Raw genomic sequence first — 57,498 nt, 5'->3', positions numbered from 1 at the left:
GCGAATCTGGGACAACTCCAACATCATCGAGAGTTTCAGCGGTATCACCTCCCCACTGACCTACACGACCGCAGCAGACATCTACGGCCGCGTGTATCACGGTTATGCGAAATCGCTGCGGGTGCCCGACGAGCAACTGCGCCAGACCGATGGCTGGACTCCGGTGCTGCTCGGCTACTTTCACGGCAGGGTCTACTACAACCTGCTGCACTGGTACCGGATGGTTGGCATCGCCCCCGGCTATCCGTTGAACCGGAAAGTGCTGGAAGCCGCGCTCGGCGTCGACGAGCCGCTGCCCGATGAGATCGCGAAAACCTTGCGTCCGTTCACCTTCCGAACACCGTGGGCGCGGCTGCGGTCGCGCGTGATCACCACGGTGACCTATGTGCGGCGGCTGTTCGGTATCGACGATATGGTCCAGCGCTTCATGACCGACTTCTACCGTGTCTACGACGAATACGATGCGCTCGACTACTCGACGCTGACCGGCGAACAGGCCTATGCGGCCTATCGCAAGGTGGACCGGGATCTGGTCGAGCGCTGGGGTCCGCTGATGGTTCTGGACGCAATCCTGTTGACCTGCACCGGTCTGATGTATCTGCTGACCAAACTGCTGCTGCCGAAGGCGCCGGAGTGGTTCCTGTATGCCGTCGTCGGCCCCGGTGCGGATGTCGAATCCGCCGAACCGGCGCGCGCCATGACCGAGCTGGCGCGGTTCGTTCGCGAAGATCCCGAACTGGTGTCGTTGATCAATTCGACCGCGGCGGAACAGATCTATGATGCCGTGGGCGACCGCACCGAATTCCGCGGCCGGATCCAGGATTACATCGATCGCTACGGCTACCGCAGCCTGGACGAGCTGAAGTTGGAAACCCCCGATCTGCGTGAGGATCCCGCGAGCCTGTTCATCATGCTGCGCAGCGCGATCGGCCGCGTCGGTGAGGCGGCACAGCACAGCCGTGGTGCCGAGGCCGACGAGTACCTCGACGCCAATTTGCGCGGCTTCCGGCGGCGGATCTATGAACGCCTGCGCGGCAAGGTGAATCGGTGCGCCGCACATCGGGAGCGGCTGCGGTTCTGCCGCACCAGGGCCTTCGGCATGGTCAAGCGGATGATTCGGGTGATGGGCCGAGATCTGCTCGCGCGCGGCGTCATCGACGAATTCGGCGATGTCTTCGCGCTGACCGTCCAGGAGTTGCGCGGCTGCTACGAGGGCGCTGATACGGACGGCCTGCGTGATCTGGTCGCCGCACGGAAAGCCCAGCGCGCCAGGGACGCCGAGTTGGTCGCCCCGGCCCGCTTCGTCACCTCCGGACCCGCATTCGGGCGCGCGGAACTCGCGCGTCAGGGCTGGGTGCCGGTCACCGACACCCCGGCCGCGACCGTCGGCACCGTACTGCCCGGCACGCCGTCGGCGTCCGGAATCGTCGAGGGGGCCGCGGTGGTCGTCGACGAGCCACGCGACGTGGCAGGCGGCATTCTGGTGGCATACCGCACCGATCCCGGTTGGGTGGCCGCACTGCCCTCGGCGTCGGCGTTGGTGATCGAGCGCGGCAGTCCTCTCACCCATGTCGCGATCGTGGCACGGGAGCTGGGAGTACCGACGGTGGTTCAAGTCAAGGACCTGACCAAGCAAATTCGTTCCGGTATGGGAATACGGGTCGATGGCACGAACGGTACGGTTACTGTGCTTTCGGGAGGAGATTCGGCGGGATGAAGCCTGGTAAAGACGTTGCCGCAGTACGAAATTGGCTGGCCGATCCGGCGCGCGACGCCGGAATCCACTTCGCCGACGAGGCCGACGGCTGGGAGTACCGCAGTTATCACGAGCTCGCGGAGCTGACCTGGTCGATCGCGGCGCGCATGCGCGAACACGGTATGGGCAGCGGCGCTGGCGCCTGTGTGATCATGCCGACCGGATTCCCTTGTGCCGCGGCTTTTTATGCGGTGTGGGCCTGCGGTGGGGTCTTCACCCCGGTGGCGCCGCCGATGTTCGGTGACCTCGACCAGATAATCGCGCATATCGCGGCCATTCTGGAACAGGCTCGGCCGCGACTGGTGGTGACTTCGATCGAGTTCGAGCAGTTGGTGCGCCAAGCGGCGCAGGCAGCGGGCCGCACCGATGAGCCGCTGGTGATCGATGCCGCGAATCTCGGTCCCGCGCCTGCGGAGCGCGAATTCGGCGAGCCCGATGAATGCGCGCTGCTGCAATTCACCTCCGGGTCCACCGGAACGCCGCGCGGAGTGCGGGTCAGCTGGCACAACCTGGCCAACAACATCGCGATGATCTCGACGTTGATCGACTGGCGGCACGGCGAAACCATGGTCTCCTGGCTGCCGCTCTATCACGATATGGGTCTGGTCGGCGCATTCCTCACCACCGTGACCAATCAGGGCGAGCTGTATCTGATGCGTCCGGACCAGTTCGTCCGCGATCCGGTGCGCTGGCTGCGCGCCATGTCGCACGCACAGCACACGCCGTCGCCGTCGTTCGCGCTCGGATATGTGGCGCATCGGGTCACGCCGGAGGAGATCGCGGATCTGGATCTGTCCGGTTGGCGCACATTGGCCGTCGGTTCCGAGCCGGTCGAGGTGGCCGATCTCCAGTCTTTCGCGAATCTTGCCGGCCGACAGGGTTTTTCGACCGCCGCGTACACCCTCGCCTATGGTCTGGCCGAGGCCACGCTGATGGTCACCTCTTCCGCGCGCAACCGGCCCGTCACCACGCTGCGGCTGGACAATCCGAATCTGCGCTTCGGCCAACCGATTACGATCCTGGCCGAGGAATTGCTCGACGACACCCACCGCGTCGAGGGCTCCGGATGGATCACCGGACTGGGCTACTCGACGCCCGAGTCGACTGTGCGAGTGGTGGACGAAGATGGTCGGGAACTGCCGGACGGCACCCTCGGCGAGATGATCGTCGTGGGGGATTCGGTCGCGCTGGGTTACTCCGGCGAACCCACCACCGGTTCCTCCACCCGGATCGTCGAAAAGGTGCTGTTCACCGGCGATGCCGGATTCCTGCACAACGGTGAGGTTTTCGTACTCGGCCGGATGGGTTCGAGCCTGAAGGTGCGTGGTCGGTCGGTGTTCATGGAGGACATCGAATCCCGGGTAGCCCAGGAGACCGGAATCACCAAGGGCAAACTCGCCGCCGTCGCGATCACCGAGGCCGGCGCCCAGGGCATCGCACTGTTCGCCGAATCGAAGCCGGGCGAGTGGATTGCCGAGGCGCGCCGGATCATTCGCGGTGAACTCGGGCCCGCGCAGACGGTGACCATTGTGACCGGCCCGCGCGGCATCATCCGCCGCACCTCCAGCGGTAAACCGCGGCGTCGGCATATGTGGCAGCTGTTCACGGACGGTGCGTTGACGGGCGCCGTAATGCACGCGGCCGATGGCAGCACCGAAGCGGATCCGCGGCCGGCCCGCCCGGCGATCGACGATGCCGTGCCCGAGCCCGCGCTGCCCGCCGAGCGGGTGCGACAGTTGCTCGACCGTGCATTGGAAAGTGTTGCGGTACCACGAGATTCGACCACGCTGTTCGAGGGTTCGCTGGCCGAGGGCTTCGGCAATGCCGGGTCCGACGTCGATTTCCTGGTTGTCGCACCCGGCGACGAGGAGTTGCCGACGCTGCCGACAGTGTTGTTCATCGATGGTCGGCGCGTGGAGGTGCGGACGCGGTCCGAGGCACAGCTGCGCAATCAGCTGGAGCTGGCGGCGAGTGGTTCGCACGAGATCGACGAGGATCTGCTCAATCGGTGTCAGCGATTCCTGCGCGCGAGCGTGGTCCGGGCCGGGGAGCCGGATGTCGTGGAATTGCGTGCACTGCTGCCGCATTCGCGGTTCACAGCGCTGGTGGCCGACTGGTGGGGCGGGCGCGCGACGCAGGCGCTGCGATACGCGGTCGCGCTGCGGTCCCTGCACGCCGACGCCGAGGCGGCCGACTGGGCCCGCGACGGGCTGCTCCAGGCAATGAAGGGGTGGGCCGCCCGCAAGGGTGAGAGCTATCTGGAAACCAAGTGGCTGCCGCGCCAACTCGACCGCATCGGAACCGACCCGCTCATCGATCGCTTTCGCGATCTCGCCGAATCGACCGAACCGCTCGCGTGGAAACAGGTACAGGAACTCGCGGCCGCGCTCGGTGTCCCCGAGATCGCCGATGATCCGCACCAGATCCTGTTCGCCCGCCGACCAGGTGTCACCACCTGGACGATCGGCGGGCGCATCCACGTGATCCGGGATGACCGCGACGTGTTCGCACTGTCCGATAGTGCGGCCCGATCCTGGCGTTCGGTGGTGTTCCGGCATTCGTTGCGCGATGTCCTCGGCCGCGCCGAACATGACATCGCCGCGGATCTGTTCGAGTTCCTCGGGCTCGGTCTGGTCGGCTTGCAGTGGCGCGGTGGTGGACTCATCGAGCCTGCGCTGGCCATGTGCAAGCCGGTCAAGCCGTACACCCCGGTACCCTACGCGGCCGCGCCCGCTCTCGGCCTGACCGGTGCCACTCGCGACGATGTGATCGCGACATTGTCGCCGCTGCCCGCAACCAGATTCACCGAATGCGCACTGAATCTGGTGTGGTCGAATGTCGTCCTGGAGAACGCCAGGGAGGATCTGGCGGGTGCGGTCAAGAACTCCCAGGGCGCGGTCGCCGATATCGCCGCACACCGACTCATCGCCATGGCGGTTCGTGTCCTGTTGTCCGCGTTCGGCGTTCACCCACTGCCCGCCGACGTCGCGCCCGCGCAGACCCTGCGGCGGCGGTTGCCGGATCACGCCCTGCGTCGTGATGAGCTGCTGACGCAGCTGGAATCGGCACGGCGGGTCCGCTTCTCGGAGATGATCGGTAGGGGCGGTGATACCCTCGCAGGCCTCGCGGTGCTGGACGATTTCGTCACGCTGGTCCGGTGGGTCGCGGCGGGGGCGGAGGCGACAACGGGATTCCCGGCCTCCTTCGATTCGCGTGAGCAGTGGCGACGCACGCTGGCGATCGGTTACGACTGGCTGCGCATCGCCGGGTACCTGAACACCGACCTGCCCCTGGACGAGGCACGCGATCTGCTGACCTCCGGTGGGCAGCAACCGCATCTGTCGGAAGGAGAGTCATGACGGCAGCATCGCGCGGCGATTCGTCGAGGGGCGGCGGCCGGGCGACCGGTGGGCCCGCGGTGGCCGACACCGCGACTGCCGACAAGGTGCGCCGGATCGTGTTGGCCATGGCCCCGCAACCGCCCGCCGCATTGTCCGATGCGCACCGACTCGTGGAGGATCTCGGCTTCGATTCACTGCGTCTGATGGAACTCACCGTCGTCCTGGAGCGTGCGTTCGCACTGCCGCGCTACCTGCCCGAGGAACTGGTCGGTGTGCGTCGGGTCGATGCGGTGATCGCGCTGGTCTCGGGCACTTTGGCGGCGGCCGACAAATCCGGTGAGGTGCCACTGTGAGCTCCGGCGATACCGTGCTCGTGACCGGTGCGGCCGGATTGGTCGGCGCCGAGGTCGTGGCGCGGCTCGCTGCTGCGGGCCGACCGGTTGCCGCTGTGTTGCATCGCAATTCGACCATCGTGCGCAATGACGGCACCCTGATCGAGCCGGGCGCCGCCGTCGCGGGTGACGTGCGCGCACCCGGATTCGGCCTCTCCGAACGCGATGCCGAGGATCTGGCCGAACGGGTCGGCATCATCGTGCACTGCGCGGCGACAACGGCATTCGACGCATCGGCCGCCGACTACGAGGAACTCAATGTCGTCGGCACCGCGAATGCCATTGCGCTCGCGCACCGGTGGGAAGTGCCGTTGGTACACGTCAGCACGGCATATGTCTGCGGTATGCGAGGCGGCACCGTCACCGAGGATGAACTCGACGCCGGTCAGGTCTTCGGAAATGGCTACGAGGACAGTAAGTTTCGCGCAGAGAAGTTGGTGCGCGCGGCGGGGGAGCAGGGCCTGTCGTGGGCGATAGTGCGCCCCGGCATCGTGACCGGAGCCAGCGATACCGGCACGATCCGGGAGTACAAGAATCTCTACACCGTCGTGAAACTCATGGTCGAGGGCAAGTTGCGCGCGCTACCCGGCCGCTACGACGCGACGCTCTCGCTCGCGCCGGTCGACCATGTCGCCGATGTCATCGCCGCGGCCGTACTGGATTTCGACTCGGCACAGCATCGCACGCTGCACGCGCTCGGTCGGGACACCCTGTCGCTGCGCGAGGTTTCCGATGTGCTCGCCGAATATCCTTCCTTCGAGGTTGCGACCTTCGTACCCGAGGCGACCTTCACCGAGGACGATCTCGAGCCGATCGAGCGGGAGTACTACCGCCGCATCGGTTCGCTATATACCAGCTATTTCCGGCGGCGACTGGTATTCGATACCACCCACGCCGACGTGCTGCTCGGCAAACCGTCCCCGGCCAGCGGCAAGGAATATCTGCGGGTACTGCTGGACTACTGCCTGGAATCGGGGTACCTCGGTATGCCGCTGCCCTCGATAGCGGACATCCTGGCCGGCAACGACTTCGACGGAGCCGCCCCATGAGCGCGCATGCGGCCGCGTCGCTGCGGGAACTCCTCGGTGCACTGACGCCATCGCCACAGAAGGTCGACGCCTATATCGCCGACACCTACGTCCAGGAATCGGTGGACCAACTCGACCGACTCGGTGTCGATGCCGCTGAATTCGCCAGGGAGCATTCACTGTTGCTGCTCAAGCCGGACGCGATCGTCGCGCGTTCTGTCGAGCCGACGCTGAATTGGCTGGCCGAGAACGACTTTCGGGTTGTCAGTGCGTTTCGTGTCCCGGTGGACCGGCATGTGGCTCGCGCATTGTGGTACTTCGCCTGGAATATCGCCTCCCCCGAACGCCGCCGCCTGGCCGATCTGCTGGTCGCCATCTCGGATGTGCTCGTACTCGTCGTGCACGGATCCGATGGTGAACTGCCGGTACCGGTGCGGCTCACCGAGGCGAAGGGGGCCACCGATCCGCGCAAGCGCCGCCCCGGTGAGCTGCGGTATCTGCTCGGCCGCCACAACTATCTGCTGAACCTGGTGCATTCGCCCGACGATCCCGCCGACGTGCTGCGGGAGCTGGCGATCTACCTGGACGAATGGCGCCGGGCAGCGGTGATCGCACAGGCCTGCGCGGGCGCTGACCGTGCGGCGGACGCGATCGCGATCGCCGAGGAACTCTATGCGCGCACACCCGCGCGCAGTTTCGATCGGGCGGACGCGCTCGACCGGGTGCTGCGCGATTCGGCACGGGGCGGTAGGTCTACCCCGCTCGACTTCGATCCGGCCTCGGATGCGGACTGTGCGCAGTTGCTGTATCTGGCCTGGGCCGATGGCCGAGAGCTCGATCCGTGGTCGGCGATCGTACTCGGATCCTATGTACTTCCCATGCGGACCGGCACCGTGTCGCAGACGTTGCGGCCGGTATCCGCCGAAGAATGGTTGGAGGGTCGAACGTGACCACAGAAGCGGCCGCCGTACAGCTGGCGAGCCATACCCGCACGATCTCCCGGGAACTCGCACACCGGTGCGCGGTCTCGGAGGTGTTCGTTACCTCGTTGGACGCCGTGGGCGAGCACACCTTCGTCGCCGGGGCCCAACTACCCAGAATGCATGCGTATTACGGCGATCACGCCGGATCGCTCGCGGTGCGTCATGATCCGCTGGTGGTCATGGAGGCGGCCCGGCAGGCCGCCATCGCATTGACGCACAAATTCTATGGCGTGCCGCCCGAAATGGCCTTCGTGGTACGCACTTTCAACGGCACCGGATCCGACACCGCCGCCTGGGAGGTGCGCACCGCACCCGCCGATCTGGTGATGCATGTGCGGGTGCCGCGGCGTCATCAGCGCGGTGGTGTGCTGCAGGGCCTGGATATGGTGCTCGAGATCGAATCCGACGGCGTTGCGATGCTGACGGTCGACGGATCCTTCTCCTGGGTGACCGCGCGGCAATGGTCGGCGCTGCGCAGCGGATTTCGGGACAGCCTGGGACTCGGCCCGTTCCGTGGCGCATCCGCACTCACCGAACGCGCCACACCCGCCGCGGTCGGCCGGGAGAACTGGCGCAATGTGGTTATCGGCCCGCCGGTCCGTGACGGCGCGACCGCACGGGCCGGGCTGGTACCCGACCTCGGCCATCCCTTCCTGTTCGACCATCAGCTCGACCATGTCCCCGGCAGCCTGCTCATCGAAGCCTGCCGTCAGACCGCATTGTCGATGGTCGTGCGCGATCTGCCGCAAGTGGAATGTGTGGCAAGTACTTTCGACCGATTCGTCGAGCTGGACCTGCCGGTGGAATGCGTCGCGGAGATCACCGACCAAGGGGCGGGCACCACGGTGATCCATTGCGAGATCCATCAGGCCGACGCGGTGGCCGCCAGGGTCGACCTCGAATTCGCCGAGGACGCACTGGTTTCCGAGGCCGATGGCGAAGGAGTCTGATGGGCGCGGATTTCTCGGGCACCGACCTGCTGACCACCACCCGCGCCTTCCGCCGCCGCCTCGACCTGACCCGTCCGGTCGCGCGCCAGGACCTGCTGGACTGCCTGGATATCGCGGTGCACGCGCCGAGTGGCACCAACCGGCAACCGTGGCGCTTCCTGGTCGTGGAGGATCCGGCGACCAGACACCAGATCGCCGAATACTACCGAAAGGGTTTCGCCGCTTACCTTTCCGCGCGCACACCCCGTCCGGACCAGCTCGGCGATCTGGCCTCCGGGCAGCACCTCGCGGCACATCTGCACGAGGTGCCCGCGCTGGTCATCGTGTGCTCCCTCGGTCGCCCACCCGTGAACGCGTCCCCGCTGCTGCTGGCCAGTTTCTACGGCTCGATCTATCCGGCGGTCTGGAACTTCATGCTCGCGCTGCACGAACGCGGGCTCGGCTCCACCATGACCACCGCACATCTGGCCTTCGAGCGTGATATCGCCGATCTGCTCGGGATTCCGTTCGAGCAGGTCAGCCAGGTCGCGATGCTGCCGGTCGCGCATCTGCTGCCCGGTACGCGGGGGCCGGGCCCGCGGCGCACGCCCGCCGCGGAGGTGACCATGTGGGATCGGTGGACCGAGGCATGAGCGGGGTCGCCGGGACGTCGTCCGTCGGCCTGCTCGACTCTGTCGTCCGCATCGGGCGCTTCACCGCGGTCATGTACAAACCGCACTACGTCCTGTACGGCGTGCTCTGGGTGCTCGCCTTGGAGGGCACCGCGGCCCTTGTGTCACAACCGGATTCGTCCTGGCATCCGACCGGGTCCACGGTGCTGCGTATCGTCGTCGTCGCGTTCGTCCTGCTGTATTTGCGCATGGTCGACGAACAGAAGGACCTCGACTACGACCGCGTGCACAATCCGGACCGTCCCTTGGTCACCGGCGCGATCTCGGCTGCCGAACTCCGTGCCGCCATGACGGTCATTGCTATCGGGACGATCGCCGCCAGCCTGACGCTCTCGGTCATCTCCGCGGTGATGATCGCCGCCGTCCTCGCCTACGGCCTGGCGCTGTGGGGGCTCGAGCGGCTGTCGGCGACCATCCGCGCCGACATCATGGCGAATCTGGCGGTCACCTATCCGGTTCAGCTCCTGGTCACCGCCTATGTTGTCCTGTCCGCCGCCGACACCGGCGAGGTCCGCGCCACGGGGAATACCACGGCCGTCGCCGTGATATTCGCGGGCGCGTTCCTGCAATTCGAGTTCGCGCGCAAGACATCTCGCACGCCACGCACCGAAGAGCACTTCTACTCCAATGCGCTCGGCGCGACCGGCAGCACGGCCTTCGGGCTGGTATGCGCCGCCATCGCCGTCGCCACCGATATCGCGCTCGTCCAGCCATGGACGTACTCGGCAGCGCAGGCGGTGGTGGCCTGGATTCCGTCGGCGCTCTTACTGCTTCCCAGCTGGGGCGTGGTGAAGTTCGTGCGCGGCGGCAAGCCGGACTATCCGGTACTCCCGGCCGTCCTGTTCATCCTGACGTTGTACACAGTGCTGATCGTGCAGGCGATCACCCTGACCTAAGCCCCATACCCGCCGCCGGTTTCAGCCGATCGGCAAACACGCCGATCCGAGATCGACGCCTGCCCCGACGCGCACCACAACCGAGCCCTCCGACTCCGGCGTGTAATTGCCGCCCACATACTTCGCCCGCACCGTGTGATTGCCGGTGGTGGCGGGCTTCCAATCGACTTGGGCGGTCAACGAGACGCCGTTCGACGGTGTTGCCTTGTTCACCGTCGGTGTGACACTGCCGAGGAATGTGGCGTCATCCCAGAACTCCACCGGCGGAATATAATTCCCGAGCCCCAGCGCGGAACTCCCGGCCACCGTTGCCTTCACCTGCGCGGTGCATCCGGTGGCCGCCGATCCGGATAGCGTCACCGTGGTGGTGACATCCCCGGGCGCGCCGACGGCGGGCCCGGATGCCAGTAGGAACCCGCCTCCCAACGCAACGACTGCGGCCAGCGCCGCGACCCCGGAAGAAATACGACGAACAGCTGTGACGGCCATACCGGCTCCTGCACTCGCGAAACTTCGACCGATCCAGTGTCGATACAGTTTCGCGCCAGCGCAAGATCTGAAAGTCCTACCCGCCGTAGAGCCGGATGAAGTCCTGGGTCGGATCGACGGCGGGCAGCGTGTACGACGAATATGTCGGCTGGACTTGGGTTTCCTCGACATGGTGGTCCGGTTCCTCCGGCAGGTGCCGCCACCGGGCGCGCGGGTCCGAGCCCTTGCCCTCGATACTCTCCGACGCCATGACCGGAACCTCCAAATCCTGCTGGTTACGAGCCTACCTGCGCGGATGAGTAGTTGGAATGAGTAGTTCGGCGGACGCCGGACCGGCCCGTTCGTTCGTAGTCTCGCTGCACCCACCGCAACCGGCGGTGGCTGGTGGTAGGAGAACCATGGCGTACATCAACATCACGCGCACACCCGGAGTGGGTTTGCCGGAGTACCGGGCGGTCACCGCGGAACTCGGGCGTGCGCCGATCGCGGGGCAATTGCTGCATATCGTCGGGGTGTCCGACGGCGCATTGCACATCGTCGATGTCTGGGAGTCGGCGGCCGCGGCCGACCGATACGCGGCCGAACGGTTGTTTCCGGCATTCGAACGCGCCGGGGTGCGTCCGGGTCCGGATGCGAGCGTGCACGCCTTCGAAGGCGAAGTGATCACCGACGGACAGGTGTGATCAGCGGCGCATACCTGGAAGCGATGCCGACTCATGTGTGCCACCGTGCGGGTAATGTCAACGTCTCGGAGGTGGCGCGTGTCGACCGAGCTCATCGGGCGGGGAGACGAACTTGCCGATCTGCTCCGCTGGCTCGACGCTGCGGTGAATGGGGATCCGCAGTTGGTCGTGTGTTCCGGCGAGGCGGGTATCGGCAAGACCCGTTTGGTATCCGAACTAGCCGAGCGAGCGCAGGCGCGGGGTGTGCGCACACTCTGGACCAGGGCGCTGGAACTGCCTGACGCACCGCCGTTCTGGTTGTGGCGGCAGGCCCTCACCGATCTACCGGCCGTGGACGGCCCGGCGATCGAGCGCATCGCGCTGTTCGAAAGTTTCGCCGATCGCCTCGACGGCGCCGCGGCCCTGATGGTCATCGATGACATCCACTGGGCCGACGAACCATCGTTACAGGCGCTACTGCATCTGATCCGAAATCTGCGCGGTAAGCGAATCCTGGTGTGCGCCACCGAACGTAACGCGGTATCCGATGCCGCGACCGGCTGGCGGGCGATCAAACCGGATCTGCTGCGGGAGCCGGTGACCAGGACGCTCGGCCTGACCGGACTTTCGCCGGAGAGTTCGGCACTGTGCTTGCAGACCGAAGCCGGGCGGGTCGTGCCGGGCCAGATCGCCTTCGACGCGCACACGATGACCGGCGGCAATCCTTTCTACCTGCGAGAACTCGGGCGATCCCTACAACGGACCGGTATGCTCCGGCTACCGGACACCCTGCGGGAGGTGGTCCGCGGGCGGCTGGTGCCGCTCTCGTCGCGGACACAGGAACTGCTGCGGGCCTCCTCGATTCTGGGTGAGGAGTTTTCGATCGCGGTGGCGTCGAGGTTGATCGGCAGGCAGGCACTGGAGTGTCTGGCCGCGGTGGACGAGGCCGTCGGGGCTGGATTGCTGGTGGGCGGTGCGGAGCCTGGTGTGGTGCGATTCGTCCATGGCCTGGTGCGGACCGCACTGCAGGAAAGCCTGTCGCTGCAGCAGCGTGTGCTGCTGCACACCAGGGCGGCACAAGCCATCGAGGAACTGTATCCCGATGCGCTGGAGCGCTATTCGGCGGCACTGGCCCGACATTGGGCAGGTGCGGCGGTGACCGGCGAACATGGTCCTGCCGTGCACTGGGCGCGCCGCGCGGGCGATGCGGCTTTGCGGGAGTTGGGGTTCGAGGAGGCCGTGCGGCTGTACGGTCTGGCACTCGACCATGCCGCCGGATCGTCCGCCGCCGATCGCGGCGGATTGCTGCTGGCGCGGGCGACGGCGAGTCTGCGGGCAGGCGATATGGGTGCGGCACGCGCGGATTGTGTTGCCGCGCTGACCATCGGCCGCCGCATCGGCGCCACCACCCTGATCGCGGAGTGCGCACTGGTGCTCGAGCCGGTCGGCGATCGTGTCTGGGACCGTGACATTCGTGAATGGTGTATGAACGCACTGGAATTCGACGACCTGCCGGATCTGCTGCGCACGCGGCTGCTCGCGCGGGCGACGGAAGCCTCGGTCTACCTGGGTTTGCTCGACAGCGTCGACGAGACGAGCCGGGCCGCACTGGAACTCGCCGACACGTGCGGCGATCCGGAAGCGGTGGTCGCCGCCTTGCGTGCCCGTCAACTCGCCTGCGCCGCCCCGGAACACCGCACAGAACGTGCCGAATTGGCCGTGCGTATGACAGATGCGGGTTTGACCCTGCGCAGCCCATCGATCGAGCTGTGGGGCAGGCTGTGGGCCATCGACTCCCATTGGGAGCGAGGTGAGCTCGCGGCAATCGGCAGCGAGTTGTCGCGGCTGCGCTGGTGTGTGCGGCATACCGGCGGTCCGATGGCGCGCTGGCATCTGCTGGTGGCCGAGGCGGCCTCGGCGCAGGGCCACGGTGATCTGGACGAGGCATTGCGGCTCGGCGGGCAGGCGCGTGAACTGGCCGAATCGATCGGCCATCCGGCGGGTTACGGCGCATATCGGGCGCTGGTGGCCACCATCGGTCATCACCGCGGCCACCTCGATATCAGCTTCGAATTACCGCCGTTGTCCATGCGCAGCGAAGTGCGCAATGAGATCTTCGCCCGGCTGGGCACGGCATTACCGCTGGTCGAAGACGGTCGAACCGCAGCGGCCGAACCGCTGTATCGCGGGCTCGGTCCGCCCGAAGAATGGGTGATCCCGCCGTACTTCGTGCTCAACGCGCTGGTCGTCGGGGGAGCCGTCGCGCTGGCTCTCGGCCTGGATGCGGACATCCGCTACTTCGCGCAGCGTCTCGCTCCGTATCGCGACGGACATGTGGTCGGTGGCGGCGGTAACGGACACTACCTCGGCCCGGTAACCCTGTGGCTCGGCAAATTCGCCGCCGCACTCGGCGATTTGTCCGCTGCCGAACAGGATCTCGGCGTTGCGCGCAAGATCTGTCGCGAAATCGGCGCCCGCTGCTTCGCCGTCGAAGCCGATTGTGAATTGGCCGATCTCATGATCCGGCGCGGTGCCACCGAGGACGGCGTGGCCATCGCCAAATCCGCACTGCCGTTGGCGCAGTCCTACGGCATGCGCCCCTGGGTGGAGCGCCTGCGTGCCCTCGCCGCGACTCCGCTGAACCGTGCGACGCTCTCACCACGGGAACGAGAAGTTGCGGCCCTTGTCGCCGCCGGTAGAAGCAACCGCGAAATCGCCACCGCACTGGTGTTATCCGAGCGCACCGCACAGAACCACGTCCAGCACATCCTGACCAAGCTGGGATTTGCCAACCGCAGCCAGATCGCGGCCTGGGTGAGCCGGAATCCGAATCATTGACGGGTCACCGCTGGGCCTGCGAGTACGGGTAGGTGTCGGTCCGAGGTAACGGTTGTGTTGCCATGGGCTCACAGAGCGTTGAGCTCCCCAGAAATTGGGAATCCCTGGTGACACGTCCCGTGAGCGGAATGAGGTGCCACATGAACACAGTGGTATGCGGCGATTGCTGGCGTCGCGAAAACTTGACGTTCGCGCAGCGACTGGACCCGGCATTCATCCGGCCCGGATTTGCCTATCTTTGCCCGGAGCACCGTGCCTGCCGGGCCGAAACGCTAGGTCGGCCCGAGTCCGGACAATCGGCGGCGTGAACCCCCGAAACCGACGCGCACACCAGCGAATTTCGCTGGCGGTCAAGGCGCGTCGGGCACTGAACCGGTACGCCCGCGTTCGCGCTCCGCGGCGGTGGCGAGGTAATCGCCCAACTCGCGCCGCAGCGTGACATCGAGCGACCGGGCCAGGGTGGCGTGCACCGAGGCGACGGCCAGTTCGCGCATCTTGTTGAGCATCGTTGTGGTGTCGGCGATTTCGCTGCTGGTCTCCGGCAGCCAGCCGGGCCCGTGTTCGTCGACGATGTGCTGTTTGGCGGCCGTGATCATGATGTGGGTGATGTCATCGATATGGTCGGCGACCTTGGCATAGATCTCGATGAGCGTGCGCAGTTCCAGGCCGTATTCGTGCAATTCGGCGAATGAGGTGAGCAGTGCGGTATCGGTGAAGGCGACGGTATCGCCCTCGATCCGCACCAGCTTCATCTCCGCGAGCCGGTCGACGAGTTCGTCGGTATCGGTGCCGAGGATGGTCCCGATCAGTTCGCGCGGCACCTCGAAGGTCTCGTCCTTCGCCCACGGGGCGGTCACCGCATGCTGCAGGCCGAGCACTTCGGTCAGGTCCTTGCCGGTCTCCCAGCTGGTAATGAAATCGGCGATATGGGCGGTGGTGAAGCCGCGCTGCAGGAGCGCGTCGATGAGTCGCAGTCGCTCCAGATGCGAATCGTCGTAGATGCTGGCGCGCCCGTCCTTGCCGACCGGGGGCGGTAGCAGGCCGCGTTCCTGGTAGGCGCGCACATTCCGGGTCGTGGTGCCCGCGGCGCGGGCGAGATCATCGATCCGGTACTCCGGCATCGATATCACCTCCCATAGCGACTCGGGCACGCTGCATCGGCGGCCGGAACTCGGTCTTCGAACCGACCGAGTCTAGCGTCCCGGCCACCTGTGCCCATCACCTAGGAAACCGCCGCAATCCGCGGCTTCGTCAGGTGTGTGCCCGCGGGGACGACGTGATAGTCATCGAGGTGCACCGACCGCAGCTGGCTCACATACTGGGTGGCGAAACCCGGGTACATGGTCGCGTTGAATCCGTCCTCGGTGAGATACCAACTGCGGCAGCCGGAATTCCAGGTGGTGCTGCCGAGCCGCCGCTGGATCGCCGCGTTGTAGCGGTCCTGTCGGTCCTGGCGCACATCGAGCATGCGCAGATTCCGGTCCAGGATGGTGCCGATCGCGCTCACCAGATAGTCGATCTGGGCCTCCATGTACACCAGCGCCGAATTGTGCCCCGGTCCCGAATTCGGCCCGAAGGTGAAGAACAGATTCGGGTACCCGGATACCGCGATGCTCTTGTAGGCATAGGCGCCGTGGCGCCACTGCTCGGCGAGCACCCGCCCGTTCCGGCCGACGACCGGGACGGGCGTACCGGTCTTGGAGACGTCGAATCCGGTGGCGAAGACGATGCAATCGGCTTGGTGCTCAATACCTTCCGCGGTACGGATGCCGTGTTCGGCGATGCGGGCGATCGGCCAGGTGATCAACTTGCAATTCGCGCGCTGCAGCGCCGGGTAATAATCGTCGGTCATCAGCAGGCGCTTGCATCCGGCTCGGAAATCCGGGGTGAGTTGGCGGCGCAGCCATGGATCCTTGACCTGCCTGTGCAGCTGGGCCCGTCCGACCAATTCGACGACCCTGGTGAGCGGGGTATTCCAGACCACACCGAGCGCGACGGATTCGTGTCCGTAGAACCAGGCCAGGCGCGAGAGGGATTCGGCCGCCGGAACCCGCCGGTAGAGTTCCTTGGTCAGCGGGGTGGTGCGCCGATTGACCCTGGGCAGTACCCAGCCCGGTGTCCGCTGGAATACCTTGACCGAGGCTGCCCGCTGCACCAGCTCCGGAATGATCTGCACCGCACTGGCTCCGGTACCGATGACGGCGACCTTCTTACCGGTGAAGTCGTAATCGTGATCCCAACGGGCACTGTGGATCTTGTGTCCCCGATAGTCCTCGATGCCGGGAATATCGGGCAGACTCGCATTGGCCAGCGGTCCGGAGGCCAGCACCACCGTTCGGGCGCGGACGGCCTCCGCGCGGTCTTCGACAGTGATGTTCCAGACCCCGGAGTCCTCGTCGAACGCGATTCCGGTGACGTTGTGGCCGAAGCGGAAGTGCTTGTGCAGTCCGAACTTCGCGGCCATCGACTCGATATAGCCGAGGATTTCCCGGCTGCCGGAGTAGGTCTGCGACCAATTCGGGTTCGGCGCGAAACTGTAGGAGTACAGCCGCGACGGGATATCGCACGCCGCACCCGGATAGGTGTTGTCGCGCCAGGTCCCGCCGATCGCGGTGCCGCGTTCGAAGATCGCGAAATCGCCGATTCCCTTCTGTTTCAGGCGAATCGCGGCACCGATGCCGGCGAATCCGCCGCCGATAATGGCGACATCCAAGGAGTGCCCACTGCGCGATGCCATATCCATCCGATCCTTCATGCCGCAGGCTTATAGGTGAGTTCCTTGGACCACGTCGGCTCCGGGCGCAGCAGTCGCTTCGGTACCCGGGCGGTGATCTTGACCAATGTGTCGGCCAGCAGGTGATAGGGGTGGCCGCGGTTGATCACCCAGCCGCCGTGCATCTTCACGATCTGATACATCGGCAGCCTGCGTGCGAATTCACTGCGCTCACCGACATTCGCGTAGCGTTTCAGCGCCGCGTACAGCTTCTCCTCGTCGACGCCCATCTCGACGATGTTGTCGCGCATCTTGTTCAGCAGCGGCACATAGCTCAGCACGCCGATGATGAACGACGGCTTGGCCCACCCGCCGACCAGGTCGATGAGCAGCTTGCGCATCTGGGCGTGGCCGAGCAGATCCATCACCGCGAAATCCACCGCCAGATGCCGGGATTCGTCGGCATTGATCTTCTTGAAGGCCTCTTGGCAGATCGGATCCTCGATCTCGTCCATGATGAATTTGATCAGCGCACCGTCGAGGGCGACCTCCAGCATCGGAATCACCGTGCCGAGGAAGGACAGCGACATATCGTCGGAGTACTGGTCCAGGAAGTCGATGACGAGCTTGACATTCACATTCGGCTGCGGAATCTCGTCGCCGTCGAGCATGCCCCAGCGCCGCATCAGCGCGAGTTCGGCATTGGCGTGCTTCTGCTCTTCCGCGTGGAAATAGCGATAGATCTCACGCAGCGTCTCGGTCGGCGCCTTCTTCGCCATCGCGGCGAATCCGCGCGCGCCGACATTCTCGATCCACATCAGATCGGCCATGAACGGCTTGAGCTTGGTGTGCAGCTCGGGCGAAATCGTTTCCGCGCCGGGCGCATCCCAGTCGATATCGGCCAGCGCCCATTGCCGATCCTTGATCTTGCGGAGCATATCGTCGAAGTCCATAACGTTCGCCATGATCAGACTCCCGTTTTGTCGGAGACCGAGGACCGGTCCGAGGTGGTCGAGTTCTCCTGTGGCAGTAGCCGATCCAGGAGTCCGAGGACATAGGTGTACTGGGTGGGGAAATAGCGCTTGAGCCGCCAGATGAGGTGCGCGTCCAGTTGCGGCAGCACATACAGTTGGCCGCGGTCGTGGGCGTCGAGGGTGGTGCGCGCGACGCTGTCGGGGGAGAAGCCGGTCAGGCGCATGAGGGTGTCGGCCAATCGGGCCGATTGCGGGGTGATGCGGCCGTCGCGAGCCACATTCGTCTTGACGAAGGTCGGGCACAGCACGGTGACCGCGACGCCGGTGCCGCTCATCTCGGCGGCCATGGTCTCCGAGAGCGACAGCACGGCGGCCTTGGACGCGTTGTAGACCGCCATCGATGGTGCGGCGGCGAAGGCGGCCGCCGAGGCGACATTGATGATCCCGCCGCGGCGAGCGGCGCGCAGTCGCGGTGCGAAGGTCTCACATCCGTGCACCACACCCCACAGGTTGATGCCGAGTGCCCACTGCCAGTCGTCGAAACCGATTTCGCCGACCCGCTTTCCGCCGATGCCGACGCCGGCATTGTTGACCACCAGCGTGACCGGGCGTTCGAACAGCGATTCGGCAAAGCGCGCAAGGGCTTCCACCTCTTCGCGTCGTGAAACATCGCAGCGGAACGCATGCGCGGCACCGGGATGGTCGCGCTCGATCATGGCCACGGTCGCATCGGCGCGGGATTCATCGATATCGGCGCAGATCACCTGCCCACCACGGGCGGCGATTTCGAGTGCGAAAGCACGGCCGATGCCGCTGCCCGCACCGGTCACCACCGCGCGGGCGCCGTGGCTGCGGCGCGGCCGGATCCCGATCGGAATAAGTCTCTCCAAGCCCAACATCTCAACTCACCTTCTTCGCGACGGTCTGGGAAAGCAGTGCGGTACACAGGAATTCGGCGGCCCGATCCAATGCCTTGTCCGCCTCCGGCACCAGCAGCGGCAGCGCCTGGAAGACGTGCACCTGGCCGGGCCAGATCTCGAGTGCGCAGTCGCCGCCCGCGTCGCGCACCATCGCGTGCAGGTGTCGGGCATCGGCGCAGAGCATTTCGGCACCGCCCGCCTGGATCAGCAGCGGCGGTACGGCCATACCCGGCGGAATGCGCAGTCGCAGGCGTGGCGTGTCGGCGGGCAGGTCGCGAGTGTAGGTATGGGGCAGTCGGCTGGCGGCGCGGGCGGAGATCACCGGATCGCGTTGCCGCCGTTCCTGTTCGGCGGCCAAACCGAAGGTGAGATCGATCAGCGGGGAGAACATCGCGACGGCGGCCGGTTGCGGCCGAGCGTGCCGTTCGTTCTCGATCAGCAGATCCAGTGTCAGATGCCCGCCCGCCGAATCGCAGGCGATCACCAGGTCTTGCGCGGCGAATCCGCGGTCGAGCAGCCAGCGGTATCCGGCCTCGACATCATCGGCGGCGGCCGGAAACCGATGCTCCGGCGCGAGCCGGTAGTCGGTGAGGAAGACCGGCAGTCCGGTCTTCTCGGACAGCTGTGCGGCCAAGCCGCGATGGGTGCGGGCCGAGCAGAGGACGTAGCCGCTGCCGTGGATGTAGTAGATGGCACGTGGTCCGAAAGCCACGCCGGGTGCGCGGACCCACTCGCCGCGGACGGCTCCGGACCGGACCTGGACGACGGATATGCCGCGCGGTGTCGGACCCGCCGTGGCCATGATCGTCGCGATCAGTTTGCGCGCGAACCACACTCCCGGTGCGTTCATGGGTACCGCATTGTTCAGCGGCCGCAGTCCGATCTCGCATGCCGCGGCAGCGAGTCTGGACCGTGCCGACGGCACCGTCGGAACGCCGGGGACCGAGGTCCTCGTTGACCTTGTCATGAGCTAAGAGTCAGGCATGAATGTGCCAGTTGTCAATGGCACATTTGAAACAGGGTGGTTGCCGTCCCGTCGGGAGCGGGTCAGTAACCCCGTTCGGTATAGATCGGGGCGAGCAGATCGCGTCCCGTGATGAACCGCCGCACATTTGCACCGACATGGTCCGCGAAGGCGGCAAGGCGCAGCTGCGGTGGATTCGAATCATGCGGTGTGACAATGGCATTCGGCAACACCCAGAGCGGATGGCCGTCCGGCAGCGGTTCGGGATCGGTGACATCGAGACCGGCGCCGCCGATCGCGCCGGAGGCCAATGCGGCCACCAGTGCGTCCGTATCGACGAGGCTGCCGCGCGCCACATTGACGACCCAGGACGACGGCTTCAATCGGGCCAATTCCTCGGCTCCGACCAGGTGTTTCGTTTCGGGCGTCGCGGGTGCGGCGATCACCACGTGATCGGTGCGCGGCCAGATGCGGGCGAGGTGTTCGGCCGGAAGGGTCTCGACCGTGTCCGGAATCCCGGGCCCGGTCACCGGGCGGCCGGAGCGATTGACCGCGATGATATGCGCGCCGAGCGGGACGAGCATGGGAATCAGGGCACGCCCGATCCCACCCGCGCCGACGATGGTGACGGTCTTACCCCGCAGTGTGTCGACGTGCGGGAAGAAATCGTGCTGTCGCCAACTGCCCGCATGCAGGTGTTCCGGCAGATACCGGACTCCGGCGAGCAGCAGCATGAGCGCGTGCTCGGCCACGCTCGCGGCGAATGCGCCTGCGGCGGAGGTGAATCGAACGTCGGGATGCCGAGCCGGAATGCCCGCGGTGAACCAGTCCTCGACACCGGCCGCGGGCAACTGCACCCATTCGATGGAGGCGGGCAACTCGTCCGGGAATTCGCCGGGACCACCCACCCAGATCAAGGCCCTCGCCTGGGGCAGATCCGCGATGGTCGCGCCAGCCTCGACGACGGCCTTGCGCAAGAGCGTCGGCGCGGGCGTCGACGGTCCGATCGCGACCGGAACCGGAACCTCGTCGGGGCTCATGGACGACCTCCTGTCGCGGGAAAACCACTGGCACGGTGCCTGTGGATGACTCCGCAGCGACCGTAGCACCGGCACCTTTCGAACGGTCCGAGCCACCGGGGGAGTGCGAGTTCGGTGTCAGTCCGCGTCGAGGTCGACGTCCAGATTGTCGCGGTCGGCCCACTCCAGCAGTTGATCGATGCGGAACACCGCCCCATCGATGCCTTCGTGCAGATCACCGAGTTCGGCGAAGCGGGTGGGGACGGTTTTCATGGTGAAGTCGCGCGGGTCGATATCGGGTATCTCATCCCAGCGGATGGGGGTGGAGACCGTCGCATCCGGGACGCCGCGCACCGAATAGGCCGCGGCGATGGTGTGGTCGCGCGCGTTCTGGTTGTAGTCGACGAACAGCAGTTTCGGATCGCGGTCCTTGCGCCACCAGGTGGTGGTGACATCGTCGGGCGCGCGACGCTCGACCTCGTGCGCGAAGGCCAGCGCCGCCCGGCGCACCTCGGTGAAACCCCACTCCGGTGCGATGCGCACATAGATGTGCATGCCCTTGCCGCCGGAGGTTTTCGGCCAGCCGGCCGCGCCCAATTCGTCGAGCACTTCATGCGCGACGTCCGCGACTCGCTGCACCCGCGACCACGGGCAATCCGGCATCGGATCCAGGTCGATACGCCATTCGTCGGGGCGCTCGGTGTCGTCGCGACGCGAGTTCCACGGATGGAATTCGACCGTCGACATCTGCACCGCCCAGATGATATCGGCCAACTTGTCCACACAGAGTTCGTCGGCATGTCGGCCGTAGCGCGGAAAGAAGACGCGCACGGTGGGAATCCAGTCCGGCGCGCCAGCGGGCAGCCGCTTCTGATGCACCTTGTCGCCCGCGAGCCCCTTGGGGAATCTATGTAGCATGCACGGCCGGTCCCGCAGCGCGCGGACGATGCCGTCGCCGACGCTCAGGTAGTACTGCACCAGGTCGAGCTTGGTCGCGCCGGATTCCGGGAAGTAGATCCGGTCCGGGTTGGAGATGCGGACGATGCGGTCGCCGACATCGAGTTCGACGGCGGGCGACGCCGACTTGCTGGCCACCCGTCCGACGATAACGGCTCGGCAGGTCCGCCGCCGGTATCCCCGGTGATATACAGGTCAAACTGTGCAGTTGAAACTGTACAGTTGAGACTGAATAAATTAGAGTCGATCGCATGGACGAGGAGCTCGCCGAATCAGCCGTCCGGGCCGCAAGTGAGGTTCGGGTTGTCATCGGCAGGCTGCGACGGCGCATGCGCGAGCTGGCCGCTGATGACGACCTCACCCCGTCGCAAGCGTCGGTACTGAGTCGCTTGGATCGGGACGGCCCGGCATCCACCAGTGATCTGGCTGCCGCCGAACGGGTGCGGCCGCAATCCATGGCAATGACCGTCGCGGTGCTGGACGGCTACGGATTCGTCGACCGTCATCCGGATCCCACGGACCGGCGCAGGCAATTGTGGTCGCTGACCGCTGCCGGGCGTGCGCGGCTGACCGGCGACCGGCAGTTACGCCAGGAGTGGCTGGCGCGCACGCTGCACGAGCGGTACACCGAGGCACAGCGGCGCACCATCCTCGAGGCGCTCGCACTGCTGGACGATGTGGCCCAATCGTGACGGCCGTCGCAGAGCGCTCCGAATCATCCACTGGAGCAACGAGATTCGACCGCAGGCTGATCGCGCCGATGATCCTCGGCTCGATTCTGAATCCGATCAACTCCTCAATGCTCGCGGTGGCGCTGGTGCCCATCGGCAAGGCGTTCGGCGCGTCGCCGTCGGAAACCGTGTGGCTGGTGTCGGCGCTGTATGTGGCCACCGCGGTCGGGCAGCCGGTGGTCGGGCGGTTTATCGACCGATATGGGCCGCGTAGGCTCTATCTGCTCGGCACCGCGCTGGTCGGTATCGCGGGGGCGCTCGGTGCTTTCGCACCCGGGCTCGGTGTTCTGATCCTGTCCAGGGTACTGCTCGGCTTCGGCACCTCGGCGGCTTATCCGGCCTCGATGTTCTTGTTGCGCAGCGAATCCGAGCGTACCGGATCGCAGAGTCCGGCCGGGTTGCTCGCCGTGTTGTCTCTCGCCAATCAGGTGATAGCGGTGATCGGGCCGACGCTGGGCGGTGTCCTGATCGGTGTCGGCGGTTGGCATCTGATCTTCACCATCAATGTGCCACTATCGCTGGCTTGTCTGGTGCTCGGGCGGATGAGCCTGCCCGAATTGGCCGAGCTGCCCGAGAGCGTGCGGGCCCGCCGAGGCGGCGGCGTGGATGTCACCGGAATGGTGTTGTTCGCTGGAACGCTGGTCGCCGCGATGCTGTTTCTGATGAAACCGGCTGTCGCGCACTGGTATCTGCTGGTGCTCGCCGGTGTGGCCGGCGCCGGATTCGTGCTGCGGGAGTTGCGCGCCGCCCAGCCGTTCATCGATCTGCGTGTGCTCGGCGGCAATGCGGCGCTGCTGGCCACCTATGCGCGTCAGGTGCTCGCGTTCGTCACGGTCTATGCCTTCCTGTACGGCTTTACCCAGTGGCTGGAGGAGGGGCGGTCGCTGAGCGCATCCGCGGCCGGGCTGGTGCTCTTGCCGATGTCGGCGAGCGCCATGGCGATTATCGCGATCACCGGGCGGCGCCGGCAGGTGCGCGGCAAGCTCATCACAGGCGCGCTGCTGCAGGTCGCGGCGTGTATGTGCCTGCTGCTGCTCGGTCCGCATACCGGCATCTGGTTGCTCGTGGCGCTCGGTGTGCTGACCGGTATGCCGCAGGGACTCATCGGGCTCGCCAATCAGAATGCCCTTTACCACCAGGCCGATCCGGGTCGGACGGCGTCCTCGGCCGGACTATTGCGCACCGGAACGTATCTCGGTGCGCTGATCGCGGCGGCGGCGAATGCCGCGGTGTTCCCGCACGCCGCGGACAGCGCCGGAGTACACGAGCTGGCATTGTTGCTGCTCGCCGTCTCGGCACTGCTGGTCATCGTCACGCTCGCCGATCGCTCGCTGGCGCGGGTGGGACGCGAAGCGGCCTGATCTTCTACCGCCCGAAATAATTGAGCTCAGAAAGGGTTACTCATGCCGGTCACCACGCTCGACGAGCGCACCGCCCTGGTCGTCATCGACCTCCAGCAGGGCATTGTCGCCGCGCCGCGCCAACCACATTCGGCCGCCGCGGTGATCGAGAACTCCGCGGCACTCGCCCACGCGTTCCGGGAGCACGGCCTGCCGGTGGTACTCGTTCGCGTCTCGTTCGCACCCGACGGTGCCGATCAGGCGAAGGGGCGCAATGAATTTCCGTTCCCGGGCGGAAATCCGCCCGAGGGCTGGGACCGGATCGTGGACGACCTCACCGGCCATCCGGAGGATATCCACGTCACCAAGCGTAACTGGGGCGCGTTCTACGGCACCGACCTCGATCTGCAACTGCGTCGACGCGGCATCACCCAGATCGTGCTCGTCGGAATCGCCACCAGCATCGGCGTCGAATCCACCGCCCGCGCCGCGCACGAACACGGCTACCACGTCACCCTGGCCGTAGACGCCATGACCGACTCCGATGCCGAGGCCCACCAGCACAGCATCAGCAGGATCTTCCCGCGCCTCGGCGAAACCGGCAGCACCGCCGAGATCGTCGAGCTGCTCGCCGCGACCCGCTGACCCGCCGCTTCGCCGGTTGTGAACACTGATGCCATCCGGGTCGAACCGGCGCACACTGGCGAAATGATGACCAAGCTGATGCGAGCGATTCGTCGACTATTCGGCCGGGGCGCGGTGCCCGCGGGTGGTGGCCGGGGGCCGGGCGAGCCCGGTGGCGGCGCCGCGGGCGTCCGCGAGCCGCGCAGGCCGATACCGCCGGACGACCGGCTCAGCGATACCAAACGGATCGAGCCGGACCCGCCGACGCTTCGTCTACCGGACGCGCGTCAATAGGCGTGTCCGGTGATCACCCGCGCAGGCTCAGTCGAGCCCGCGCAGCTCCGGCATGGGTGGTAGCTCGATGGTGTCGGCTATCGGATCAATGCGCAGGTTGTCCAAGGATTCGAAGAACGCCTCGGCCGAGCCGTACCGCGCGGTGACTTCCTCCAGCAGCCGCTTTGCAGGCAGGTTCGAGTACATACGCATATCGTGACCTATCGAAACCGGTCCGAAACGCTAGTTAGCCAAATGTTCGCTAGTTTGTTAGCTACCGACTGGCAAACGTTGACTAGGTCTGGGTGGCGAGTACGAACGGCAGTACCGCCGGTGCCCCCGCGTTGCGCAGGGCGTGCGCGGCCATCGTGAGCGTCCAGCCGGTATCGGAGAGTGCGTCGACGAGCAGGATCGGACCGTCCACCGAACTCAGGTCCGGAATCAGCCAGGAGTCGAACAGTCCCGCCACCCGGTGGGCCGAGTTCGCGGCGGATACCGGCGGCCGGTCCGGACGTTGCTGCAAGGTGCCGAGGTCGCGCAGGCGGCCGACCTCGGCGAGGCGGGCGGCGAGGGTGGCCGAGAGCACCGGATAGCGCTGGGATTCGAGGGCCATCACCGCGGTCGGGCGCGTCGTCCAATTCCATTCGCGCAGCACCGCGATGCAGGCGTCGAACACCGCATCCGGGACCGGATCGTCGGGCGTGTCGAGCAGGGCGCGCAACCGCTGACCCCAGCCGAGGTCGGTGAGCCGACCGAGCGCACGTCCGGTCTCCGCGCCGTTGGTGATCTTGCCGGACAACGGAATGCCGAGTTTGGCCATCCCGGTCGGCCACTGCTTGCGCGGGGCGAGATCGAGCCCGGGACGGTCGAGCCGGGCGCGGGTCGCGGTGACGGCCGCGGAGTCGACTGTGGCATCGAGGCGGGTGCCGGTGCAGTTGTCACAGCGGCCGCAGCCGGGCGCGTTGCCGTCCAGTGCGGGCAAGCCGGGATCGTCGAGCTGGCGGCGCAGGAACTGCATTCGGCAGCCGGTGGTGCGCTGATAATCGATCATCGCCTGCTGTTCGATCTCGCGGGCCGCGGCGAGACGTTCGTAGCGTTCGGTGTCATAGACCCACGGCTGCCCGGTGGCGATCCAGCCGCCGCGGACCCGCCGCACCGCGCCGTCCACATCGAGCACCTTGAGCACCATTTCCAGTCGCGAGCGGTTCAGCTCCACCAGGGGCTCGAGTGCGGCGGTCGACATGGCACGGTCGAAGTCCAGTGCGTCGAGTACCGAGCGCACGATGTGTTCGCGCGGAAAGGCGACGGAGGCGAAGTAACTCCAGATCCTGGTGTCCTCCGGACCGGGCAGCAGCACCACCTCGGCGCGCTCGGTGCCACGACCGGCACGACCGACCTGCTGGTAGTAGGCGATGGGGGAGGACGGGGCGCCGACGTGTACCACGAAGCCCAGATCGGGTTTGTCGAAGCCCATGCCGAGCGCCGAGGTTGCGATGAGTGCCTTCACCTCGTTGTTCAGCAGTGCGGCCTCGAGCGCCTCGCGTTCGGCGGTATCGGTCTGCCCGGTGTAGGCGGCGACATTGTGGCCGTGTGAATTCAGCACGTCGGCGAGGTCGTGCGCCGCGGCGACGGTGAGGGTGTAGACGATGCCGGAACCGGCCAACGTGCCGAGGTGTCCGCTGAGCCACGCGGTGCGCTCGACGGCATCGTCGAAGCGCAGCACCGACAGGTGCAGCGATTCGCGATCCAGGGTGCCGCGCAGCACGAGGGTTTCGGTGCCGATCTGAGTGGCGACATCGGTGACCACCCGATCGTTGGCGGTCGCGGTGGTGGCGAGCACCGGCACATCGGAGCCGAGGTCGGCGATCAGGGTACGAATGCGGCGGTAGTCGGGCCGGAAGTCGTGGCCCCAATCCGAGACGCAGTGCGCCTCGTCGATCACGACCAGTCCGGCATCGGCGGCCAGCTTGGGCAACACCTGGTCGCGGAAGTCCGGATTGTTCAGCCGTTCTGGGCTGACCAGCAGCACATCCACGGCGCCCGTGGCCACCCGATCATGGATTTCGTCCCATTCGGTGACATTGCCGGAGTTGATGGTCGCCGCGACGACGCCCGCGCGTTCGGCAGCCGCGACCTGGTTACGCATCAGCGCCAGCAGCGGCGACACGATCACCGTCGGCCCGCGCCCCGCCCGGCGCAGCAGCTTGGCCGCGATGAAATACACCGCCGACTTACCCCAGCCGGTGCGCTGCACCACCAGCGCCCGGCGCCGCCGCACCACCAGCGCCTCGATGGCAGTCCACTGATCCTCGCGCAGCCGCGCCCGCGGACCGGCCAGGTCGCGCAGCAACTCCTCGGCCCGATGCCGCAGCTCGGGTGCGGTGAGGTCGATCGCCGAAGTACCGGCCGCGGTGGTCATGCGTTCCATCGTGCCCGATGCCACCGACATCGATACCGACGACCGTGCCACCGTCGATCGTGGTGATGCTCGAAAATCCGGTCCGGTCTCGGTGCGATCTTGGTTTACTTGATCCTGGAGATCGAGCTGAAACTCCTCAGCGCCGAGCTCGTGCCAGAGGGATCCTCCACCATCTGTGGGATGCGTGGACCCGCCACAATGTGGCGGTCCTGCTGCCAGGACATGCCGAAGCGGTAGGTGAGCGACCTCATATCCGGGGGCCGGTGCCGTCGATCGACACCGCGAGGTAGGTCCGAAACCCTCAACCGCTCGGACCGAGCGACAACACTTCCGGGATCGCGCCTCGGTCCAGGGACCGGCTGGTGAGGGGTGCGCCGCCACGACGAATACGACAACTGGTGACGTACGCAGAAGACGACGTGGGGAGAAGCGCAATGGTCGATGAGCATTACGACGCGATCGTGATCGGGACCAGCCAGGGCGGTCGGTTCCTGCCCCTCGAGCTGGCGAAGGCGGGCCGGAAGGTGGTGCTCGTCGAGCGTGGCGCACTCGGCGGTGTTTGCGTGAACAGGGGGTGCACCCCGACCAAGACGATGGTCGCCAGCGCGCGCCTCGCTTACCAGGCGGGACGCGGTGCGGAGTATGGCGTGCGCATCGGTCCGGTATCGGTGGATCTGGCCGCGGTGCGTGAGCGCAAACGAGCCATGGTCGCCGGCGCGCGGCAGAACTACGCGAGCCGCCTGGCGCAGGATGGGCTCGACCTGATCGAAGGCGAGGCTCATTTCACGGGGCCGAAGTCGGTCGAGATCGCCTTGACAGGCGGTGGGACGCGACAGATCAGTGCGCCGGTCGTCGTCATCGACGCGGGCGCCCGGCCCAGGCCGCTGGCTATCACCGGCGCCGGCGAGGTCCCCGTGCTCGATTCGACATCGATCATGGAGTTGGACGAGCTCCCGGAGCACCTCATGATCCTCGGCGGCGGTTACATCGGGCTGGAGTTCGGTCAGATGTTCCGTCGGTTCGGCAGCGAGGTCACCATCATCCAAAGGGCCGCGCGCCTGCTGAAGAGCGAGGACGAGGACGTTTCGGACGCGGTCGCCGCAATCTTGCGCGACGACGGGATCACGGTCTCGACCTCGACGACACCGCTCCGGGTCGCGCCGACCGATGACGGTCGCCTGCGGCTGAGCGTTCGCGCAGAGGACGGTGAGCGACAGCTCGAAGGCTCGCACCTGCTGTCGGCCATCGGCCGCGTTCCGAATACGGAGGCGCTCACCTCCGAGGCGGCCGGTATCCGTCTCGACGACCACGGCTTCATCGAGGTCGACGAGTACCTGGAAACCAGTGTCCCCGGCGTCTACGCGATGGGGGACGTCACGGCCGGCCCGGCCTTCACCCACTCTTCCTACGACGATCACCGCATTCTGCGCGCCAACCTCATCGGGCACGAGAAGGCGAGCACGCGGGATCGGATCGTCCCTTACACGGTGTTCATCGACCCGCAGCTCGGTCGCGTCGGCATGACCGAGCGCGAGGCGAGGGTGCGAGGGCGCGCGATTCGGGTGGCGAAGCTGCCGATGAGCGCCGTCATCCGGGCCATCGAGACCGGGGAGACACGCGGCTTCATGAAGGCCGTGATCGACGCGGACAACGGGCAGATTCTGGGTTGCGCGGTCCTGGGTAGTGAAGGCGGCGAGCTCATGACCATGATCCAGGTCGCCATGCTGGGCAAGCTCACCTACACCGCTATGGCGGACGCGATCTTCACACACCCGCTCCTGGCGGAAGGCCTCAACACCCTCTTCGCGATGTTCGACGCCTGAGGCGGCGTGTTGTCACCCAGCCAGTCCGGCCACTCGGCGCACTGGTTCGGCCCAACACGCTGAAAGTATTCGCTGAAGCTGCCTGCCCAACAGCACCTGTCAGTGACAGCCATGGTGCTTCGCCACAGGCTCGGCGGATCGAAGGTCGCGATCGTTACCGGTGGACACCGGCACCGTCAGGGGCGCCCGAAAACGGCGAAATGCCCCTGGGCAACGGACAATAGGATGAGACGATTGCTCCGCACCGTGGGACCGCGCAGGAGGCAGCCATGACCAACTACGAGCCGCCGCCGGGTTGGTCGCCCCCCGGTGCTCAATTCCGCAGTACCGGTGGATTCGGGCGCACCGTTGTCGGCATGCTGACCGGGCTGGTGGTCACGCCGGTCGGCATCGGCCTCGCCGCACACGCCGCGCTGGACACCCGGCAGTGGGTCATTCTCGGTTCCGCGGCGAATCGGGCCGGATCGACTTTCCAGATCGTCGGTGGAGCACTGCTACTGCTCCTGGTGGCCGCGCTTGCCGCATACTCACCGGCCGGGACGGTGCTGGCCGGGCTGGTCTGGGGTGTGGTGCCGGGCTTCGTGTATTTCCTGTTCCCGGAGGACACCTGGCGAATCATTCACGACGATCTGCCGCTGTTGTCCGACGAGATGCGGCAAGCGCTGATCACCTGGGTGACCAGCGGTTTCCCCTTCATCCTCGGCGTACTGCTGCTCGGTGCGGGCGTAGCAGGGACGCTACGGCGCCGCTGAGGACCGATTGCGGCTGTTACCAACGCAATTCGGCCGCTGGTTACTTGTCAAGCTCTTGCCCGGTAGTCGCCTTGGGCGAGATGAAGCGCCACCGCAATCCGCGGCGGATGTCGCCCGCCGGGTGGCGGCCGACTCTGCCGGGCATCGTGGGTAGCTCCGATCCGGTGGTGTTGATACCTAGCTCGACCTACTCCTCTTCATCACGTATGACCTCACCCGATCGCCTCGACGTCTGCCGCACACGAACGACCCGACCATCCTGCACCACCAGATCGGTGTCATAGCCACGCGGCTTGTTCAGGTAGGTCAAGAATCTTTGACGAGGCAACTTCGAACCGCCCGCGACAGATTTGTAGCTCGCGAGAACGTCTTCGGTGCTCGACTGTCGCTTCGTCTGCCCCAGCAAAGCGACGAGCGCTGCCTCACTCATTCCAAGAACGACCTGCTCCGGACCGACAGTGTCCTTTTTCCGACCGAACACGATCCAAACCTCCTCCGTGGCCTAAGATCCTGGATCCGACCGTACGCGCACGTTCACCGGCAGGTTGACATTCCGGCGGATTCCGAGTCAGCGGATGTCGTTGATCAGCATGATGCGCGTCCACTCCAGCCGCGTGCGAACCGAATACACCGCCGCGCGACGTTTTTCGTGCGAGGACTGCTCGTGACTCGCATCACCCCTTCACACACAGCACCTGACGCAGCGTCGCGACGATATCGACCAGATCGCGCTGCGCGGCAATGACCTCGTCGATGTCCTTGTACGCGGCGGGGATCTCGTCGACCACGCCCGCGTCCTTGCGCGACTCCACCCCTTCGGTCTGCGCGATCAGATCCGCGACGGTGAACTGCCGCTTCGCGGCATTCCGGCTCATCCGCCGACCCGCGCCGTGCGATGCCGACTGGAACGAGGCCGGATTTCCCTTGCCGCGCACCACATATGAACGCGTACCCATCGAACCCGGGATCAACGCCAGATCACCCGCGCCGGCCCGTACCGCGCCCTTCCGGGTCACCAGCATGGGCACGCCGTCGATCTCCTCCTCCGCCACATAGTTGTGGTGGCACGATATGGGATCATCGAAACGCACCTCGCGTCCGGCGAATTCCGCGCGCACCGCACCGCATACCAGCGACAGCATGACCGCTCGATTGCGTGCGGCGTATTCCTGCGCCCAGGTCAGATCGCGCCGGTAGGCTTCCATCTCCGGTGTACCGGAGAGGAATACGGCCAGATCACGATCCGGCAGATCCTGGTTGTGCGGCAGTGCGCGCGCGACGGTCATATGCCGCTCGGCGAGTTCCTTGCCGATATTGCGGCTACCGGAGTGCAGCAGGACCCATACCGTGTCGTGCTCGTCCAGGCAGATCTCGATGAAGTGGTTGCCGCCACCGAGCGAACCGATCTGCTTGTGCGCCTTGGACTCCAGTGCCTGTACGCCTGGATTCAGTGAGCCGAATTCGGACCAGAAACGCGCCCATCCGCCGATGTGCTTGGCCAATTCGCCATGTGATGCGGCGAACTGCGCACCGATCTTCGCGACGTCGACCGCATCCTTGTGCGCCTGGAAGCCCACCGGTACCGCCGCCTCGATGCGCGAGCGCAGTGAATGCAGGTTGTCCGGCAGGTCGGCGGCGGTGAGGTCGGTCCGCACGCTCTCCATGCCGCAGCCGATATCCACGCCGACGGCCGCGGGCGCGACCGCATCGCGCATCGCGATCACGGAGCCGACCGTCGCGCCCTTGCCGAGGTGCACATCGGGCATGACACGGACGCCGTGGACCCATGGCAGCTGCGCGATATTCCGCAGTTGCCGCAGCGTCGCCTGCTCGATTTCGTGTTCGTTGGCCCACATGAGCGTCTGCGCCCTGGTGCCGCGCAGCTCGACGGGAAACATGGGAAGTGTCCTTTCTCGTTCGGTGTGTTCCCCATCAACGCTAGATTCCCCGCAGGTCTGTGCGCACTGCATTATTCGCAACGCCATGGCTACGGAAATCGGCAGTATCCGGGCGCGGCCGGACGAGCGCGCGGTGTTGCGCGACCGCTATCGTGCGGGGCGGAACTGTTCGGCGAGCGAAAGCCTGGTGAAGCTACGGTGAGTACCCCTCAGGGCGGATGGCCGGGTCCGCCATCGGCGGCTCGGTCCACCAACCCCGCTGTTGTCGTTCTGATGGTGGTCGCCGCGCTATTGGTAGTTGTCGTGGGCGTGGTCGGCGCCGTCGTGGTGTTGAAGAGTCGCACGAACGTTGTTTCGGGTGTCGCGATGGCGGCGAATGTCGACTCCGGCACGACTCCGGCGGGCGTCACCGCGACCGGCACGGTCCGCGTCGGCGATTCGAATGCGAAGGTCGTCGTTCGTGTGGTCGCGGACCTGCAATGTCCCGCATGCAAATCATTCGAGAAACGCAATGCCAAGGTGCTCGAAGACGCCGCCGCGAACGGCACGGCAATCATCGAATACGACGTCATCTCCTTTCTGGACCGCGCCTCCTCCACCCAGTACTCCTCGCGCGCCGCCAACGCGTCGTTTTGCGTCGCCGGACAGGACCGTTCGAAGTATCAGGGCTGGTTCGCCGCGATGTTCGAACAGCAGCCCGCCGAGGGCGGCACCGGCTTGCCCGACAGCAAGCTCGTCGAGATCGCCGAGAACGCCGGCTACACCGACCCGTCCGTCGCTCAGTGCATTACCGACCGCAACTACGACACCTATCTCCGCGACAAGACCGAGCAGGTCCTCAACGGCGACGTCAACGCCACCCCGACCGTCTTCGTCAACGGTAGGAAACTCGACTCCAGTCAGCTGTCCAATGGACTTGAGGCGGCCATCGCCGCCGCACGCTAGTCCCACCTCCGGCGGATGCCGCGATTATCCGGGGTAGGTGCTCGCGGCGTTACCGTGGGCGATAGCCAGGACGAGTCGTTCGGCATCAGCGGCGGTGATGGCGTCCTCGGCGATCCATTCGTCGAGCAGGCGGCCGAGGCCGCGCCGCCACAGCAGTGCGCCGAGGTAGTGCAGTTCCGGGAGTCCGCAGCCGTCCGAGGAGTACAGCAGGGCCCGGAACGGCGCGAGTTCGAGTGCTTCGGCGAGTACGGCCTCGGCCCGTCGTCCCACATACGGAATGGTCAGGCCGAGGTCCAGGTGCACATGGTCGAAGATGTGGGCGAGATAAGCGGCGTTGCGGTGGAACGGCCAGCAGTGCAGCAGCATGACCGATACCCCAGAGCCCGCGGTGGCGTGCAGGAAGTCGGTGAGCAGTAGCGGATCGGCGGCCTGGAGACGCAAATCCGTATCGCCGAATCCAGTGTGGAACTGCAGGGGCAGGCCGAGTTCGGCTCCGATGCGGGCACCGAGTCCGACGAGCCAGCCGAGCGTCTCCGGATCGGTGAGCCGGAGTTCGTGCATGATCGTCGATGGCGGCGTATGGGTGCGTGGAAAGTCCAGGCCGCAGCGGTAGGCCACGATTGTCTTGAGGCCGACGGCGTTTCGAGCCCGAGCGCGCAACGCTGTCTCGATATCCTCGAAAGGCCTTTTCGCCGAGCCGACTTCGGTGATCACCTGCTCGGCCACCTGTTCGAGCCGGACGATTTCGCACACCTCGCCAGGGGCGAGGGCGGCGAATTCTGCTCGGCCACCACCGAATCCGGTATCGAGAAACCATCGGGTGGTGCCCGCGGCGCGCAGCAGCCGGGTGGTCGCCTCGCGCCAGCCGAGCTCGGCCCTGCGCGCCAGATACCGGTCCGGCTCCGTATGCGGTTCCAGGTCGAGAACCGGTGCGCACCAACGTCTTACCGCCAAGCCGATCGACGAATCGAAGGTGCCGCGTCGTCCTTCACCGAGGAGCCGCTCGAAACCGGGGCGGTCCAGATCCGCGGCCACGACGCCGTGACAATGGTGATCGGTGAGTGCGACACCATCGGTGAGCACGCTAGAACCGCCAGCGGGTCAGCTCGACCACCTTGGCCGGACTGATATCCCGATAGCGTTCGGCCTCGGCGCGGCGCACGGTGAGCAGCGCATCATGCAATTCGACGCCGAGCGCGTCGGTGAGCACCTTGGAGTCCGCGAGTGCGTCGGCGGCCTCCATCGAACTGGTCGGCAACCTCCGCACACCCGACAGCATGAGTTGCTCCGCATCGAAACCGACCGGATCGCCGGTGATTTCGGCGGGCAGCCGCAGTTCTTCGGCGACACCGGCGAGTCCGGCGGCAATGACCGCACCGACGATCAGATACGGATTACCGGTCGCGTCGAAACATTTGACCTCGGCATTGGCCGCCCAGTCCTCGGTGCCCTGCACGCCGGTGATGAAACGCAGCGCGGATTCGCGTGTCTCCCGACCCCAGCACTGCCAGATTCCGGCCCAGCGCGAGGGTTGCAGCCGCAGGAAGCTCGCCGGATTGCCCGCGCCGACCGCGACCAAGGCGGGCAGTTCCCGCAGCACACCGGCCAGGAATGCCTCCCCCGCGGGGCGCATGCCATAGGGGCCTTCGCCCGTGGCCAAGAGCGGTCCTTCATCGTCGTGCAGTGAAAAGTGCAGGTGCGCACCGGAACCCGCGCTACCTGGCTCGATACACGGCGCGAGCAGTGCGCGCCAACCGTATTGGGTGCTCACCTGCCGGATGGTGTGCCGGACCAGGATCGCGTCATCGGCGGCCGCGACCGGATCATTGGGCGCGACGGACAGTTCCAGTTGCGACAGCGCGTATTCCGGATGGAATTGATCGACGGCGATCTCCTGGCGCTCCAACGCCGCGACGAGTTCGCTGGCGTATTCGCCCACCTGGCTCAGCCGGATCATGCCGTAGGCGGGACCGTATATCGCCGGGACGAAATCGTTTTCGATATTCGCGAGCCCCACCGCCCACTCCGTCTCGAATGCCATCGACAGCCGCAGACCGGCCTGCTGGGCCGCCTGGGCCTGCCGGGTCGCGAAGGCGCGCTGACAGGCGACGAAGCGATTGCCGTCCTGGGTGAACTTATCGGCGGGCGCCCAGGCCCATCCGGGCTGACAGGCGAGTTCGGTCAATCGGGACAGGTCGGGAATCAGGCGCAGATCGCCGTCGGGCCCGCCGAGATATCGCCCGACAGACATCAGATCGTCGAAGGTGAACGTCTCGAAACAGGGTGATACCCCGATCCCGAACCGGGCGGCCTGCGCCAACCGGCCCTTCGGCACCGTCTTCACCCTGGTTATCCCGGCATTGTCCACAAAAGTCAGAGCAACCATATGGGCCTCGAGATGCCCGATCAACGCATCGTGGGCACCCTCGGCCGGTATCCGATCCGGCATGGTGGGCATATACCCCAAGATAATCCGCCCTCGTCCGCTTCGGGATGGACTCGGCTCACCTCGTCGCGCCGTGGTTATCCGGCGTGCCGGTTCGTCATCATGGGGTTGCGCTGGCATTGCGATGTGCCGGTCGCCATCCTGGCGTTCGACACAGCAGAGCCGTGCGGGTGGAGCCGCTGCGGCCAGTTCGATGGTCGGCGCGTTGCTCCCGTCGTCGCGATTTATGATCGACTAGTCGGGACCAGTTGGTTTTCGCCTCGAGAGGTGAGTACATGAGTTGCTCGCGGTGCGGTCGGGGTGGCAGGCCGCCGCAAACGCGCGAATTTCCGGGAAGCCTGCGCCGATGATCGGGTGAGCGGTCGGTGTCCGAGGGCAATGCCAAGGGGACGCAACGCGACCTGACTTTGGGTATCGCAGCGGAACTCGCTGCGGCCGGGTTCGTCGACGCCCAAGAGATCGGCCGCGGCGCATTCGGCATCGTGTACCGGTGCACCGAGTCCGCACTCGATCGCGAGGTCGCGGTCAAGGTGCTCGGCTCCACGGTCGACGATGAGGACCGGACCCGTTTCCTGCGCGAACAACGTGCGCTGGGGAAGTTCTCGACCCACCCCAACATCGTCCAGGTGCTGACGACCGACGTCACCTCGACCGGACGGCCGTTCATCGTGATGCCCCTGCACCTCAGGGGCTCACTCGACACACGGATTCGCGCGGACGGACCGTTGCCGTGGCAGGAGGTCGTGACCGTCGGCGTGAAGCTGGCGGGCGCGCTGGCGACCGCGCACGCCAGCGGCGTCATCCATCGTGACGTCAATCCCGCCAACGTGCTGATCAGCGACTACGGTGAACCGCAGCTGGCGGACTTCGGTATCGCGCGTGTCGGCGGCGCATTCGAGACAGCTGCCGGCCTCGTCGCGGGGACTCCGGCGTACACGGCTCCGGAGGTGATACGCGGCGACCCTCCGACGATTCTCTCCGATATCTACGGGCTGGGCGCGACGCTGTTCGCGGCTCTCACCGGCCACGCCGCGTTCGAACGCCAGGCGGGCGAGTCGATGGTGGCGCAGTTCGTGCGCATCACCTCAGAACCCGTCCCCGACCTGCGATCCGCCGGGGTACCGGCAATGGTGTGCGCCGTCCTGGAAGCCGCGATGGCCACCGACCCCGCCGACCGGCCGCCCACGGCCCGGGACTTCGGCGAGCGGTTGCGCACCGCGCAGTTCTCCTGCGGGCTGCCGGTGGACACGATGGCTGCCCCACAGCTCGACGGATCCGTCGCAACGAAATCGGTCGCGGGTGCTCGGCCGATCTCGCCGACAACGTCGACCGCCGCCGCCGTGTTGCCGCCGCAATCGGCCCCGAAGACCCGGTTCCGTCCACCCACGACGCTGCGTCGGCTGGTCGATCGCCCGCGGTTGCTGCAGACGTTGCGGGAGGGACAATCCAGGCGGCTGACCCTCATTCACGGCCCGGCCGGTTTCGGCAAGAGTTCCCTGGCCGCACAGTGGGCGCACGCCCTCGACATGGCCGGTGTCCGGGCGGCGTGGTTGGCGATCGCGGAGGACGACAACAATGTCGTGTGGTTCCTGAGCCACTTGGTGGAGGCGATTCGGCAGGTTCGTCCCACGCTGGCGATCGAATTGACGCAGATTCTCGAGGAGCATTCCGCCGCCGCGGCGCCGCAGGTGATGACGGCCCTGATCAATGAGATCCACGACAGCGCGGAGCCCGTTGCCGTCGTGATCGACGATTGGCACCTGGTGACCAGTCCGGCGACCCTCGCCGCGATGGAGTTCCTGCTCGACAACGGGGGCCACTACCTGCGATTGATCGTCACCAGCCGCACTCGTACCGGTCTTCCGTTGGGGCGCATGAGCGTTCAGGACGAACTGGTGGAAATCGACGAGAGCGCACTGCGCTTCGATTCAGGGGAAACGACGAATTTCCTGGTCGGTGCGAAGCGATTGCACCTTTCCGACGCCGACGTCGACCGGCTGCGTGAGTCGACGGAGGGCTGGGTGGCGGCGCTGCAGCTCGCTTCACTGTCACTGCGCGGCAAGGAGGATCCCGGGAGCTATCTGGACCAGATCACCGGGCAGCATTACGGTATCGGCGAATACCTGATGGAAAACGTCGTCGGCGCGCTCGAACCGACGATGCTCGACTTCGTCATGCGGACCGCGGTCACCGACACCATCTGCGGAGAGCTCGCGGAGGCGCTGACCAGAGTGCGGTCCGGGCAGGAGCAGCTCGAGGAGGTGCGGCGCCGAGACCTGTTCCTGCGCAGCGTCGATGACGAGCTGCGGTGGTTCCGCTATCACGCGCTGTTCGCGGACTTCCTGCGCCGCAGGCTGATCCGCCAGCATCCCGGCTTGCTCGAAGAGCTCCATCTGACCGCGTCGACCTGGTTCGCCGAGCACGAAATGCTCACCGAGGCCGTAGATCACGCACTCGCGGCCGGCGCCGCCGAGCGGGCCAAACAACTGGTGCAAGAACAGGCCGACACACTGATCGAAGATTCCCGCATGGCCACCTTCCTGGGGCTGGTGAAGAAGCTGCCCACCGAGATCACGGTTGCCGATCCCCGGCTGCAACTGTCGGTGGCCTGGGCCAATGTCTCGCTCCAGCGTCCCGTCGCCACCCGGACCGCGCTGGATCGCGTGGACGCGGCACTGGAAACCGCCGCACCGGACGATCCCGAGACCGCGGACCTGCGCATCCAGGCTGATGTGACGCGAGCAGCGGAATACCTTGTGACGGACCGGTTCAAGGATTTCCCGGATGCCGCCGTGCCATGGCTGCAGCAGTCGGTTCGACCGTTCTTCGCCAGCGTCGCGGCTACCACCGCGGAAGCGGCGGCCTACTATCGTTTCGACTTCGCGGGCGCACGCCGCTGGCACGCGTGGGCCGAGCCCTACCGGACCCGCATCAACGGCCCGGCCGGCCTGGTGTACGGCGGCTGCATCGCCGGCCAAGCCGCCGCCGAACAACTCGACATCGACGGAGCCGAAGAGCTCTTCCGCTGCGCGTTCACCCTCGCGCGCAATAGCGGCAGCCATTCCCACGCGACCCGGCTGGCCAGCGGGCTGCTCGGCGAATTGCTTTATCAGAAAGGGAAATACGCGGAGGCCGCCCAGCTGCTGGCATCCGGTCACGGCGTCGCGACCGGCGCTGTGGAATTCCTGGTCGCCACTTACGGGACCGGTGCCAGGCTGGACGCGGTGGGTGGCGATCTCGATGCCGCACGACGACGGTTGGACGAGGGGCAAAAGGTCGCGGAGAAAATCACCCTGCCACGGCTGACCGCCCGCATTCTGAACGAGCGGGTACGACTGGGGCTGCCGATCACCGACGAAGACCGGCAGACACTCGAGCACCTGCCCGCCTACCACCGGCAACCGAACCACCCGCTCGCGCTCACCGCCGAACTCACCCACGAGTCGGCCATTCGCCTCCTACTCGCCCAACAGTCACCGGCCGCCACCGAACGCGCCACCGCCGCCGCCGAACAGATCGTCGCCGAAATCCGCACCCAGCCGCGCCCCCGCGCGCTTTTACAGGCCCAATTGCTGTATGGCGGTTGCCTTTGCCTCGCCGGACGGACCGATGAGGCGATCGCGTGCCTGACTCCGGTACTTTCTCAGTGCGCCGAACTCGGCCTCGTCCGGGTGGCCGTCGACAGCGCCCCCGCGCTCGCGCCGGTCGTCGAATCCCTGCTGGCTGCCCCGGAGGCACCCGGCCAGCCACCCCTGTCTTTCCTGCTACAGATCCTGAACGAGATCCAGGAAATCGGCGATCGGACATAACCCGAATAAGCCATGTCGGCGCTGTCAGCGAGAAAACCATCCGCCGTGCGCCGCCGCGCGCGGACGCTCGCCCGAAAGCTGCCTACTCCACCAGGTGCACACGTGGGGCGCCCCGGGACGCGAACCATTCCGCTAACTGCTCGCCGGTGAGGATCTGATCGTCATCGACTCGAATTGGGCCACGGACCTCACCCCAGGCATCAGTGACGTGGGCGCCCGACAGTTGTGCTCGAGTCAGGCGAGTGGGTGTCGGTCCGAAGTGACATCCTCGTAGGTTCGCAGCACGGAGGTCGGCCTCGCGGAGGTTGGTGGAGCTCAGTTCGCAGTTGCTTAGATCTGCTCGGCGAAGGTCGGCTTTCACGAAACTGGCTCGGAAGAGGTTTGCACCAGACAGGTTGAGACCTTCACCGACGCAGCCGTCGGCTTCCACCTTGTGCAGATGGGTGCCAGACAGATCCGCGTTTCGCAATCTCGCACCGAGCAATGTCGCACGGTCGAGGTCAGCTCCCGCGAGGTTTACCCCGTCGAGATCGGCAACGGCCAGATACGCATCAGAGAGGTCGAAGTCGCGCAGATCGGCTCTCGTGAAGTTCAGGCCGGCTCCGCCGAGCGCCCCATGCACGCCGTCTTGTGCAGTTGTCCGGGTCCGGATGTAGTCCTCCAACGCCGTGCAGGCAGCGCGATCAATCGGCCATGCATGAACCGAGTACGTATACTCCTTAGGCTGACCCACCACACCTCCACGGTACTGTGTCACTTGCCGTAAATGACAACCTTGCCAGCCCATTCCGGATGCTTGCCGACTACCTCCTGCACCGACTGCAGACCGGCCTCCGACAAGTTCTGCCGATCAATCATCACATTTTCGCCGGTACCCAGCTCCTCGCCGACCATCTTCTCGAACTCTTCCGCGTTATACGCGCCGCGCATCGTCGGTGGCATGGGCTGTCCGGCCATTGGGCCCGCCGTTGGGGGAAAGGTGTCGGTCGGCTGCTTCATATCCCAATGCTGACCGTCTCCGTCCACGAAATCGCCCGTGTCCTTGCCGTTCTCCATCGGAGCTCGCGTAACGGGCCCATTCAGCTGACCGTCGTGCTCCATACCAAGGGCAACCTCGGCCTCACGTCTGGACTTGTCCGTAATCTTGCCGCCGTGCGCGGGGTCCTTCGCCAACTCTTCGACGCGGGCCGCATACTCGGGCGTTCCAGGTGTGTTGCGCGCATTGGCAGTGCTGGTTGCGCCATCACCGCCGGTGCCGCTCGATTCGTCGCCGATGATTTTGACGGTCATTGCGGCAATGGACGCCAGCGCGGCGTTGATGCCGTTTTGGGTGAGGTCGGGGATGGCGGTGAAGACGCCGGTGGCGGTTCCGGCGACGACTACTGCGCCGAAGATGATCAGGATGCGGCTGATGGAGACGGTGTTGCGGATGATTCCGGCTGTGGTGGTGACGATTTCGGCGGTGACGGCGACACCGCCTGCCGCGGCGGGGGCGGCGGCGGTGCCCGCGGACACGACCGCGAGGATGCCGACGATGGCGACGGTGATGACGACCGCGCCCGCGAGTTCCTTTGCGGCGCTGGCGACTGCGGATTGGACGTCGTTGCGCATCGTGTCGAGGGCATCGTGGTGGTCTTTGACCGGTCCGGCCAGCGCGATCGCCGCCTGTGACAGCAGTTCGGCCGCTCTCTGCAGAGTGGTCAGTTTTTCTTCGATATCGCGGATATTCGGGTCGCTGCTTCCGGTGAACTTGGCGTCGATACCCTTGATGCGGTCGGCGGCTGTGGTGATGTTGGTGTTGTTGGCGAACGTTTTCCAGGCATCCGCCGCGATGCCGAGTTTGGTGACGTCTCCGTTGGGGATCTTCCCGACTTGTTCGAGCAATCCGGTGATCGAGGTGTCGATTCCGGCACCGTTCGCGCCCTTGGCGGTCGTCGGCAGTGCCATACCGGAGTCGTACAACGGTTCGGATGGTGTGGGACGGGTTGGCTCGGTACCGCTCGTGGTGGATCGGTTGGACTGCCACCAGTTATAACCGTTGGCGGCCAGCACATCTCCGAAGCGTTGCAGCGCATTGCACAGGGTCGCGGCGAGCGTGACGATGTCGCAAGCATTCCGGTCATAGGCGGCCGTCCAATCCTTGGACTTCTCGTGGTCCCCGGCCATACCTCCGCAGTCGTGCACGAGAGCGCGCTGCAGCGGACCCAACGCGAGCGACATGTCGCTGGCCAACGACTGGCATTTCTTGGCGGCATCGAAGTACATGCCGGAGTCGATGACCCAGGTGTCACCCACGGCTTACCCGCCCTGCAGCATCTGCTTGTTGACGTCGGCGGCGCTGCTGTACCGCGTGTGCGCTTTGCGGGCCGCGTCGCTGATCTCGCGGATGCCCTCGGCGAATTCACGCGCACCCGTCATCCACTGCTGATGCGCTTCGGAATATGCCTGGGCGGCAACGCTTTCCCAGTCGGTTCCGGTCAGCGCGGCGACTTCGGCATCGATGTCGTCGAGGTGATCGCTGATGAATCCGGCGAGGCCGGACAGCCGGGCCACAATCCGATCGAGGTCGTCGAGATTGACCGAGAACTCGCTCATGGCAAATCCAAACTGGAGGTAGTCGACGCATTGCTCTCGTCGCGGGCTTCATACGTCGCGGCAGTGACGCCGAGCCTCTCCGCCATCGTGGCGAGCGCGGCAATGATCTGAGTACCACCGGCACGGACATCGCTCCAGCCATCAGCGAACTCCGCCGCCCGGCCACCGGTCCAACTACCGTTGGCTACCGCATCGACTTCGGTGGCCGCGGAATCCAATGCCGTGCGCAGTGTTTCGGCCAATTCGTAGACGTACTCACCGACGTCACGAACCTGCTCGGGTACCACCGAGAGCCGTTGGCCCGAGGCTGGCGTGCCCCCATCGCTCACGCTGATGAATGGTACCGACCTCGAATGCCGGCGTCGATCCCGAGACGGCACCGCTTGTAGCGGATCAACCGGCCGATACGGCGAACCAACCGAGCACGGGGCGGGAGCCGGGCCCGGCATGCTCAATGCCGTCGATACCGCCGTCGCCCTGTACTCCTCGGTGAACTCGCCGTGTCGAATCCACACCTTTCCGTGCGAGTTTCAAGCATGTCGACCTGCGGCAGGCGAATCTGAGCGGTTGCGAATTCAGCTCGACCAACCTTGTCGCGGCCGACCTCCGCGATACCGGCCTCCGGCGATGCCAGTTCGGGCCTACGCCCACCGCCTTGTCCGAGGCACGGCTACAGGTTGCGGACGTTGCCGAGGCAACCAGTGAGGTCCGAGATTCGGGTTGACGAAGCCACGGTCCTCGACGGTGCTTCCTTACAGGAACGGTTCAACGCCAACGGCGCACCCGAGGTTCACGTGGTGGAGTGATCGGATGCAGCGGACGTTCTGGTCGATCTGCGGACGAGGTGGCCGCCTGATAGCCGAAACAGTAACGGCCTCAGCCCATTACGTGCACGACTGAGGCCGTTTACATGATCCGCTTCGGGGAAGTGCTATGCGGCAGGCCGGGTGAACTCACCGTCTTGCATGCCTGCGGTGAAGGCATCCCACTCGCCGGGGGTGAATATCAGTGCTGGGCCGGTTGGGTTCTTCGAGTCCCGAACGCCGACTTTGCCCCCGTCGAGCCATGCCACCTCAACGCATTTTGCGCCGCTCTCGCTGCGACTGCCCTTGAACCACTTCGCCCCGGATAAGTCAGCGTTCACCACGTTCGTGCTCCTTCGCTATCTGCCGCAACAGGTTTCTGCTCTCGACCTCACCTAACGATGCATCCCAGATCGCCGCGTGAAGCTCACTATAAAGTCGAATATCGTTGGGCTTCTCGAGGTATACATCCTGGGCCGCTCCGCCCTCGATGAACACTATTGAGGGCTCGACGGGTTCTCCCTTCGAGGTCCGGTCGAAATCCACGATTATGAACGGGCCAAAGGGTAGTCCCCAGGTCAAGCCCGCACTGTACGGCTGTATCCGCAACCTGATGTTCGGCCGTTTCGACATCTCGGCAAGGTGTCTCAGCTGTGCTGCCATGATGCGCAGGCTGCCGATCACGCGGTAGAGCGCCGACACATGCAGCAGAACGTCCATCTGGACAGGTTTCGTCTTGCGAGTGACGACGGCTTGGCGTTTCAGCCGGAGCTCGATACGTCGGTCAACATCGGAGCTGGTGAACTGGGGGAACGCGCGGATAATTGCTCGTGCATAATCGGCCGTTTGGAGCAGACCGGGCAAGTGTTGCTCATGGTAGGTGCTCAGCCGACAGGCAGCCGCTTCGAGTCCGACGTACATCGTGAAGGCGCTGTCGTACAAGCCGCCATAGATATGGTGCCAGTTCTTGGCTCTAGCTCGCGTTGCTAGATCGATCGCCATGGCGGTCTCCTCCACCGCAACGTCGTACACCTCGCAGAGCGCCTGCACATCCTGCCTCTGGACCTTCTGAATTTGTCCGGTCTCGATGCGCTGGAGCACCGCTCGCGATAGGTCGACCAATTTGGCGGCCTCGGCGATGGTGAATCCGGTCGCTTCGCGGCGATCGCGAAGGAACCGCCCGAGCTGGCGGCGCGGCAGGGTCGACGATGGGCCATCCGCTTCGGTGCTGGTCACGGGGGTCTCCTGGAATCGAGTCAGATCGGATCGGAAACTGAGCCTGTTTTCATCACGGAACCGAGTCCCGTTCTGGCGCTTTGCAGCAATCGCAATCGAGTTCTCGTTTCAGCTGGTCGAGAGCAGTTGCCGATGCTGTGCTGTGGACCGGCGTTCGAGATGAGAACTGATGAGGCACGAGACCTGCTCGGCCGCCACCCACCGTAATCCATCGACCGAAGGGGCGGAGCGATGATGAACAATCAAGTGGCAGAGGCAGATACCGGGCGATTCGACACGCCGAAGGCTGTCGGATTCGTGCGCGGTGATGTGTCCGGACTCGCTGCACCCCGGCACGCGAGCGCAGTGACGCAGCACGCCCGGCTACTGGGCTATCAGTACGTGTACACAATACGGCCGCCACAGGACACCCCTGATCCGATCGGGTACGCCCTCGGCATCGCAGCCGGGCTCGGTGTGGCCGCGATCGTGGTCTACGACCTGGCTCAGGTCGATGATCAACCGGCGCGACTGTGTGAGGACTTCGATCTCGAAACCGTCTGTCCCGCAACGACATGGGCCAGAGTCGCGCGCCCAGCCGTGGAAACGGGGGCGGCGTGATGCTCGAGGACACGATCGTCACGCCGCCAAGGGTTTGCGGACATGCCGATATCGACTTGGCGCACGAGCTGATGCGCGAGCACCGTGCTTGTCGGATCGGGCGGTGCGTGTGGAAGGCGGCGGCGTATTACACGCTGGTCGATACGGGTCGTCTTGCGCCGCAGTCGTTGACGCCGCGTGAGCGCGCTGCCGCGAGGGGGCTCGAGTTTCCATCACTCGACAGCCAGGTGCACGCGGGCGGTGGGCCGACATTGCGAACCCTGCGTGAGGTGCTGGACAAACTCGGCCAACTAGCGCTGCCGGGTGCGGACGGCGGTGGCCACGGGTAGTCGGTCCGGATGAGCGAGCATCGCACCGAGGTGGACGGCTGGCAGGCGATCTGGCGGATCGACAACTGTCGCATTCGAATGATGTTGGTGCGCAATCTATCCGAATCGGAGCCGCTGATATCGATGTCGAGTGTCGTCGCCGCGCCGGACCTGGTGCAGGTCCGTGCGCGGTTCCCGGAACTGTCGCGGTTGTGGGACGCGGTACGGCACGAATACTGGACGGAATCCCTGTCTCCGAAAGAGCGCTCGTCGGGGGCGGTCTGAGCGACGGGCATCCGCGCCCCGGCGTGGGGCGATCGTCTACTTCGTCCTGGTGGACGCTTAAAACTGGTTCACCGGGTTTGAGTAGGTGTAAATCGTCGTCGAACTGCCGATGTACCAGCATGATTCGGTATCGGCGGCGCAGTTGGGCAACGACGTCGAACTCATTCAGACCGACTCCCAGCGACGCCCGAAGCCTCGCTCGCCTACTTCGTGCGGTGCAGACGAGCTAGTGCCAGCCGCAGCGCACTTCGACACACAATCTAGGTGTCGGACCGCACGAGGGGGACGAGATAGCGGGCGGCGAAGTCGCGTAGGGCGTCGTCGGTGTCGAGCCGGGGCGGGGTGTCGGGGATGAGGACCAGGGAGTGTGTCAGGCGCACGAGCATTCCAGCGAGGGGTTCGATGTCGTGGAGCTGGTTGCCGTCGGGACGGACGGTGAGGATTTCCTGGGCAACGAACACGGTGGCGAGGTTGAGGATGTCGCCGGCGTCGAGGGTGACCGCAGCGAGGGTTTGTTCCCGATCGACGGCGAGGACCTTGTGCAGGATGGGGTGGGCACGCAGGGTGGTGACGGTGATGACCAGGCCATCGATGATGCGTTGCCGGTCGTCGGGGATCGCCCGCAACCGGGTCGCGATGTCATCGAGGATCCTGGTGGTTTCCTGGATCAGCGCTGCGCGTACGACCGCGTCCTTGCCGCCGATGCGCCGGTAGAGAGTGGCGCGGTTTACTCCGGCACGGCGGGCGATGTCGTCGATGCTGACGCGGGTGATGCCGAGTTCGGCGAACAGCTCGAGGGCGGCGTCGAGGATTCTGCGGTCGGTCGACTCGCCGCCGACGGGGCTGGCGAGCAGCTCGGCATAGGTTGTCGTTTCCCGCGGCACGCGGGCAACCCTACCGGCGAACTCGAGTTCCCTTGGCGCCTCACCCATCGGTATGCAATGATGCGACAATACGATAGATTTTATCGCATTGCCGCACCGGTGGACAGAGAGGTCCGACATCATGTACGCCACTGACACCGCTGATCGCGATCTACCGGGCGCTCCGCTCGGGCCTGGGTCGCTGACCTGGAAGTATCTCGGTGACCGGCGGATGCTGTTGTTCCTGGGCCGCACCGGCACCCTGCAGAACATGCATCCTGCGGTCGGGGCGGCGCTGCAGGATCACTCGAACTTCTTCGACGATCCGTGGGACCGGTTGCTGCGGTCCGTCCCACAGATCCTGGGCATGATCTACGACGCCGACCCTGATGCCATGGCCGCCCGCGTGCGGGACTACCACAAACCGCTCAAGGGCACTGACCCGCACGGGCGCCGCTACCATGCCCTCAACCCGGATGTGTTTTGGTGGACTCACGTGACGTTCATCGAGGTTTGCATCGCGATCAACGAATTCTTCGGCACGCCGCTCACCGGCGCGCAGAAGGATCAACTCGTTGCCGAGGGCATCACGTGGTGGCGGATGTACGGGCTGTCGGACCGGGTCCTCGTCGCCGACTACGTCGAATTCAAACGGTACTGGGACACCACCGTGGACACGGTGCTGGAATCCAACGCGACCACCGACTACGCATTTGCCCTGCGCCACAACAAGATTCCCGCACCACCCGGTGTCCCCGACGCGGCGTGGGCACTGGCCTGGCGGCCGGTGATGGGTTTCAACGTGTGGCTGGGCGCCGCGCTCATGCCGCCCCGGTGCCGCGAGATCCTGAACCTGTCCTGGACGCGCCGCGACCAGAAGATGTTCACCCTGTTCGCCACCACAGTCCGAGGCGTCTGGCCACTGTTGCCCACACGGGCCCGCTACCTGCCCCGCGCCCACGTCGGCGTCCGGCGCACCCGACGCGGCGGCTCGGTAGGGGCCGTTCATGCGTCCGATGCTGGTGTCGGGCGGGCTTCGTAGCAGATCCCTGCTCGCGCATCAATGCCCACAACGCGGTCACCTTTCGCCGCGCCAGCCCGATCACCACCTGCTGATACGTCTTGCCCGCCAACCGTTTCCGGTCGTAGAGTCACATCGAGCGGGACGCTGTACTCCGCCGACGGGTAGAACACCCGCAACAGGCCACGGTGTACAGCGCCTGGGGCGGTGCAGATTCCCGCGCGCACCCCACCCCGAGGAACACTCGCCCCGCATCTGGTCCACGCACCAATTCGACGCCCGGAACCTACTTCACTGCGGCGTGAACCGGGGTCGAGCCGGTCAGTAGGCTGTCACCTATGACGGCAGGAACGACCACCGGTCAGGATATCCGCGAGGCGGTGCACGATGCCGCGCGTAAGGCTCGGGTGGCTTCGCGGGCGCTCGCGCAGATGACCACGGCGCAGAAGAACGAGGCGCTGCATGCGGCCGCGGATGCGTTGCTCGCGGCGGCCGATACCGTGCTCGCCGCCAATGCCGAGGACATCGCGACCGCGCAGGCGGCGGGAACCGAGGATTCGCTGCTGGACCGGCTGCGCCTGACCAAGGCACGCATCGACGGCATCGCCTCCGGGCTGCGTCAGGTGGCTGGATTGCCCGATCCGGTCGGTGTGGTCGTGCGCGGGTCGACGCTGCCGAACGGGCTGGAGATCCGTCAGGTCCGGGTGCCGCTCGGCGTCGTCGGCATGGTCTACGAGGCCCGGCCGAATGTCACCGTCGACGCATTCGGGCTCGCGCTCAAATCCGGCAACGCCGCGCTGCTGCGCGGTTCCTCCTCGGCCGCGCACTCCAATGCCGCATTGGTCACGGTACTGCGGGAAGCCCTTGTCGCCCTGGATATTCCGGCGGATGCGGTGCAGTTGCTGCCCAGCCACGATCGCTCCAGCGTGACCCATTTGATCCAGGCCCGCGGTCTGGTCGACGTGGTCATCCCGCGCGGCGGGGCGGGTCTGATCAATGCCGTGGTCCGCGACGCCCAGGTGCCCACCATCGAGACCGGCACCGGCAACTGCCACATCTACGTGCACGAGGCCGCCGATCTGGACATGGCCGAGCAGATCCTGATCAATGCCAAGACCCGCCGTCCCAGCGTGTGCAATGCCGCCGAGACGGTGCTCATCGACGACGCGATCGCCACCACCGCCGTGCCCCGGCTGATCGAGGCGCTGGAACGCCACGGTGTCACCGTGCACGGCGAGCTGCCCGGACTGGTGCCCGCCGACGACAAGGACTGGGGCGAGGAGTACCTCACCCTCGATATCGCGCTCAAGGTTGTCAAGGATCTCGACCAGGCGGTCGAGCACATCAACACCTGGGGCACCGGCCACACCGAGGCGATCGTCACCGGTGAGCTGGCCGCGGCCCGCGAATTCACCAGCCGCGTCGATGCCGCGGCCGTCATGGTGAATGCCTCCACCGCGTTCACCGACGGTGAGCAGTTCGGCTTCGGCGCGGAGATCGGCATCTCCACCCAGAAATTGCACGCCCGCGGCCCGATGGCGCTGCCGGAACTGACCTCGACCAAGTGGATCGTCTGGGGCGACGGCCAGATCCGCCCGGTCTGATGCCCCGTCCAGCTGGATCGCCCGAGTAACGACAGCGATGCGCCGCGCACCTTTTCGCGCCGCGCACACATTCGCCGGGCGGAAACATGCGTGGCGCGCAAAACCGTGCGCGGCGGCCCCATGGTCGAGGGCGATGGGGCTGCTCCGCCCGGTCTAGATTTCGTTCGGTGTAAGAACCGACGCGCGCTTGCGTCGGGGCCTGCCGTAGCGTTAGGGGTGGGTTTCGATGGAAGGACGCTACGTGGGTACCGAAAGCGCAGTGCAGGAGCCGATCTTCACCTCGGTCGACGATGTGATCGAACGGCTGGCCTCGACCGGGTACCTGGCCGATAAGGCGACCGCGACCTCGGTATTCCTGGCCGATCGGCTCGGTAAGCCGCTGCTGATCGAGGGTCCGGCCGGTGTCGGCAAGACCGAACTGGCCAGGGCGGTCGCGCAGACCGCAAATGCGGAGTTGGTGCGTCTGCAGTGCTACGAGGGCGTCGACGAGGCCCGCGCGCTGTACGAGTGGAATCACGCCAAGCAGATTCTGCGGATCCAGGCGTCCAGCGAGAACGACTGGGCAGAGACCAAGGCCGACGTCTTCACCGAGGAATTCCTGTTGTCGCGGCCGCTGCTGACCGCGATCCGCCGCGCCGATCCGACCGTGCTGCTCATCGACGAGACCGATAAGGCCGATGTCGAGATCGAGGGTCTGCTGCTCGAGGTGCTCAGCGATTTCGCGGTGACGGTCCCGGAACTCGGCACCATCACCGCCAGCCGGAAGCCGTTCGTGGTGCTGACCTCCAATGCGACGCGCGAACTCTCCGAAGCGCTCAAGCGCCGCTGCCTCTACCTGCACCTGGACTTCCCGGACGAGGAACTCGAGCGCCGCATCCTGGCCAGCCGGGTGCCGGAGCTGTCCGCCGCGGTCGCCGCGCAGCTGGTGCGGATCGTGCACGTGCTGCGCGGGATGCAGCTGAAGAAGCTGCCGAGCGTCGCGGAGTCGATCGACTGGGGACGCACTTTGCTCGCGCTGGGGCTGCAGGATCTCGACGACACCACTGTGCGCGCCACCCTCGGTGTCGTGCTCAAACATCAGGCCGATCACCAGCGCGCGCTGGCCGAGCTGAAGCTGGCCTGAGCCATGGCGGCCGGATCGCAGCCCACACTCGATGCGCCGCACGGGATTTCGGGACATCTCGTCGGTTTCGTCGAGGCCTTGCGGGCGCGTGGCATCCCGGTCGGTCCCTCGGAGACGGTGGACGCGGGCCGCGTGGTTTCGGTGCTGGATCTGATGGACCGCGAGGTCGTGCGCGAGGGGTTGGCCTGCGCGCTGCTGCGCCGCACCACCCATCGCAGCACCTTCGACGGTCTGTTCGACCTGTGGTTCCCGGCCGCCCTCGGTGCGCGCAGCGGCACTCCGGAGGATCTCGAGGTGCCACGCACACCGTCCGGCGAGATCGACGTTCCCGCGCTGCGCGACCTGCTCGCGGCCCTGCTGACCAGGGAGGATTCGACACAGCAGCAGGAAATGATCGCCGCTCAGCTGGTCGAACAACTCGGACAGTACGAATCCTCGCGCGGTCCGTCCTTCTCCGCGTACCGGACGCTACGTGAGGTACAGCCGGAAACACTGCTGGCCCGGATTCTGGCGGGTATGGCCGCCGGACCGGATACCAGCGAATTCGATACCGAGATCGCCCGTCGCATCGGACGGCAGCGCATCGCCGGATTCCGCGCCATCGTGGAGGCGGAAACGCACCGGCGGGTCGCCGAGAATATCGGCAGGGAGCGCGTCGCGAGCTATGCCGTCGCCCGGCAGGTCGAGGATGTCGACTTCCTGCGCGCCTCGGAAACCGAACTCGCCGAGATGCGGCGCAGCACACAGCGACTGGCCCGCATCCTGGCGTCCCGACTTGCCGTGCGGCGCAGGCACGCTCGGCGCGGAGAGATCGATCTGCGCAAGACGCTGCGCAAATCCATGTCGACCGGCGGCGTACCCATCGATCTGGTGAATCGCAAACCACGGCCGGGTCGACCCGAACTGGTGCTGCTCTGCGATGTGTCCGGTTCGGTGGCCGGATTCAGCAACTTCACACTGCTGCTGGTCAATTCGCTGCGCGAACAGTTCTCCCGGGTCCGGATATTCGCCTTCGTGGACCGGACCGATGAGGTGACCCGGTTCTTCGATCCGAAGACCCAGCTGGACCAGTCCATGGCCCGCATCTTCACCGAGGGTACGGTCGTCGGCCTGGACGGGCACTCCGACTACGGCCACGCGTTGTCGACCTTCGTCGAGCAGTGGCCCGATGCGGTCACCGCCCGCAGCTCGCTGCTGATCCTCGGCGATGCCCGCACCAATTACCGTGATCCTGATCTGAATACGCTGCGCGAGCTGGTGCGCACGGCAAAACATGCGCATTGGCTCAATCCGGAGAAGGAAAGCAACTGGGGCACCGGCGATTCCGCCGCCGACCGGTATCGCGAAGTGATCGAGATGCACGAGTGCCGCTCGGCCAAACAACTGACCGCCGTGGTGTCCCGGCTGCTCCCGGTGTGACGCGAATGTGACCGAACTCATTATCGGTGTTCGTTAACGTCATCAGCATTCGTTAAGGGAACCATTGGGGCCGCGCATCAGGATTCGGTCCATGGTGAACAACGCGCCGGATGGCGCACGGGCGGGGTCGGGCCGCGGCGGTAGCGGGGACTATTCGTTCCAGGTCGATTTGCGGGGGATCGTCGATCTGCTCTCGCATCATCTGTATTCGAGTCCCCGGGTCTACATCCGTGAGCTGCTGCAGAACGCGGTCGATGCCGTCACCGCGCGCAAGCAGCGAGACGCGGTGGCGCCCACCGCGATTCGACTTGTCGTCGACGAATCGGGGCTGCGGATAACCGATCACGGCATCGGTCTCACCGAGGCCGATGTGCATCGCTTCCTCGCCACCATCGGGCATTCGTCCAAGCGCGACGAGATCGAGGGTGCGCGTCGAGAGTTCCTCGGGCAGTTCGGCATCGGGCTGCTGGCATGTTTCACCGTGGCCGAGACGATCCGGGTGGTCACCCGCTCGGCCCTCGATCCGGACGCACCACCCATCGAATGGCTGGCCGCCGCCGACGGCACCTACGCGCTGCGTCGGCTCGATCCGGCGCAGCGGCCGGAACCGGGCACCACGGTGCATCTCACGCCGCGCGCCGGTGCGCAGGAATGGTTCGCGCCAGGGCGGGTACTGGACCTGGTCCGCGATTACGGTTCGCTGCTGCCCTACGAGGTGACCGTCGAGGCGAATGGTGCCGGTCTGCGCGCGACCGACGGTCCGCCGGTATGGCGGCGCGGCTACGCATCCGCGGCCCAGCGGCGCGCGGCGCTGTTCGAGTACGGCGAGCGCGTCCTCGGTTTCACCCCGCTGGATGTGATCGATCTCGATGCCGAATTGGCGGGGGTCAGCGGTGTCGCCTTTGTGCTGTCACAGCCGGGCAATCCCGCCGAAAGCAGTGCGCACCGGGTGTATCTCAAGGGCATGCTGCTCGGTGACGCGGTGCGCGGGCTGCTGCCGGACTGGGCCTTCTTCGTGCGCTGTGTCATCGATACCGACAGCCTGCGCCCGACCGCCTCGCGTGAGGGCCTCTACGAAGATGAACGTCTCGCCATCGTCCGCGACAGCCTCGGCGACCGAATCCGCGACTGGCTCACCGAAATCGCCGCCGAACAGCCCGAGCGGATCGCCGCATTCCTGTCCGTACACGCACTCGGCGTCAAGGCGATGGCGCGGCATTCGCCGGACGTGCTGCGGATCATGGTGCCGCACTTGCTGTTCGAGACAACCGATGGCCGAGTTCCGCTGACCGAATTCGCGCGCAACCATCCGAGCGTGCGGGTGACGGCAACGGTGGAGGAATTCCGCCAGGTGGCGGCCACCGCGGCCGCGCAGGGCATCGGTGTTGTCAACGGCGGCTATACCTACGATGCGGAACTCGTCGCGCTGCTGCCCTCGATCCTGCCCGGTGTCACGGTGAGCGAACTGGACGCGGCCGCCGTCACGGCGGCCCTCGACCTGGTGGATCCGGCCGAGGAACTGGCGCTGGCTTCGGTACTCGCCGCCGCCCGCACCGCCCTGGATCCGCTGTCCTGCGATGTGATTCTGCGCGCGTTCCATCCGGTTTCGGTGCCCGCACTGCATCTGGACAGTCGCGGCGCGCGCAATGAGCGCGCACGGGTCGAGACCACCGTCGGCGCCGACGAGCTCTGGACCGAAATCCTCGGTGCGCTGGAGGCGAGCGCGCCCCGCGCCCAACTGGTGTTGAACCACAACAGCCCGGTAGTCCGACGATTGAGTCGGATCGATGACCCCGCCTTCCTGCGGACGGCGGTCGAATCGCTCTACGGCCAAGCGCTATTGATGACACACCGGCCGTTGCGACCGGCCGATACCGCGCTGCTCAATCGCGCATTCGGCGAATTCCTCAGCTGGGCGACCCGGCGTGCGGCGGGCGATTCCGCCGAGGAGGCCTGAGATGGAAACCTCCGAAATCCAATCGGCGCTGGCGCAGAGCCGTTCGCTGCCGCATGGACGCGGCCGCACCGAACGTCTGGAAATGCTTGCCGCCGCGGCGAAGTCGGGTCCCGACCGGGCATTGGAAGGGAGTGTCCTTTTGGAGTTGGCCCAGGCGTATGCCTTTGCGGGCGAACGCGATCTGGCACCGGTCGCCTATGGCAGGCTGCTGCGAATCTACGACGACTTTCCGGCCGAACTCGGTACGATGACGCATTCGGTGCACTGGTATCTGAAATGGCTGACCTGGGGTCTGATCGATAATCCCGCGGTGCCGCTGCCGACCACCTACCGCTGGCTCGACGAGCTCGAAAGCCGTTACCGGCAGCGGGGATACAGTGCGCGCCCGGTGCTCGCGCTGCGCTCCGACCTGGCGCGGGAACTGGGGCAGCACGAGCTGGCCGCCGAGCTGTTGGACGCGGCGCGCGCGGCAGCGCGCGACAGCATGTCCGATTGCGATGCCTGTGAACGCAACCAATGGGGCGCGAATTACGCGCAGGCAGGCGATGACGAGTCGGCATTGGAGAGTTGGCGTCCGGTCATCGAGGGTGCGCGCAGCTGTACCGAGGAGCCGCATCGGGTGCTCGGGCAAGCCTTGCTGCCGATGTTGCGCACCGGGCGCACTGCCGAGGCACGCAGTGCGCATTTGACGGGTTATCCACTGGTGCGCCACCTTCCGGATCTGCGGCGTTCGGTCGGCGAGCACATCGAGTTCTGCGCACTGACCGGAAACGAGGCGCGTGGTCTGGAGATGCTGGCCGAGCACGCGGCGTGGCTGACCGATCCAGGCGCGGATGCCGCCATCCGGCTCGCCTTCCTCTCGGGGGTGGGCGTGCTGTTGCGACGGCTGACCGAACTGGATCTCGGTGCACTCGCGGTCGGTGCGGGCACGGTGGATTCGGTACGCGCTGAACTGAGCGTCGAAATCGGCGAGCTCACCGCACGTTACGACGCGCGCAATGGCAATACGGTGGTCAGCGAGCGGGTCGCGGCCCGGCTCGCGCACCGGCCGCTGGTGGACCATCTCCCACTCGGTGCGCGAAACACGTTGCCGCGCAAGGTACCCGCCGTGGAGCGAGCGGTTACCGCCACCGCCGCCGAACAAGCGGAGGACGCACTGCAATTGGCGGAACTGGCCGCGATACGTCTCGTCGACTATCCGAAGGATGCCGAACAGTATCTGCGCCAAGCGCTTTCGATCGGTGCGACCGCGCTGCCCGCCGAACATCTGGCCCGGCTGAGCTCCCAGCTGGTCATGGTGCTCTCCGGACAGCCGGGCCGCGAATACGAACTGGCCGATGCGGCACTCACCGCCGCCGCACGGTGGGAACCGATTTCGGCCGCGGATGCGATACACCTGACCTTCGTCGCCGCGCGGGCCTTTCACCGGGCGGGACGGCACGGGGAGGCGGCCGCCCTGTTCGAACAGCCACTCGCGGCCGCCGAGCAGCCGTATCCGCCCGCCGAAATGGCGATCGTGCGCCGCCAATACGGCGAATCCCTGCGCAAGCTCAACCGATTCCGTGATGCGGCACAGCAATTCGTCGAGGCGGCCCGGCTCGTCCACAATGATCCCGACCACGTCGAACTCGAAGCCGAACTCGCCTGGTCGGCGGCCTCGGTCCTGGACTACTGCGGCGAAGACGAACAGGCGGTCGTCGCCTTTCTCCGCGCCGCCCACCTCTGGGGCACCCTCGACCGCATCGGTCCGCGCGCCAAATGCCTGCGCTCCGCGGCGTGGCTACAGCTCTACGGCGCCGGGATGGAATCCGACCGCCCCTGGTTCACGACCATGCGCGAACTACTCGTGGAACTGGAAAACCTGGCCGAAAAGTCCCCATCACCGGAGGTAGCGACCGAACTCCTGAACACTCGCGCTCAGCTCGCCGATATGCAGCGCGACGAGGACCATTGATCACCCCGCCGTCCGCTCGCCGACCAGCGCCTCGACCTGGTCGAAAGCGATGGCAGCGGCGAGCGGATTCGAATAGCTGCGGGTCGAGACGATCAGCCCGTCACGGACCCGGGACACATTGATGATCGGGAATTCGAACCGCTTACCGGTGGCCAGCACGGTTCCGTTGATCCGGTACTCGGAGATGACGACCTCGGGGTCGGCGGTCTCGTGAATATGGACGTCGTCGACGGAATCGAAGCGCTGGATTTGTGCGCCTGCCACCAGATGCGTACGAAACGCCTCGCGGCCGACCTCGGGATGCTCGGCCCCCGGCGGCAGGAACGGCAGTTCGAACACCGCGTCGACGGCATATATATCGGCCATCTCCGGTGTCGGGCCGTCGGCAAACAGGGACAGCAGGCGTTCGATGGTCGCACGGGGGGTAGTGGACATGGCGTGCTCCTCTTCAGCAGATAACCGGGGTGATCCCCCCGGTTAATATACGGGGCGACCGCCCCGATTGTCGTCCCTTGCGGGCGTCCGTGGGTGGTTCGCGCCGATATCGACCTCGACGGGGAGCAAGCAATTGTGATCGCGGCGGTTTCGGTGTACCGCACCGGAATTCGCGACCCACAACGTGCAGCAACGTTGATCTCGGGACTGTCGGCATTTGCAAACCATAAGGAAACCGTTAGGCGGCATCGGCATTGTTGCGGAGGACACCGAGATCGCCTCGGTGCGATGTCGATCGGGGGAGCCCAGGATGAAGACCGTTGTTGTCATCGGTGCGTTGGCCACCGCCGCCGTACTCACGGCATGCGGGCCGGACGAATCACCTGCGACCCGGGTGAGCGAGACCCCGGCCGCGGTGACCTCGACAGGGGCGTCGACAACGGTCGCCGAGTCGCCCCAGGCCAGCGCCTTCACAGCTACCACAGTGACTATGGTCGGAGACTACTATCGCGTGGACGTGCCGCAGGTCGACGGCGGGACCTACGTCGCCCGATTCGGATTCAATCGGGCGATACAGGACGGGGTGCTGCAGTGGATCGGTCACAACTCCCTGCCGATGGACTCGGTCTCGAGTCGCGACAGCCAGATGGTGCGGATCGGAACCAAGGTGCTGAGCGGGCACCTGATCGTCACCGTGTACGGAGATGGCGCGGCACATCCCAACAGCTTCGATCTCGCGCAGGTCACCGATATCGACACCGGCAAGTCGATCACCCTGTCCGACCTGTTCACCGATCTCCAGCAGGGGCTGACCACCCTCTCGACCCAGGCCGAGGCCCTGGTACAGCAGAACCCGAAGGCGACGGGCTACAGCAAGAGCCTGCTCACCCCGGTCGCCGAGCACTTCCAGACCTGGGTCGCCACACCCGACGGTATGCGGATCTATCTCGGTGAAATCGCCTCGCATGCCGCGGGCAACATCGATGTCACCGTGCCGTGGTCGGCGCTGGACGGCGTGCTGAAGCCGGGCATGCGCGCGGTCGTCAGCAGCTGATGAAACTGCGATTGCTCGCGGTGGTACCTTCTCGGGCACGGACGCGAGCTATTCGGGGAGGCGAAATGAGGAAGACCGCTGCCGCTGTCCTGGCCAGCGTCCTGTTGGCCGTGTTGACGGCCTGCGGGTCCGCCGACCGGGCCGACTCGGCCGCGCTACCGGCCTTCACAGCGACCACGATCAAGCTCGAGGGCCCCTGGTACTCCTTCGATCTGCCGCAGGTCGAAGGCGGAACCGAGGATGCGCGCACCGACTTCAACGACGGCATGCGCGCCGAGTTGGACCCGTTCCTGCGGGCCGCGGCGGAGAACCAACGGGTGAAGGGGTACAAAAGCGAGGTCGTCCATATCGGCCGCCATGTGCTCAGCGGTGTGCTCGGCATCGAGGTCGAGGTCGACGGCGGCAAGCTGCATCCGACCACCTACAAGCGCACTCATGTGACCGATATCGACACCGGCAAGGCACTTACCCTGCCGGATCTGTTCACCGACCTGCAGAAGGGCCTCGATCGGCTGTCGGCGCAGGCGCAGGTACAGATCCCCAAGACCCGCGTCGGCACGAGTCCCTACGACAAGGAGCGCATCGCGCCGGCGGTGGAGAACTTCAAGGACTGGCTGGCCATGCCCGACGGTCTGCGCGTCTACCTCGGGGAGATCGCCTCACATGCACTGGGCTATATCGACATCACGATCCCGTGGTCCGAACTCGACGGAGTGCTGAAGCCGGGTCTGCGGGCAGTCGTCAGCAGTTGACCGTCCGGCCCCGGCTCGGACCCGACCGACCGGTTAAGCTCGGCTCTCATGCAGGAGAACGGTCGGCGTCGACGCAAGCTGGGGGTGATGGGTGGCACCTTCGATCCCATCCACCACGGCCACCTCGTCGCCGCCAGCGAGGTCGCGAACCGGTTCGAACTGGACGAGGTGATCTTCGTCCCGACCGGACAGCCGTGGCAGAAGGCCGATAGGCAGGTCAGTCCGGCCGAGGATCGCTACCTCATGACCGTGATCGCGACCGCCTCCAACCCGCGATTCTCGGTCAGTCGGGCCGATATCGACCGGGGCAAGGTCACCTATACCGTCGACACGCTGCGTGAGATGCGCACCAAGCATCCCGATGCCGAGCTGTACTTCATCACCGGAGCTGACGCGCTTGCCAACATCCTGACGTGGCAGGATTGGGCGGAGTTGTTCGAACTGGCGAAATTCGTCGGGGTGAGCCGACCGGGGTACGAGCTGAACACCGATCATCTCGAGGAGCATCTGCGTGACCTGCCGGTCGACGCGGTGACCATGATCGAGATCCCGGCGTTGGCGATCTCCTCGAGTGACTGCCGTCGCCGTGCCGCGGAGAACCGGCCGGTGTGGTACCTCGTGCCCGACGGCGTCGTGCAGTACATATCGAAGCGGCATTTATATGTGCCCGTAGGAGTGGAAGGTAGTTAAGGCGTGAGCGAGCGTAGCGAGCGAGCCGAAGGTGCAGCCGCATGTGCGGTCATGCCGGAGCCGAGCGCCAGCGAGGTGGAGGCCGCGCGGGAGCGTAGCGAGCGAGCCGAAGGTGCAGCCGCATGTGCGGTCATGCCGGAGCCGAGCGCCAGCGAGGTGGAGGCCGCGCGGGAGCGTAGCGAGCGA

53 protein-coding genes and 1 pseudogene (1 of these 54 only partly in view) are annotated in these 57,498 nt (G+C 65.9%); 32 read left to right on the top strand and 22 right to left on the bottom strand.

Features of this window, described 5'->3' with window-relative positions:
- The 8 genes in view from AB0L58_RS11885 to AB0L58_RS11850 are tightly spaced (each overlapping or abutting the next) and all read left to right on the top strand, a layout consistent with a single transcriptional unit that may run on beyond the window.
- Window positions 1-1,717: the 3' portion of a phosphoenolpyruvate synthase gene (locus AB0L58_RS11885; RefSeq protein WP_364385179.1), read on the top strand. Its footprint begins 1,007 nt before the window's first position; only the last 1,717 of its 2,724 coding nucleotides appear in the window; its start codon lies beyond the left edge, outside the window; its stop codon occupies window positions 1,715-1,717.
- Window positions 1,714-5,115, top strand: coding sequence for an AMP-binding protein (locus tag AB0L58_RS11880; RefSeq protein WP_364385176.1), 3,402 nt, complete (start codon window positions 1,714-1,716; stop codon window positions 5,113-5,115). The genes AB0L58_RS11885 and AB0L58_RS11880 overlap by 4 nt, the downstream gene beginning before the upstream one ends.
- A complete protein-coding gene (locus AB0L58_RS11875; protein ID WP_364385173.1) occupies window positions 5,112-5,450 on the top strand; it encodes an acyl carrier protein in 339 nt (112 codons plus the stop codon). Before AB0L58_RS11880 ends, AB0L58_RS11875 begins: the two co-directional genes overlap by 4 nt.
- Entirely contained in the window at window positions 5,447-6,538 is a 1,092-nt protein-coding gene (locus AB0L58_RS11870; RefSeq protein WP_364385170.1) for an SDR family oxidoreductase, read from the top strand. Before AB0L58_RS11875 ends, AB0L58_RS11870 begins: the two co-directional genes overlap by 4 nt.
- On the top strand, window positions 6,535-7,467 hold the full coding sequence (locus AB0L58_RS11865) for a nucleoside-diphosphate kinase (protein ID WP_364385167.1): 933 nt from the start codon (window positions 6,535-6,537) through the stop codon (window positions 7,465-7,467). The genes AB0L58_RS11870 and AB0L58_RS11865 overlap by 4 nt, the downstream gene beginning before the upstream one ends.
- Window positions 7,464-8,450: a ScbA/BarX family gamma-butyrolactone biosynthesis protein gene (locus tag AB0L58_RS11860; RefSeq protein WP_364385164.1), complete on the top strand. Its 987-nt coding sequence runs from the start codon at window positions 7,464-7,466 to the stop codon at window positions 8,448-8,450. The genes AB0L58_RS11865 and AB0L58_RS11860 overlap by 4 nt, the downstream gene beginning before the upstream one ends.
- Window positions 8,450-9,082: a nitroreductase family protein gene (locus AB0L58_RS11855; protein ID WP_364385161.1), complete on the top strand. Its 633-nt coding sequence runs from the start codon at window positions 8,450-8,452 to the stop codon at window positions 9,080-9,082. Before AB0L58_RS11860 ends, AB0L58_RS11855 begins: the two co-directional genes overlap by 1 nt.
- Entirely contained in the window at window positions 9,079-10,017 is a 939-nt protein-coding gene (locus AB0L58_RS11850) for a hypothetical protein (protein WP_364385158.1), read from the top strand. Before AB0L58_RS11855 ends, AB0L58_RS11850 begins: the two co-directional genes overlap by 4 nt.
- A 21-nt stretch (window positions 10,018-10,038) precedes the next feature.
- On the opposite strand, the gene AB0L58_RS11845 is transcribed toward AB0L58_RS11850, so the two are convergent.
- Together AB0L58_RS11845 and AB0L58_RS11840 are read right to left on the bottom strand one after the other, a co-directional pair.
- The gene (locus AB0L58_RS11845) at window positions 10,039-10,506 is read right to left on the bottom strand and encodes a hypothetical protein (protein WP_364385155.1); all 468 of its coding nucleotides are present in this window, start codon (window positions 10,504-10,506) and stop codon (window positions 10,039-10,041) included.
- A gap of 76 nt (window positions 10,507-10,582) precedes the next feature.
- Window positions 10,583-10,756, bottom strand: a complete 174-nt coding sequence (locus AB0L58_RS11840; RefSeq protein ID WP_364385152.1) for a hypothetical protein — start codon at window positions 10,754-10,756, stop codon at window positions 10,583-10,585.
- A 148-nt stretch (window positions 10,757-10,904) separates the two neighbouring features.
- Between AB0L58_RS11840 and AB0L58_RS11835 the strand changes: the two genes are divergently transcribed.
- Together AB0L58_RS11835 and AB0L58_RS11830 are read left to right on the top strand one after the other, a co-directional pair.
- Window positions 10,905-11,189, top strand: coding sequence for a hypothetical protein (locus tag AB0L58_RS11835; RefSeq protein ID WP_364385150.1), 285 nt, complete (start codon window positions 10,905-10,907; stop codon window positions 11,187-11,189).
- A gap of 78 nt (window positions 11,190-11,267) precedes the next feature.
- Complete coding sequence (locus AB0L58_RS11830; RefSeq protein WP_364385147.1) at window positions 11,268-14,006, top strand: AAA family ATPase; 2,739 nt, start codon at window positions 11,268-11,270, stop codon at window positions 14,004-14,006.
- 350 nt (window positions 14,007-14,356) lie between these two features.
- Here the strand turns inward: AB0L58_RS11830 and AB0L58_RS11825 are convergent, their stop codons facing one another.
- The 7 genes from AB0L58_RS11825 to ligD form a co-directional block, all read right to left on the bottom strand.
- Window positions 14,357-15,127, bottom strand: a complete 771-nt coding sequence (locus AB0L58_RS11825; protein WP_364385144.1) for a MerR family transcriptional regulator — start codon at window positions 15,125-15,127, stop codon at window positions 14,357-14,359.
- 101 nt (window positions 15,128-15,228) lie between these two features.
- Complete coding sequence (locus AB0L58_RS11820; RefSeq protein WP_364385141.1) at window positions 15,229-16,743, bottom strand: NAD(P)/FAD-dependent oxidoreductase; 1,515 nt, start codon at window positions 16,741-16,743, stop codon at window positions 15,229-15,231.
- A gap of 14 nt (window positions 16,744-16,757) precedes the next feature.
- The gene (locus AB0L58_RS11815) at window positions 16,758-17,684 is read right to left on the bottom strand and encodes a ferritin-like domain-containing protein (RefSeq protein WP_364385138.1); all 927 of its coding nucleotides are present in this window, start codon (window positions 17,682-17,684) and stop codon (window positions 16,758-16,760) included.
- A 2-nt stretch (window positions 17,685-17,686) separates the two neighbouring features.
- Entirely contained in the window at window positions 17,687-18,592 is a 906-nt protein-coding gene (locus AB0L58_RS11810; protein WP_364385135.1) for an SDR family NAD(P)-dependent oxidoreductase, read from the bottom strand.
- A 1-nt stretch (window position 18,593) separates the two neighbouring features.
- Window positions 18,594-19,580 (bottom strand): alpha/beta hydrolase, encoded by a 987-nt coding sequence (locus AB0L58_RS11805; protein ID WP_364385132.1) that lies wholly within the window; start codon window positions 19,578-19,580, stop codon window positions 18,594-18,596.
- A gap of 80 nt (window positions 19,581-19,660) precedes the next feature.
- On the bottom strand, window positions 19,661-20,617 hold the full coding sequence (locus AB0L58_RS11800; protein ID WP_364385129.1) for a D-isomer specific 2-hydroxyacid dehydrogenase family protein: 957 nt from the start codon (window positions 20,615-20,617) through the stop codon (window positions 19,661-19,663).
- Between the two features lie 117 nt (window positions 20,618-20,734).
- Entirely contained in the window at window positions 20,735-21,691 is a 957-nt protein-coding gene (ligD, locus tag AB0L58_RS11795) for a non-homologous end-joining DNA ligase (protein WP_364385126.1), read from the bottom strand.
- 113 nt (window positions 21,692-21,804) lie between these two features.
- On the opposite strand from ligD, the gene AB0L58_RS11790 reads away from it, so the two are divergent.
- The 4 genes from AB0L58_RS11790 (at window position 21,805) to AB0L58_RS11775 (ending at window position 24,542) form a co-directional block, all read left to right on the top strand.
- Entirely contained in the window at window positions 21,805-22,245 is a 441-nt protein-coding gene (locus AB0L58_RS11790; protein WP_364385123.1) for a MarR family winged helix-turn-helix transcriptional regulator, read from the top strand.
- Window positions 22,242-23,645 carry an MFS transporter gene (locus AB0L58_RS11785; RefSeq protein WP_364385120.1) on the top strand — a complete coding sequence of 468 codons (1,404 nt, stop codon included), beginning with the start codon at window positions 22,242-22,244 and terminating at the stop codon, window positions 23,643-23,645. Before AB0L58_RS11790 ends, AB0L58_RS11785 begins: the two co-directional genes overlap by 4 nt.
- A 42-nt stretch (window positions 23,646-23,687) precedes the next feature.
- Window positions 23,688-24,269 (top strand): hydrolase, encoded by a 582-nt coding sequence (locus AB0L58_RS11780; protein ID WP_364385117.1) that lies wholly within the window; start codon window positions 23,688-23,690, stop codon window positions 24,267-24,269.
- Window positions 24,270-24,332: 63 nt separating this feature from the next.
- Entirely contained in the window at window positions 24,333-24,542 is a 210-nt protein-coding gene (locus AB0L58_RS11775; protein WP_364385114.1) for a hypothetical protein, read from the top strand.
- A 27-nt stretch (window positions 24,543-24,569) separates the two neighbouring features.
- Here the strand turns inward: AB0L58_RS11775 and AB0L58_RS11770 are convergent, their stop codons facing one another.
- Window positions 24,570-24,728 carry a hypothetical protein gene (locus tag AB0L58_RS11770; protein WP_364385111.1) on the bottom strand — a complete coding sequence of 53 codons (159 nt, stop codon included), beginning with the start codon at window positions 24,726-24,728 and terminating at the stop codon, window positions 24,570-24,572.
- 88 nt (window positions 24,729-24,816) lie between these two features.
- Window positions 24,817-26,940 carry a RecQ family ATP-dependent DNA helicase gene (locus AB0L58_RS11765; protein WP_364385108.1) on the bottom strand — a complete coding sequence of 708 codons (2,124 nt, stop codon included), beginning with the start codon at window positions 26,938-26,940 and terminating at the stop codon, window positions 24,817-24,819.
- A gap of 434 nt (window positions 26,941-27,374) precedes the next feature.
- Between AB0L58_RS11765 and AB0L58_RS11760 the strand changes: the two genes are divergently transcribed.
- Window positions 27,375-28,763: a mercuric reductase gene (locus AB0L58_RS11760; RefSeq protein WP_364385105.1), complete on the top strand. Its 1,389-nt coding sequence runs from the start codon at window positions 27,375-27,377 to the stop codon at window positions 28,761-28,763.
- A gap of 269 nt (window positions 28,764-29,032) precedes the next feature.
- Window positions 29,033-29,515, top strand: coding sequence for a hypothetical protein (locus AB0L58_RS11755; protein WP_364385102.1), 483 nt, complete (start codon window positions 29,033-29,035; stop codon window positions 29,513-29,515).
- Window positions 29,516-30,189: 674 nt separating this feature from the next.
- On the opposite strand, the gene AB0L58_RS11750 is transcribed toward AB0L58_RS11755, so the two are convergent.
- On the bottom strand, window positions 30,190-31,413 hold the full coding sequence (locus AB0L58_RS11750; protein ID WP_364385099.1) for an RtcB family protein: 1,224 nt from the start codon (window positions 31,411-31,413) through the stop codon (window positions 30,190-30,192).
- A gap of 198 nt (window positions 31,414-31,611) precedes the next feature.
- Between AB0L58_RS11750 and AB0L58_RS11745 the strand changes: the two genes are divergently transcribed.
- Window positions 31,612-32,358 carry a thioredoxin domain-containing protein gene (locus tag AB0L58_RS11745; protein ID WP_364385096.1) on the top strand — a complete coding sequence of 249 codons (747 nt, stop codon included), beginning with the start codon at window positions 31,612-31,614 and terminating at the stop codon, window positions 32,356-32,358.
- Between the two features lie 24 nt (window positions 32,359-32,382).
- On the opposite strand, the gene AB0L58_RS11740 is transcribed toward AB0L58_RS11745, so the two are convergent.
- The gene (locus AB0L58_RS11740; protein WP_364385093.1) at window positions 32,383-33,441 is read right to left on the bottom strand and encodes an amidohydrolase family protein; all 1,059 of its coding nucleotides are present in this window, start codon (window positions 33,439-33,441) and stop codon (window positions 32,383-32,385) included.
- A 1-nt stretch (window position 33,442) separates the two neighbouring features.
- Entirely contained in the window at window positions 33,443-34,816 is a 1,374-nt protein-coding gene (locus AB0L58_RS11735; RefSeq protein ID WP_364385090.1) for a glutamine synthetase family protein, read from the bottom strand.
- Between the two features lie 353 nt (window positions 34,817-35,169).
- Here AB0L58_RS11735 and AB0L58_RS11730 point away from each other — a divergent pair, with 353 nt between their 5' ends.
- Window positions 35,170-38,613, top strand: a complete 3,444-nt coding sequence (locus AB0L58_RS11730; protein WP_364385087.1) for a protein kinase — start codon at window positions 35,170-35,172, stop codon at window positions 38,611-38,613.
- Window positions 38,614-38,695: 82 nt separating this feature from the next.
- On the opposite strand, the gene AB0L58_RS11725 is transcribed toward AB0L58_RS11730, so the two are convergent.
- The 4 genes from AB0L58_RS11725 to AB0L58_RS11710 are packed head-to-tail and all read right to left on the bottom strand — an operon-like array spanning window position 38,696 to window position 41,537.
- The gene (locus AB0L58_RS11725; RefSeq protein WP_364385084.1) at window positions 38,696-39,346 is read right to left on the bottom strand and encodes a pentapeptide repeat-containing protein; all 651 of its coding nucleotides are present in this window, start codon (window positions 39,344-39,346) and stop codon (window positions 38,696-38,698) included.
- A gap of 20 nt (window positions 39,347-39,366) precedes the next feature.
- Entirely contained in the window at window positions 39,367-40,908 is a 1,542-nt protein-coding gene (locus tag AB0L58_RS11720; protein ID WP_364385081.1) for a hypothetical protein, read from the bottom strand.
- Between the two features lie 3 nt (window positions 40,909-40,911).
- Complete coding sequence (locus AB0L58_RS11715; protein ID WP_364385078.1) at window positions 40,912-41,208, bottom strand: WXG100 family type VII secretion target; 297 nt, start codon at window positions 41,206-41,208, stop codon at window positions 40,912-40,914.
- A complete protein-coding gene (locus tag AB0L58_RS11710) occupies window positions 41,205-41,537 on the bottom strand; it encodes a type VII secretion target (protein ID WP_364385075.1) in 333 nt (110 codons plus the stop codon). The genes AB0L58_RS11715 and AB0L58_RS11710 overlap by 4 nt, the downstream gene beginning before the upstream one ends.
- Window positions 41,538-41,743: 206 nt before the next feature.
- On the opposite strand from AB0L58_RS11710, the pseudogene AB0L58_RS11705 reads away from it, so the two are divergent.
- Window positions 41,744-41,932: pseudogene (locus tag AB0L58_RS11705) on the top strand (pentapeptide repeat-containing protein); the annotation flags it as partial.
- A 207-nt stretch (window positions 41,933-42,139) separates the two neighbouring features.
- Here AB0L58_RS11705 and AB0L58_RS11700 read toward each other — a convergent pair.
- Both AB0L58_RS11700 and AB0L58_RS11695 read right to left on the bottom strand, forming a co-directional pair.
- Entirely contained in the window at window positions 42,140-42,352 is a 213-nt protein-coding gene (locus tag AB0L58_RS11700; RefSeq protein WP_364385642.1) for a DUF397 domain-containing protein, read from the bottom strand.
- Complete coding sequence (locus tag AB0L58_RS11695; protein WP_364385072.1) at window positions 42,342-43,247, bottom strand: helix-turn-helix transcriptional regulator; 906 nt, start codon at window positions 43,245-43,247, stop codon at window positions 42,342-42,344. The genes AB0L58_RS11700 and AB0L58_RS11695 overlap by 11 nt, the downstream gene beginning before the upstream one ends.
- Before the next feature lie 231 nt (window positions 43,248-43,478).
- Here AB0L58_RS11695 and AB0L58_RS11690 point away from each other — a divergent pair, with 231 nt between their 5' ends.
- The 3 genes from AB0L58_RS11690 to AB0L58_RS11680 are packed head-to-tail and all read left to right on the top strand — an operon-like array spanning window position 43,479 to window position 44,440.
- The gene (locus AB0L58_RS11690; protein WP_364385069.1) at window positions 43,479-43,847 is read left to right on the top strand and encodes a hypothetical protein; all 369 of its coding nucleotides are present in this window, start codon (window positions 43,479-43,481) and stop codon (window positions 43,845-43,847) included.
- Window positions 43,847-44,176 carry a hypothetical protein gene (locus AB0L58_RS11685; protein ID WP_364385066.1) on the top strand — a complete coding sequence of 110 codons (330 nt, stop codon included), beginning with the start codon at window positions 43,847-43,849 and terminating at the stop codon, window positions 44,174-44,176. The genes AB0L58_RS11690 and AB0L58_RS11685 overlap by 1 nt, the downstream gene beginning before the upstream one ends.
- Window positions 44,177-44,185: 9 nt before the next feature.
- Window positions 44,186-44,440 carry a hypothetical protein gene (locus AB0L58_RS11680; RefSeq protein ID WP_364385063.1) on the top strand — a complete coding sequence of 85 codons (255 nt, stop codon included), beginning with the start codon at window positions 44,186-44,188 and terminating at the stop codon, window positions 44,438-44,440.
- A 260-nt stretch (window positions 44,441-44,700) separates the two neighbouring features.
- Here AB0L58_RS11680 and AB0L58_RS11675 read toward each other — a convergent pair whose 3' ends face one another.
- Entirely contained in the window at window positions 44,701-45,324 is a 624-nt protein-coding gene (locus tag AB0L58_RS11675) for a helix-turn-helix domain-containing protein (protein WP_364385060.1), read from the bottom strand.
- 121 nt (window positions 45,325-45,445) lie between these two features.
- Here AB0L58_RS11675 and AB0L58_RS11670 point away from each other — a divergent pair, with 121 nt between their 5' ends.
- The 6 genes from AB0L58_RS11670 (at window position 45,446) to AB0L58_RS11645 (ending at window position 54,381) form a co-directional block, all read left to right on the top strand.
- Complete coding sequence (locus AB0L58_RS11670; RefSeq protein ID WP_364385057.1) at window positions 45,446-46,345, top strand: oxygenase MpaB family protein; 900 nt, start codon at window positions 45,446-45,448, stop codon at window positions 46,343-46,345.
- A 317-nt stretch (window positions 46,346-46,662) separates the two neighbouring features.
- Complete coding sequence (locus AB0L58_RS11665) at window positions 46,663-47,928, top strand: glutamate-5-semialdehyde dehydrogenase (protein WP_364385054.1); 1,266 nt, start codon at window positions 46,663-46,665, stop codon at window positions 47,926-47,928.
- A 241-nt stretch (window positions 47,929-48,169) separates the two neighbouring features.
- Window positions 48,170-49,051 (top strand): MoxR family ATPase, encoded by an 882-nt coding sequence (locus tag AB0L58_RS11660; RefSeq protein ID WP_364385051.1) that lies wholly within the window; start codon window positions 48,170-48,172, stop codon window positions 49,049-49,051.
- A gap of 3 nt (window positions 49,052-49,054) precedes the next feature.
- On the top strand, window positions 49,055-50,470 hold the full coding sequence (locus AB0L58_RS11655; protein ID WP_364385048.1) for a VWA domain-containing protein: 1,416 nt from the start codon (window positions 49,055-49,057) through the stop codon (window positions 50,468-50,470).
- A 91-nt stretch (window positions 50,471-50,561) separates the two neighbouring features.
- Entirely contained in the window at window positions 50,562-52,427 is a 1,866-nt protein-coding gene (locus AB0L58_RS11650; RefSeq protein ID WP_364385045.1) for an HSP90 family protein, read from the top strand.
- Window position 52,428: 1 nt separating this feature from the next.
- A complete protein-coding gene (locus tag AB0L58_RS11645) occupies window positions 52,429-54,381 on the top strand; it encodes a hypothetical protein (protein ID WP_364385042.1) in 1,953 nt (650 codons plus the stop codon).
- On the opposite strand, the gene AB0L58_RS11640 is transcribed toward AB0L58_RS11645, so the two are convergent.
- Window positions 54,382-54,816 carry a nuclear transport factor 2 family protein gene (locus AB0L58_RS11640; RefSeq protein ID WP_364385039.1) on the bottom strand — a complete coding sequence of 145 codons (435 nt, stop codon included), beginning with the start codon at window positions 54,814-54,816 and terminating at the stop codon, window positions 54,382-54,384.
- Between the two features lie 310 nt (window positions 54,817-55,126).
- On the opposite strand from AB0L58_RS11640, the gene AB0L58_RS11635 reads away from it, so the two are divergent.
- From AB0L58_RS11635 to AB0L58_RS11620, 4 genes are all read left to right on the top strand, one after another.
- Complete coding sequence (locus tag AB0L58_RS11635) at window positions 55,127-55,870, top strand: RsiV family protein (protein WP_364385036.1); 744 nt, start codon at window positions 55,127-55,129, stop codon at window positions 55,868-55,870.
- A 65-nt stretch (window positions 55,871-55,935) separates the two neighbouring features.
- Window positions 55,936-56,622 carry an RsiV family protein gene (locus AB0L58_RS11630; RefSeq protein ID WP_364385033.1) on the top strand — a complete coding sequence of 229 codons (687 nt, stop codon included), beginning with the start codon at window positions 55,936-55,938 and terminating at the stop codon, window positions 56,620-56,622.
- A 48-nt stretch (window positions 56,623-56,670) separates the two neighbouring features.
- A complete protein-coding gene (nadD, locus tag AB0L58_RS11625; RefSeq protein WP_364385030.1) occupies window positions 56,671-57,312 on the top strand; it encodes a nicotinate-nucleotide adenylyltransferase in 642 nt (213 codons plus the stop codon).
- A 3-nt stretch (window positions 57,313-57,315) separates the two neighbouring features.
- On the top strand, window positions 57,316-57,498 hold a 183-nt coding region (locus AB0L58_RS11620), incomplete at its 3' end, for a hypothetical protein (RefSeq protein WP_364385027.1).

This window comes from Nocardia sp. NPDC052112 (assembly GCF_040680135.1).
In the GTDB taxonomy this organism is placed as follows: Bacteria; Actinomycetota; Actinomycetes; order Mycobacteriales; family Mycobacteriaceae; genus Nocardia.
The sequence above is the reverse complement of the archived record's forward strand: the minus strand, read 5'-3'. Positions and strand labels throughout refer to the sequence as shown.

Excerpts from the sequence above, each read along its gene's own strand:
- AB0L58_RS11800 (WP_364385129.1), bottom strand. The coding sequence starts at position 20,617 with ATGAGCCCCGACGAGGTTCCGGTTCCGGTCGCGATCGGACCGTCGACG.
- AB0L58_RS11670 (WP_364385057.1), top strand. The coding sequence starts at position 45,446 with ATGTACGCCACTGACACCGCTGATCGCGATCTACCGGGCGCTCCGCTC.
- AB0L58_RS11755 (WP_364385102.1), top strand. The coding sequence starts at position 29,033 with ATGACCAACTACGAGCCGCCGCCGGGTTGGTCGCCCCCCGGTGCTCAA.
- AB0L58_RS11805 (WP_364385132.1), bottom strand. The coding sequence starts at position 19,580 with ATGACAAGGTCAACGAGGACCTCGGTCCCCGGCGTTCCGACGGTGCCG.
- AB0L58_RS11635 (WP_364385036.1), top strand. The coding sequence starts at position 55,127 with ATGAAGACCGTTGTTGTCATCGGTGCGTTGGCCACCGCCGCCGTACTC.
- AB0L58_RS11770 (WP_364385111.1), bottom strand. The coding sequence starts at position 24,728 with ATGTACTCGAACCTGCCTGCAAAGCGGCTGCTGGAGGAAGTCACCGCG.
- AB0L58_RS11630 (WP_364385033.1), top strand. The coding sequence starts at position 55,936 with ATGAGGAAGACCGCTGCCGCTGTCCTGGCCAGCGTCCTGTTGGCCGTG.
- AB0L58_RS11815 (WP_364385138.1), bottom strand. The coding sequence starts at position 17,684 with ATGGCGAACGTTATGGACTTCGACGATATGCTCCGCAAGATCAAGGAT.
- AB0L58_RS11845 (WP_364385155.1), bottom strand. The coding sequence starts at position 10,506 with ATGGCCGTCACAGCTGTTCGTCGTATTTCTTCCGGGGTCGCGGCGCTG.
- AB0L58_RS11640 (WP_364385039.1), bottom strand. The coding sequence starts at position 54,816 with ATGTCCACTACCCCCCGTGCGACCATCGAACGCCTGCTGTCCCTGTTT.
- AB0L58_RS11835 (WP_364385150.1), top strand. The coding sequence starts at position 10,905 with ATGGCGTACATCAACATCACGCGCACACCCGGAGTGGGTTTGCCGGAG.
- AB0L58_RS11645 (WP_364385042.1), top strand. The coding sequence starts at position 52,429 with ATGGAAACCTCCGAAATCCAATCGGCGCTGGCGCAGAGCCGTTCGCTG.
- AB0L58_RS11875 (WP_364385173.1), top strand. The coding sequence starts at position 5,112 with ATGACGGCAGCATCGCGCGGCGATTCGTCGAGGGGCGGCGGCCGGGCG.
- AB0L58_RS11850 (WP_364385158.1), top strand. The coding sequence starts at position 9,079 with ATGAGCGGGGTCGCCGGGACGTCGTCCGTCGGCCTGCTCGACTCTGTC.
- AB0L58_RS11880 (WP_364385176.1), top strand. The coding sequence starts at position 1,714 with ATGAAGCCTGGTAAAGACGTTGCCGCAGTACGAAATTGGCTGGCCGAT.
- AB0L58_RS11855 (WP_364385161.1), top strand. The coding sequence starts at position 8,450 with ATGGGCGCGGATTTCTCGGGCACCGACCTGCTGACCACCACCCGCGCC.
- AB0L58_RS11865 (WP_364385167.1), top strand. The coding sequence starts at position 6,535 with ATGAGCGCGCATGCGGCCGCGTCGCTGCGGGAACTCCTCGGTGCACTG.
- AB0L58_RS11735 (WP_364385090.1), bottom strand. The coding sequence starts at position 34,816 with ATGCCCACCATGCCGGATCGGATACCGGCCGAGGGTGCCCACGATGCG.
- AB0L58_RS11820 (WP_364385141.1), bottom strand. The coding sequence starts at position 16,743 with ATGGCATCGCGCAGTGGGCACTCCTTGGATGTCGCCATTATCGGCGGC.
- AB0L58_RS11715 (WP_364385078.1), bottom strand. The coding sequence starts at position 41,208 with ATGAGCGAGTTCTCGGTCAATCTCGACGACCTCGATCGGATTGTGGCC.
- nadD (WP_364385030.1), top strand. The coding sequence starts at position 56,671 with ATGCAGGAGAACGGTCGGCGTCGACGCAAGCTGGGGGTGATGGGTGGC.
- AB0L58_RS11690 (WP_364385069.1), top strand. The coding sequence starts at position 43,479 with ATGATGAACAATCAAGTGGCAGAGGCAGATACCGGGCGATTCGACACG.
- AB0L58_RS11655 (WP_364385048.1), top strand. The coding sequence starts at position 49,055 with ATGGCGGCCGGATCGCAGCCCACACTCGATGCGCCGCACGGGATTTCG.
- AB0L58_RS11650 (WP_364385045.1), top strand. The coding sequence starts at position 50,562 with ATGGTGAACAACGCGCCGGATGGCGCACGGGCGGGGTCGGGCCGCGGC.
- AB0L58_RS11825 (WP_364385144.1), bottom strand. The coding sequence starts at position 15,127 with ATGCCGGAGTACCGGATCGATGATCTCGCCCGCGCCGCGGGCACCACG.
- AB0L58_RS11810 (WP_364385135.1), bottom strand. The coding sequence starts at position 18,592 with ATGTTGGGCTTGGAGAGACTTATTCCGATCGGGATCCGGCCGCGCCGC.
- AB0L58_RS11665 (WP_364385054.1), top strand. The coding sequence starts at position 46,663 with ATGACGGCAGGAACGACCACCGGTCAGGATATCCGCGAGGCGGTGCAC.
- AB0L58_RS11780 (WP_364385117.1), top strand. The coding sequence starts at position 23,688 with ATGCCGGTCACCACGCTCGACGAGCGCACCGCCCTGGTCGTCATCGAC.
- AB0L58_RS11765 (WP_364385108.1), bottom strand. The coding sequence starts at position 26,940 with ATGACCACCGCGGCCGGTACTTCGGCGATCGACCTCACCGCACCCGAG.
- AB0L58_RS11685 (WP_364385066.1), top strand. The coding sequence starts at position 43,847 with ATGCTCGAGGACACGATCGTCACGCCGCCAAGGGTTTGCGGACATGCC.
- AB0L58_RS11680 (WP_364385063.1), top strand. The coding sequence starts at position 44,186 with ATGAGCGAGCATCGCACCGAGGTGGACGGCTGGCAGGCGATCTGGCGG.
- AB0L58_RS11840 (WP_364385152.1), bottom strand. The coding sequence starts at position 10,756 with ATGGCGTCGGAGAGTATCGAGGGCAAGGGCTCGGACCCGCGCGCCCGG.
- AB0L58_RS11790 (WP_364385123.1), top strand. The coding sequence starts at position 21,805 with ATGGACGAGGAGCTCGCCGAATCAGCCGTCCGGGCCGCAAGTGAGGTT.
- AB0L58_RS11775 (WP_364385114.1), top strand. The coding sequence starts at position 24,333 with ATGATGACCAAGCTGATGCGAGCGATTCGTCGACTATTCGGCCGGGGC.
- AB0L58_RS11750 (WP_364385099.1), bottom strand. The coding sequence starts at position 31,413 with ATGTTTCCCGTCGAGCTGCGCGGCACCAGGGCGCAGACGCTCATGTGG.
- AB0L58_RS11760 (WP_364385105.1), top strand. The coding sequence starts at position 27,375 with ATGGTCGATGAGCATTACGACGCGATCGTGATCGGGACCAGCCAGGGC.